Source organism: Alitiscatomonas aceti, from assembly GCF_025567195.1.
In the GTDB taxonomy this organism is placed as follows: Bacteria; Bacillota; Clostridia; order Lachnospirales; family Lachnospiraceae; genus Alitiscatomonas; species Alitiscatomonas aceti.
Genome location: NZ_JAOQJF010000015.1, coordinates 1 through 57,671, shown reverse-complemented (window position 1 = coordinate 57,671; position 57,671 = coordinate 1). Strand labels below are relative to the sequence as shown.

Sequence of the window (57,671 nt, the reverse complement as noted above, 5' to 3'; positions counted from 1 at the left end):
CCCGTCAACAGATATTACCGCGCCCGCGGCCTTCACATGGTAGAAATCGGAGATGAGATTGAGGGCTGTGCAACTGAAACCCACGGCGTTCTCATCACCAAAGACTAATTCCAATTAATCCTGTATATAATTTAGGCCTAATTATATAAATACATATTTTTGAAGGGAGATGATCTATGGGGATCATTACGATACGACAATACAAAAATATATTTCTCATCAACAGAACGGACAAGGGATTGGCGTTTTGGAAGGTCATGCCGGAATGACAATCCCTCTCTGAAAAATGAACTGGAAAAAGCCTGGAGAAATGGGACTCCAGGCTTTTGACATTTCTAAATCCTTATTGTCAGATGCTGCAAAGCTTTCCTGGTTTAGGAATTCTGCTGGGCTTTGTACTGCTTTAATGCCCTGGCGAGCTGATCGGGGCAAGAAGTGGGGCGGGCGCCGCAAAGGATGCCGTCGGTTCTTTTAATCACTTCGTCGATATCCATGCCCTCTACCAGCTTGGAAACCCCCTGGGTATTGCCGGAGCAGCCGCCGAGAAAGCGGACATTGGTCAGCTTGTTGTCTACAACATCAAAAGTAATCTGGCGGGAACATGTGCCCTGGGTCGTATAAACCATTGGAAATACCTCCTGAATATAAATAAGGGGAATGAAAAATTTCCCATGACTGTCTGCAAATCCGATTATACTCAGCCATGGGGCGTCCTGTCAAGCAAAGAAATCTATTCCTGCTGAACTGTTGTGATTTTCCTGGCAAACCTGCAAAAACAAACTCCGCCTTGATTTTCCAGATCTGATTCCGTATAATAAGGACAATTAATAACAGTTCAGCCATGCATCTTCTTGTCTGCTTACAGCGGACAAGAAGCGCCGGGCGTCTGCCCTATGGAGATATTAACGGGAAAATGCTGATGAAAACAAGTTTTCAACGCATTTTCCCGTTAATATCTCTGCATGGCTGAACGGTTACAACAATTACTACGTATAAAGTTTACAGGAGGACAAGGAAGATGCTGGGAATTATTGGAGCAATGGATGTGGAAGTGAAAAAACTCCGTGAGATGATGGAAGATCCGGAGACCCAGACCGTGGCAGGGATGACATTTTACCAGGGAACCATTAAAGGAAAGGCTGTGGTCGTGGTCCGCTCCGGGATCGGCAAGGTGAACGCCGGCCTCTGCAGCCAGATTTTAGTGAACCGGTATCATGTGAGCGGGATCATAAATACTGGAATTGCAGGTTCTCTTAGAAATGAGGTCAATGTGGGGGATATCGTCCTGGCCACGGATGCGGTCCAGCACGATATGGATGCCGCAGGCTTTGGATATCAGCCGGGAGAGATCCCGCAGATGGGCATCAAGGAGTTTCCGGCAGATGCCCATTTAAGGGAGGTGGCCGTCAGGTGCTGTCAGAGGGCCAATCCCGATATCCAGACCTTCTGCGGCCGCGTGGCCAGCGGCGACCAGTTTATTAACAGCCGTGAAAAGAAGAACTGGATCCGGGACACCTTTGACGCCTATTGTACGGAGATGGAGGGAGCGGCGATCGCCCAGGCGGCGTATCTGAACCAGATCCCTTATCTGATCGTCCGTGCCATTTCCGATAGGGCGGATGACAGCGCGAATGTGGATTACAGTGAGTTTGAGGCAAAGGCCGTGGAGCATTCGGTCCGCCTTATGGCAGCAATGCTGGAAGAGCTTTAAAATACAGGGCTTAAGAGGCTTCTCAACCTCTTAAGCCCCGAATTTTCCCGGAATTTGACGAACGATTTTTGGCTTCTCAATCTTCTCAAAAAGTTTCTAAGTGGTTATAATGGGAACCATCATCTGGAAACATCTGGACGAAGAAAGGGGAGCTTTTTATGTTACAATTTTTACAGACTGGGAAAGTGCTTTATGTTCTGGCAGCCGTATGTGCGCTGGGAATCATAAGCAAGCTTGTGACAGGGAACCTCTACAAAAGATTAATAAAAGAAACCGGAAACATGGCGTTGACGAAGAACCGGAATCTGAGGGCGCTGAAGCAGAAGACGGAAAATATGTTCCTTCTGAGCCATGGACTCCGCAATCCGGCTGCGTACATAGAAAAACAGGTCTCCGGATTCCGTTTTATGAAGATCTCTCTGGATGACTGGGACAATTTTTCCGTGCAGACCATGATCCTGTGCTTTCTGATCGGCGGCGTGGCTGCGTTCGGGTCCTACTGGTACAGGTGCGATTCCTATTATATCGTGCTTTATGGGACCATGGGGATCCTGTCTGGGCTGTTCATGGTGCTGGTGGACAACGGGGTCAACATTGGCGTAAAACGCCAGCAGCTGATGGACTGTCTGGTGGATTATGTGGAAAACTCTCCGCATTTTTATAAAAATGTGGATAAGGCAGCAGAGGGAGAACGGGCAGACAGGAAAAACCGGATCGTCCCGGCGGCAGGTTCCGGCTTCAGGGATCTGGGAAGAAGGGGATTAAAGGCTGTGGAGGAAACCGCAGCCAGCAATGAGACCGGCTTGAAGGAAGAAAAGGAAGAGCTGCGTGACAGGACCGGCCATTCCCGTACAGAAAAACCAGCGGGAGCGCCTGGGGAAAAAAATGGAGCCGCCCAGGGAGAGAGGACTGGAGCCCGGTTTTCTGTTTTATCCAGGAAAAAGGGGGAGGACCGGAAGGAAGAAGGATCCGGGGAGAGCAGCTCCAGGGAGGAACGGGACAAGGACCGGAATGGGGACGAGCTGGCGCGCAGCATTGAATATCTGAGGGAGAGCCTGGATCAGATTGCTGCTGGACGAGAAGGAGGAAAGCGGGAGGAGCCATCCTCCGGGCAGACAGAAAAGGAGGGGCTTCAGAGAGCCAAAAAGGAGCTGAAGCCGGAGGATCTGAAGCTGCTGGGAGATATTTTGCAGGAGTATCTTACATAAGAGGCGTACATGGCGGAGAGATCCGGCGGGAAGTCCGTAGGAATCCTGCCGGGCCTTAGACCCTGCGGTGTGCCTTTAGGCGCTTAACAGCCCCCAGGCTTTATGAGGCTTTATGACGTCCTCCGGGCAGATTTTTCCCGGAGGAACATGGGAAAATCCGTCAGAAAATCCGGCGGCAGGATTGTCAAGGCTTTAACTCAATGGTATAATTAAAACATATGTATGAAATTTATCTCACGCAAGAAAAGGAGAATGAGGCTATGAGCAGAGAACTGGTATTTGATTATTCCAAAACAGCCGGTTTTATCCGTGAAGAAGAGATTGTAAATATGAAGAAAGCCGTTCTTGGGGCGAAAGAGGTTCTTACGGAAAAGACCGGAGCCGGAAATGATTTCCTTGGATGGATCGATCTGCCGGTGGATTATGATAAGGACGAATTTGACAGGATCAAAAAGGCGGCAGAAAAGATCAAGGGCGATTCCGATGTGCTGCTGGTGATCGGCATTGGAGGCTCTTACCTGGGCGCCCGGGCGGCGATTGAATTTTTATCCCACAGCTTTTATAATGTGCTGCCCAAGGGAGAAAGAAAGACTCCGGAGATCTATTTTGTAGGCAACAGCATCAGCAGCAAATATATCAAGGACCTTCAGGATGTTTTGGAAGGAAAAGATTTCTCCATCAATATCATCTCCAAATCCGGTACGACAACGGAACCGGCCATTGCATTCCGCGTGTTCAAGGATATGCTGATCAAAAAGTACGGCAGGGAGGAGGCCAATAAGAGGATCTACGCAACAACAGACAAGGCGAAGGGAGCCTTAAAGAACCTGGCCACTGAAGAGGGCTATGAATCCTTCGTAGTACCGGACGATGTGGGAGGCCGTTTCTCCGTTCTCACGGCAGTGGGACTCCTGCCTATCGCAGTCAGCGGCGCAGACATCGACCAGTTAATGGAAGGCGCGGCAGCGGCCAGAAAGACAGCTCTGGAAGCTGAATATGAAAAGAACCCGGCCCTTCTTTACGCCGCAGTCCGCAATATCCTCTTAAGAAAAGGGAAGCAGGTGGAGATCGTGGCCAACTATGAGCCCAGCCTGCATTACGTTTCTGAATGGTGGAAGCAGCTTTACGGCGAGAGCGAGGGCAAGGACCAGCGCGGTATCTTCCCGGCAGCCGTGGATCTGACCACAGACCTCCATTCCATGGGCCAGTTTATCCAGGACGGAGCCCGTATCATGTTTGAGACAGTATTAAGCGTAGAGGAATCTCCGGCGGAGATCGTGCTCCAGAAGGAGGACGTGGATACAGACGGAATGAATTATCTGGCAGGCCAGACTGTGGATTTCGTCAACAAGAGCGCCATGAACGGCACCATCCTGGCCCATACCGACGGAAACGTTCCCAACCTTATGGTAAAGATCCCGTCCCAGGATGCATACAGCCTTGGCCAGCTTTTCTACTTCTTTGAATTTGCCTGCGGCGTCAGCGGATATCTTCTGGGTGTGAACCCGTTCAACCAGCCGGGCGTGGAGAGCTACAAGAAAAATATGTTTGCCCTTCTTGGAAAGCCTGGATATGAGGAAGCCAGAGAAGCTCTTTTAAAGAGACTGTAAGCGGGAGCATGAACGCATAAAAAAATACTGGCGTCAGCCTGTGGGGAATATCTCCTGCAGCTGCCGCCAGTATTTTTTCATTTGTCCCACCGCAGGTGAAGAAGCCCGCAAATGAGCCTCTTTTTCACCAGGTCCCGGGAAAACTGCCAGTCCCAGGCTTTCCGGGAAGCTGCTTCCCGGCTACTCTTCGATCACATGGATCTCCAGGTAATCAAAATCGATCTCCTCGATGAAGCTGTCCCTTGTGAACCTGGTCTTATCGTGGAGCTTAAAGTCTTTTATATTGGAATCCAGCCAGATGGGCTGGCCCAGGTCAAATTCGCGGCAGATCTCATCCAAAGCCTGAAAGACCATGGCAGTGCGGGACATGGAGTAGTCCCCGTTGGCGGCCACGGTATCCCGGAGCAGATGATTGTCCTTCCAGAGCTTTCCCCACATACGGAACATAAAAGGTCTCCTTTCTACGTCGGGCAGGAATAAGAGCCCATGTCAATGGTGATACAGGCAATTATAACAAGGGATCCGGTGATTTTAAAGTGTTTTTTGATGATATTACCTTGTACGAACCGAAAAGATGTAGTAATCTATATGTATGCAGGTTCCTGCGGTTCAATAAGGACGCACGGAAACAAAAACAAACGATCCAGGAGGACAAAAGATGGCATTGCCGATCACGGATTACACTGCCTTTTTTGCCGGTGCAAAGCAGGCTGTACAGGAACTGGAACAATTAAGAGAAAGGGAACTCTGTCTGGAGGAAAGCGAGAAGACGCTGGAGGACCAGCTGAGGACCAGGGAAAAGGCTGTGGCGGATACCATTGCCAGAACAGTGAAGGCCCGCGGCGAGGAGATCGCCCGGAGCTATGACGCGGAGATTGGAAAAACGGAGGATCAGCTGAAAAAGGTTAAGGCAAAGCGGGAAAAGGCGAGGAACCAGGGCGTAAAGGGCCGGATCGCCGAAGATACCCAGAGCCTGTCAAAGGAAAACGAAGAGCTGAAGGGGCGGATCCGGACCTTGTTCCGGGCCAATCATGTACCGGGGTACTGTGCCGGAGGTTTATACTATTCCCTTTATTTTACCAGGGGCCTGAAGGAAATGGGGATCCTGCTCCTGGCGCTGCTGATATTTTTCCTGGCGGTTCCCTGCGGCATTTATTTTGCGGTCCCAGAACGGAAGACCTGGTATCTGATCCTGATCTATCTGGCAGATATCCTGATCTTCGGCGGAGTTTATGTGAAGATAGGAAATTCCACCAAGATGAAGCATATGGATGCCCTCCGGGAGGGACGCAGCATAAGGAACCGGATCCAGGCCAATAAAAAGCAGATGAAAGCCATTGCAAGGACCATCCGCAGAGATAAAAACGATGCGGTCTACAACCTGGAAAAGTTCGACGACGAGATCGCCCAGCTGGACCAGGACCTGCTCCAGACCAATAAAAAGAAAAAGGAGGCCCTGGCAGCCTTTGACACAGTCATAAAGACGATCCTTTCGGATGAGATCATGGAAAGCAACAAACCGGAGATCGACCGCCTTCAGGGAGAGCTGGCAAAGGCCGTGGAGGAGCTTAAGGCCGTGAGAACGGAGCTGAAGGAAAAAACATTGTATACAGCAGAGAATTTTGAAGCCTATATAGGAAAAGAATTTATGACCATGGAGCGGCTGGAGGCCCTGGAGGGCTTTATCCGCGCCGGAGAGGCGAGAAATATCAGCGAGGCAGTCACTGTGTTCAAAAGCCGGGACCGCCAGGGGACACCGCAGTAAAAGTGAGGATGAAAATACAAAGGTAAAAGCTACGGAGGCAGAAGGATGAAAGTGGATACGGTACGGATGATGACAATGGCGGCTCTCATGGCGGCGGCCATGAGCACAACGGCGTTTGCCGGAAGCTGGAGGACCGATGGGGGCGGCAGATGGTATCAGAACGATGATGGAAGCTGTACGAAGAACGGATGGCAGTGGATCGACAGCGACAATGACGGATATTCGGAATGCTTCTATTTTGATTCCAACGGGTATGTGCTGACCAATACCAGAACGCCCGACGGGAGCCAGGTAAACGGCATTGGCGCATGGGTAAAGGACGGCCATGTCCAGAGCCAGGCCGGTGGAAGCGGATCCTCTGGCGGAAACAGCGGCTCCTCGTGGGACAGTTCCTTCTGGGGAGATTCTTCCGGAACAGGAGGAAGCTCCTATGACGACTGGGGCTGGCTTTTCGATTATGAATATGATCCTTACTGGTATGAGAACGATCCGGAGCTGTCAGAGGGAGAGAAAGCCGGATATCATTACTCAGCTGTGCACCAGGATTACAGTCTCAGAACAGAGGAGCGCTGGAACCAGGTAAACGCACAGTATGACCGGATCGCGGCAAATCCCACGCCGGAGGCAGCCCAGGCAGAAATGGTATGGGTGGAGATCCCGGTATGGAGGCTGAAAAACGGCCAGAAGACGGCTGGCACAGATAAGGTTCAGGTCCTCAGCAGCATCGCGGACGAGGTGAAGGCCATTTTTACAGAGATCTACAATGGACCGGAGCAGTTCCCCATCCAGAGCATCGGCGCTTACAGCTGGCGCGGCAACGGGCTGGGCAGCTATCACAGCGCGGGAATGGCCATCGACATCAATCCGGACCAGAATCCCCAGGTGCGGATGGACGGCACGGTCTTGGTGGGAAATAAATGGGAGCCTGGCGTAAACCCGTATTCCATCGGCCGTGACAGCGATGTGGTAAAGGCATTTGGAAAATATGGATGGACATGGGGAGCTATGTTTTCCACCAAGGATTATATGCACTTTGAGTGGTAAGAGCGAAAACTTCCGGCGGGAGGCAGATAAATTTCTGCCTCCGCTTTTTTATTGTATATTCCTCCCCATGTCCGCCTATAATAGCGTATAAGACCAGGAAGGAAAAGGAAGAGGAGCATGAGATTTCGCAGGCAGGAGATTTATTACTATAATACGAAAGCCGGGTTTGAGACGGAAAAGTTTGCGGGCCGCCTTCTGATGATGATCCTGGAGGGAATGCAGGAAAAAAGGAAAACAGAGATCCTGTTCCTGTGCATCGGGACGGACCGGTCCACCGGAGACAGCCTGGGACCTCTGATCGGATATAAATTGAAGGAAAAGGGCATGAGAAACGCCAGAGTCCTGGGAACACTGGAGGAGCCGGTCCATGCCATGAACCTGGAGCCGTGTATGGAGCAGCTGCGTGAAAAATGTCCCGATGCCCTGGTGGTGGCTGTGGACGCGTCGGTGGGCAGCGCGGATCATGTGGGCTATGTGACCCTGGGACGGGGGCCCCTAAAGCCCGGGCTGGGCGTCAGTAAGGACCTGGATGCGGTAGGGGATCTTTTCATCACCGGTATCGTAGGCTCTGTGAGGAACGGGGACCCGCTGATGCTCCAGAGCGTCCGGCTGTCTGTGGTCATGCGTCTGGCAGACTGCATCAGCCGCAGCATCTGCCTGGGCATGAATCTTCTGGGAAAACGTGTCGAAAACTTTTTCGGACAGCCGGCCCCGTTTTGACAGGTTTTGCAAAAGGCCCATGGTATACTTCCACCTGAATCATAAGGGGAAGACCGGAGGACAGGCCCGGCCTTCCCGTGGAAGAATATAGCGAGGTGAGACCATGGGAGACTTATACAATCCGTTTCCAAAACTGCCGAAAAATATCCGCCAGATCGGAGATCCGGACCAGGTGATCCGTTTTTATATGGAGGATTATGTCAATACATACTTAAAACGCCTGTACCCGTCTGGGAGCCAGACGCTGCGGGTGGGACTTTTGCTGGGAAGCGTGGAACAGTACGACGGGACTCCGTATGTGTTTGTGGACGGGGCCATGGAGATGGAGGATGTGGAGACCGACGGGGAAAAGATCGTCTTTACAGAAAGCGGATGGAAAAAGGCGTACCAGGCCATGGAGGAGGCATTTCCCAAGCGCACGATCCAGGGGTGGTTTCTCTGCGGAGGGCCTGGAAGCCAGTTAAGCCCGCTGAATTACTGGAAGCAGCACTGCCAGTATTTTGCAGGAAAGAACCAGCTCATGTATCTGAACCATGGCCTGGAGGGCGAGGAGGTCATCTATGTGACCTCAGAGGACGGATTTTATCGTCTGAAGGGCCACTGTGTATATTATGAACGGAACCAGATGATGCAGGACTACATGATCACCAGAAAGGACGTCCGCCGGGTAGAGACAGGCTCCCATGAGAAGGTGATCCGGGATTTCCGCCAGCGGATGGTGGTAAAAAAGGAACAGGCGGATATGGAGAGCCATAAGACCAGCGCCCTGGGAATGCTGTGCGGTGCCCTTTCGGTGGCCGTCCTGGCCGGAGGCGTGGTCATGGTCAATAATTATTCAAAAATGCGGGAAATGGAAAGCGTCCTTACCTCGGTGCTTCCCGCCGGTATCACGGACTGGGACGAGTACCGGAAGGAAAAGGCCAAGGAGCCGGATTTTGTGATCGAGGAAATGACTGGGAGCGTGTATCCCACAGAGGTTTTGCCGGGAGAGACCGGGGAGACCTATGAGGGCGAGACCATGGCAGAAACGCCTCCTGCCAAAGAAGGCTCCTCCATAGAGGAGGGCGGGGCTCTGGCAGATTCCGATCTTGTTGAAGAGGTTGTGCCGGAAACGGCTTCTTCGGACTCCTCTGCCCCGGAATCGGCTCCGTCTTCTCCGGAAGCGCCCCAGAGGCTGACTGGAATGGACAAGGAGGCACATCCGTCCGGCAGTCCGGAGACAGCCCCGGCTTCAGAGACAGCTCCGTCCGCAGAAGCCCCCACAGAATCCGGCCAGGGAGACGCCTCCTCTGGGGACTGTCCTGCCATCGACTTTGAAGCTGCCAGGGCCAACGGATATGAGATCTACCAGGTGGGGGAGGGAGAGACGCTTTATGGGATCTGCTTCAAAGAATATGGCACCTTGAGCCGTCTTTCGGAGCTCTGCCGCCTCAACGGCCTGGAGGATGAGAACCGGATCCTGGCGGGGCAGAAGCTGATCCTGCCGTCAAAGGAGTGACTGGAGAAGGAATAATTTAAGAAAGAATTTAATGCGAATCTCCCCGAAATGGTGTATACTAAAAATATATGGGCATTTCCGGGAGATTTAATATATGAATGATATGGGTTTTATGGACAGAGAATCAAAAAAACGGCAGCTCCGCAGAAACATTGTCCAGCCGCCGCAGGAGGAACGCCCGTCCCGGTATGAAGAGGAGGACAGCGAAGAGGTGATCCGCCAGGTCCATCGGGAAAGGCGGAAAAAGCGGATCCTGACGACGGTCATGACAGTCCTGTTTCTTGCAGTGACCGGTTTTTGTTTCTATAAATATCAGAGCGAGTATGAGTATACCGGCTACGATGTGGCCTGGGAGAGACCGATGCGCTATACGGGCGCTGAAAACAGTGCAGAAAACGCCCCGGAGGCCGGAGAAAACGGAACACCGGAAAATGGGGATCCGGAGGCGGCCAACGCCCCGGAAGGGGCTGGGGAGGATGATGGCCAGCCGCCCCAGATCACACCCAGTAAGAGCGTCAGCGAAAGCGGATTTGTGAAATATGCGTATTTTGGCGAGAATATGATCCGCTATACCAAGGACGGAGCTTCTTATATTGACGGAGCGGGAAAGACCGTCTGGACCCAGAGCTTTGAGATGAAGACTCCGGTCATCAACGTCAACGGAGACTATGCGGTGATCGCAGATCAGCAGGGAAACCAGCTCTATATATGCAGCACGGCCGGCTGTACCGGCGTTGCCAAGACCCAGCTTCCCATTACAAAGGCGGCTGTGTCCTCCCGGGGGATCACGGCGGCTGTGGTGGAGGACAGCTCGGCGTGCTACATCTTCTATTTTAAAAAGGATGGGGAAGAGCTGGGCATCAATATCAAAATGCTTTTGTCGGGAGACGGCTATCCAGTGGATATCGCCCTGTCGCCGGATGGAAAGCAGATCGTCATGTCGGTCATGTACATGAAAAACGGGACTTTAAAAAATAAAGTTGTTTTTTATGATTTCTCAGAAATCGGAAAAAACGTGAATAATCGTTTTATCGGAGGCTTTGAAGAGGAATTTGATGATAAAATGGCGGCACGGGTCGTTTACCTGAACCAGGAAACGGTCTGCGCGTTTTCGGACAAGGGGCTGACCTTTATTTCAGTGAAAAACGTGATCCCGGACAGCACGGTGGTGACGGTCCCGGTGGAGGAGGAGATCAAAAGCATCTTTTACTCGGACAAGTACGCCGGAGTCGTGGTGGAGAACGGGTCCGGCAACCCCAGCCGCCTGGATGTGTATACGACTGATGGAAAGCTGGCCGGAACCGTGGACTTTGACTACGATTATGCCGGAGTTGAAATTGACGGCGACCGGGTTATCCTGTATAATGAGGAATCGTGCAGGGTATACAGCCTGGACGGCCATCTGAAATTCCAGGGCCAGTTCGATTTTTCCGTTTCCTGTGTGCGCTCGGGGAAAAACCATGGAAATTCCCTGATCGTGGCCGGGAGCGAGGTAATGAAAGAGATAAAATTAAAATGATATCAGGGTCAAAAGGTCAATAAATCCGACGCAAGCCTGCTTGCGGGAGGATGTTTGAACTTGAGACCCGCCAAAACACCGAAAAGCAGCCATTTTTCATAGAAAAATGAGCGGATTTGAGGGTTTTGAGGATTGCGGGAGCACATAGTGCGGAGCAATCCGATATCAGAGGGGTCAAAAAGCTTTTGACCCTAACATCAATAAAACAAATGTAAAAACAAGCACAGTTCTTAGGAGGAAGAGACATGAAAGCAATCGATGCACTGTCCGTCAATTCTATCAGAGTTTTAGCCGCTGATGCGATCCAGAAGGCCAATTCCGGCCATCCGGGCCTGCCCCTGGGAAGCGCTCCCATGGCATATGAGCTCTGGGCCAATCACATGAATCACAATCCGGCCAACCCCAAATGGGAGAACCGGGACCGCTTCATCCTTTCCGGCGGCCATGGCTCCATGCTTCTGTATTCCCTTTTACACCTGTTCGGATACGGGCTTACCAAGGAGGATATCATGAATTTCCGCCAGCTGGGCTCTCTGACGCCGGGACATCCCGAGTACGGCCACACCGTCGGAGTGGAAGCGACCACAGGCCCTCTGGGCGCGGGAATGGGCATGGCAGTGGGTATGGCCCTGGCTGAAAAGCATCTGGCTGCCGTATTTAATAAGGAAAATTATCCAGTGGTGGATCACTACACCTATGTGCTGGGCGGCGACGGCTGCATGATGGAGGGGATCTCCTCCGAGGCGTTCTCCCTGGCCGGGACCATGGGCCTTTCCAAGCTCATCGTTCTTTATGACTCCAACCGGATCTCCATTGAGGGAAGCACAGACCTGGCCTTCAGGGAGAACGTGGAGGAGCGCATGAAGGCCTTCGGCTTCCAGACCATCACCGTAGAGGACGGCACCAACTTAGACGCCATCGGCCTGGCCATCGAGGCGGCAAAGGCCGATACGGAACGTCCGTCCTTCATCACCATTAAAACAGAGATCGGTTACGGCTGTCCGGCCAAGCAGGGCAAGGCCAGCGCCCACGGCGAGCCTCTGGGCGTGGACAATGTAAAGGCCATGCGGGAGACCCTGGGCTGGCCCTATGAGGAGCCGTTCTTCGTACCGGACGAGGTATATGCCCACTTTGCAAAGCTGGCAGAGGAAAAGGCAGAGACAGAGGCAGCCTGGAACGTGATGTTTGCAGCCTACTGCCAGGAATATCCGGAGATGGAAGCGCTCTGGGAGAAGTACCACAGCGGAGTGGATGCGGATTCTCTTATGAACAATGAAAAATTATGGCTGGAGCAGGAAAAGCCGGAGGCCACCAGATCCTTATCCGGAAAAATGATCAATCTTCTGAAGGATGAGATCCCGGGCATGATCGGCGGATCCGCAGACCTGGGACCCTCCAATAAAACGGAGATGAAGGGCGAGGGCGATTTCTCCGCAGAAAACCCGGCGGGAAGAAACATCCATTTTGGTGTGAGAGAGCTGGCCATGGCCGCCATCGGAAACGGTATCATGCTCCACGGCGGTTTACGGGCCTATGTCGCCACGTTCTTTGTATTCAGCGATTATGTGAAGCCCATGGCGAGACTTTCTGCTCTTATGGGCGTTCCGCTGACCTTTGTACTGACCCATGACAGCATCGGCGTCGGCGAGGACGGACCGACCCATGAGCCCATCGAGCAGCTTGCCATGCTGCGGGCCATGCCCAACCTGCGGGTATTCCGCCCCTGCGATGCAACGGAGACATCTGCCGCATGGCTGACCGCCGCATCCTCTGAGAAGACTCCCACAGCTCTGGTGCTCACAAGACAGAACCTGGCCCCCATCACGGGCAGCAGCAGGGAGGCCTTAAAGGGCGGCTATGTGATCGACGACTGCGAGGGTACGCCGGAGGTGATCCTCATTGCCAGCGGCTCCGAGGTGGAGCTGGCAGTGAAGGCCAAGGCAGAGCTGGAGGCAGAAGGAACGAAGGTACGCGTGGTCTCCATGCCGTGTATGGAGCTTTTCGAGGAGCAGAGCGCAGAGTACAGGGAGGCAGTCCTTCCGAGGGCCGTAAGAAAGAGAGTCGCCATCGAAGCGCTTTCCGATTTCGGATGGGGAAAATATGTGGGCCTGGATGGAGCGTATGTATGCATGAAGAGCTTCGGAGCCAGCGCTCCGGCAGCAAAGCTGTTTGAAAAATTTGGTTTTACGGTGGAGAACGTGGTCAATACTGTAAAAGCGCTGTAATACAGAGTATGGGACCGGGGCCGGATGGTGTGGAAATCCGGTCCCGGAATCTTTTTATGGAAGGAACAGAAAAAACATGGAAAAAGGCCGCAGGAGCGGGAGGAAGGAATGCGGGCGGCCAGGAGAAAGGGAGGATCAGTCATGAGCCGGAAATGCATTGGAATCGATATCGGAGGCACGACCGTAAAGCTCGGTATGTTTGAGCAGGACGGAACGCTCCTGGAGAAGTGGGAGATCCCCACGAGAAAGGAAAACGGAGGGGCGCATATCCTGGAGGATATTGCGGCGGCCATAAAGAAAAAGGCAGCGGAAAGGGGACTTTCGACGGCAGATTTTGAAGGAGCCGGCATGGGACTTCCGGGGCCGGTCCTGGAGGATGGCCACGTGGAATTCTGCGTGAACCTGGGCTGGAAGGCCATGAACCCCCAGGAGATCCTAAGCGGCCTTCTGGACGGGATGCCGGTAAAGAGCGCCAATGACGCCAATGTGGCTGCCCTGGGGGAGCTGTGGCAGGGAGGCGGCCGCGGCTATAAAAATATGGTCATGATCACCCTGGGAACGGGCGTCGGCGGCGGTATTATCCTCAATGAAAAGATCTGGTCTGGTATGCAGGGCGTCGGCGGCGAGATCGGCCATATCCATGTGATCGAAGGAGAGACGGAGCAGTGCAACTGCGGCGGATACGGATGTCTGGAGCAGGCAGCTTCGGCCACGGGGATCGCCCGTCTGGCCAGGAAACTCCTGGAGGCAGATCCGGCGCGGCCCTCATCTCTGCGGGAAGTGAAAAATCTGTCGGCTAAGAGCGTGCTGGACGCAGCCAGGGCAGGGGATCCTCTGGCCCTGGAGTCAGTGGAGACCTCCTGCCGGTATCTGGGCTGGGCCATGGCCGGGATCACCATGGTGGTGGATCCGGAGGCTTATCTGATCGGGGGCGGCGTTTCCAGGGCTGGGACCTTTCTGACCGAAAAGATCCAGAGATACCACGACCAGTTATCGCCCATGGCCACAAAGAAGGCAAAGGTTCTCCTGGCTACACTGGGAAACGATGCGGGGATCTATGGGGCTGCGAAGCTGGTATTGGGATAAAATGAGGAGACCCCGGCTGCGACAGCCGGGGCAATTATGAAAAATCTATGTGCAATTTGTCATATTGGCGATGAGAAATAAATTTTTTCTATGCAATTAGTATAAAAAATATATGTGAACAAAATATGAATAAATTGTAAATAGATTATGAAACTATTGTAAGCGGCTTTTGTAAGTTTTGTTCACGGGGTGCTACTGGGAAAAATGCATAGAAAGAATGTTACGAATATTACTTTTTTATTACATTTTTACATTTTTCATACGTTTTCTTACGTCTTTTCCAATCTGTTGAAATCATGGAAATTTTATACTATAATCCAGATATAAAGAAGAAAAAAATCGTGAAATCAGATAAAAGGAGGACATCATATGAGAAAGAGAAATGTAAAGGGATTATTATTCGCAGCAGCTTTTATGATCGCAGGTACCCAGCTGACGAGCATTGAGGCCCTGGCCAGAGACTGGGACGATAAGTGGGAAGACAAGTGGGAAGACCGCTGGGATGATGACGACGATGACGATGATGACCGTTGGGATGACGACGACCGCTGGGATGACGATGACCGTTGGGATGATGACGACTGGGACGATGATGATGACGACCGCTGGCCGGGCAATGGCCATCACCATGGCCATCAGAACGGAAACGGCCATCACAACGGGCACCATAATGGAAACAACAATGGAAACGGAAACAACAATAACCAGGAGAAAAAAGGCGGCTGGGTCAATGTAGTATATTTCTGCGAGGAAGACAATACCGTGTGGGCTCCCGGAGAGATCTGGGCCAAGGGTCTTGTGAACGGAAAAGGAAATGTGAACTCCAGTGAAATGACCACAGTGCCCGAGGGCTATAAGCTGAGGGTCGTGGGCGATTACTACTATAACGGCGGCGATGAGCTCCGGGTGGAGGTCATTAAGGAGAAGACCCAGGGCGGAAGAGTCAACGTGGTATATTACTGTGAGGAGGACAACACCGTGTGGGCCCCCGGAGAGATCTGGGCCAAGGGCCTTGTGAATGGAAAAGGAAATGTAAACTCCAGTGAAATGACCACAGTACCCAAGGGCTATCACTTGAAGGTCGTTGGCGATTACTATTACGACGGCGGCAGCGAGCTGCGTGTCCGTATCGTAAAGGACGACACCAAGACCGGCGGCTGGGTCAATGTGGTATACTACTGTAAGGAAGACAATACGGTATGGGCGCCCGGACAGATCTGGGCCGAAGGCCTTGTGGACGGCAAGGGTACTATCAACTGTACAGAGATGACGACGGTTCCGGCGGGCTACCGCTTAAAGGTTGTGGGAGATTATTACTACGATGGAACCGGTGATTTCCGGGTACAGATCGTGAAAAAGTAACAGTTCAAAAAAACAGATAAATATCCGGGGGCATGTCTGATTATGCCCCCGTTTTGCTTTGCTTTTTGTACAAATTCCCGGGTGTACGGTTTTTACCCTGTGTGCTATACTTAAGAAAGAACTGGAATGTGACCATGAAATCATCGGAAAGGACGAAGACCATTTATGATAAATACAGAAAAGCAGAAGACGCTGGTCATTGGACACCGGAACCCGGATACGGATTCCATCTGTTCTGCCATCTGCTATGCCGCCTTGAAGCGGACGCTGACGGGAAAGGAATATGAACCGTGCCGCGCTGGAAATGTGAATCCGGAGACGCAGTTTGTACTGGATTTTTTCCATGTGGAAGCGCCCCGTCTGGTGGAAAGCGTGAAGACCCAGGTAAAGGATATTGAGATCCGCAAGACCAAAGGCGTGGACCGGGGCATCTCCCTGAAGACCGCATGGAGCCTCATGCAGGAAAACAATGTGGTGACGATCCCCTGTGTCACAGAGGAGGGCGTTTTAGAGGGCGTCATCACCATCGGAGATATTACCAAATCCTATATGAACCTGTATGACAGCAGTATCATTTCCAAGGCCAATACCAAGTATTCCAACATCCTGGATACCCTGGAGGGCAGCATTGTGGTGGGAGACGCGGAGGCATATTTTGATAAGGGAAAGGTCCTGATCGCCGCCGCAAATCCGGATCTGATGGAGAATTATATTGAAAAGCATGACCTGGTGATCCTGGGAAACCGGTACGAATCCCAGCTCTGCGCCATTGAGATGGAGGCGGGCTGCATTATTGTCTGCGAGGGCGCTGGCGTTTCCCTGACCATCCGGAAGCTGGCCCAAGAACGGGGCTGCACGGTGATCACCACGCCCTATGATACATATACCACCGCGAGACTGATCAACCAGTCCATGCCCATCAGCTATTTTATGACCATGGAAAATATCATCGGCTTCTCCGATGAGGACCCCATTGACGATATCCGGGACATCATGGCCAACAAGCGCCACCGTGATTTCCCGATCCTGGATTCCGACGGAAAATATCTGGGCATGATCTCCCGCCGGAACCTGCTGGGAGCTAAGGGAAAACATATCATCCTGGTGGATCACAACGAGCGGACCCAGGCCGTCGAGGGCATTGAGACGGCGGATATCCGGGAGATCATCGACCATCACCGTCTTGGAACGGTGCAGACCATGTCTCCGGTATTTTTCAGAAACCAGCCTCTGGGCTGTACGGCTACCATCATTTACCAGATGTACCAGGAAAATAACGTGAAGATCGATAAGACCACAGCGGGACTTTTATGCAGCGCCATTATTTCAGACACGCTGCTGTTCCGTTCCCCCACCTGCACAGCGGTGGATAAGGAGGCGGCCCTGGCTCTGGCGGAGATCGCGGGGATCCATGCCGAGGAGTATGCAAAAAAGATGTTTGCAGCTGGCAGCAATCTGAAGGGAAAATCGGACGAGGACATTTTCTACCAGGATTTCAAGCGGTTCACGGTGGGAAATTCTGTGTTCGGGATCGGCCAGATCACCTCTCTGGATTCAGAGGAGCTGGAGAATCTGAAGCCCCGGATGCTGGCTTATACGGAGAAGGCCAGAGAGCAGCATGACGCGGATATGATGTTCTTCATGCTGACTAATATCCTGACAGAGTCCACGGACCTGATCTGCGTGGGCCAGGGGGCCGAGCAGCTTGTTTCCACGGCCTTCCATATGGCAGATGAGGATGGCTCCGGAGACGAGGAGATGGAAGAGATGGACGGCATCGTCAGCCTTCCGGGCGTGGTTTCCAGAAAGAAGCAGCTGGCCCCCCAGATCATGATGGCGCTGCAGCAGTAAGCGGCGGGAGCTGGAGGAATTTTATGGGAAAAAGACAGTTTAAGCCGGGGAACATGCTGTACCCCGTTCCCGCGGTCATGGTCTCTGTGGCCGATAAAGAGGGAAACGCCAATATCATCACCGTGGCCTGGGCGGGAACGGTGTGCACCAATCCGCCGATGCTGACCATCAGCATCCGGCCGGAGCGGTATTCCTACCATATGATCCGGGAGACCGGGGAGTTTGTGGTAAACCTGACCACAGAGGAGCTGGCCCGGGCTACGGACTACTGCGGCGTCCGGTCGGGCCGGGATACGGATAAATGGGCAGATATGGGGCTCACGAAGGAAAAAGCCAGTAAGGTCTCAGTCCCGCTGATCCGGGAATGTCCGGTGAACCTGGAGTGCCGGGTGGTGCGGGTGGATGAGCTGGGAAGCCATCATATGTTTCTGGCCCAGGTGGTGGCGGTGGACGTGGACGAAAAATATATGGATGAAAAGGACACCTTCCACCTGTCAGCGGCCAGACCCATGGCCTACTCCCACGGGCGGTATTACGGCCTGGGGGAATGCCTGGGAACCTTTGGATACAGTGTGAAGAAGACGGCTGAAAAGCGCGGATCCGGGAAGGGGAAGGCTGCGCCGGAAGCAGGAAATAGTTCCGGAAGGCGGAAGGATGGGATTAAAGCCGGAAGGGGCGCTGGGAGACAGAGGCCCGGGACCCGGCAGGGAAAGGCCGTTGGCCGTCCCCAGTCCGGCCCTCCCGGTATAAGAAAGTAAGAGAAGGCTGGTGAAAAGAGGGGCTGCTGTAAAAGGAAAGCGGGACGGCTTTCTCTTTGCAGCAGCCCTTTTTGGAAAAAATATATTGACAAAATTCTATATGAGAATTATAATGCAAACATAGAAAAAAATCTATCTGTAAAAGGGGATATGTAAATTTGGACTATACAGAGTATGCCAGGCTGTTTAAAGCTCTTTCAGATCCCAAGCGGCTGAAGATCGTCCACATGCTGGCAGGAGGCGAGCTCTGCGCCTGTAAGATCCTGGAGGAATTTCATATTACGCAGCCGACTCTGTCCCACGATATGAAGCTTTTGACCGACACGGGGCTTGTGATCCCGCGGCGGGAGGGAAAATGGACCCATTATTCTCTGAATAAGGCCAGAGTGGGAGAGATCTGCCGGGCGGCGGAGGGGCTGATGGTCCCGGAGACGGGGACAGGGGTCTGCGGCTGCGGGAAGAAAGAGGGAAAAAAGGAGGACATGGAAAAAATGGAAACTGTGAATACGAAGCTGTACGTTCTGACCGGCTTTCTGGGCTCTGGAAAGACCACGGCGTTATTAAAGCTTCTGGAGAGACTGAAGGGCAGCCGGATCGGGGTCATCCAGAATGAATTCGGGAAGCTGGGGATCGATGGAACGATCCTGCGGAATGACGATATCCAGATGGTGGAGATCAACCGGGGCTCTATTTTCTGCACCTGCCAGAAGTTAAATTTTGTCAAGGCCCTGGCGGAAATGGCCCAGCGGGATTTTGACTATCTTTTTGTGGAAAGCTCCGGCTGGGGAGATCCCTCCAATGTCCAGGAGATCCTGGACGCGGCTCGGATCGCTTCGGAAAAGGAATACGATTTTAAGGGCGTGATCTGCTTTGTGGATGCGGTGAACTTCCTGGAGCAGGTCAAGGATGAGGAGACGGCCTTCCGCCAGCTGAAGCACTGCAATCTGGCGGTCATTACAAAAACAGACCTGGCAGATGCGGGGCTGATGGAGCAGGTGGCAGAAAAGATCCGGGAGATCAACCCGGTGTGTGAGATTCTTGAAAGTGTCAATGGGGAAATGGATCATTCCTTTTTACAGAAGGATCTGAGGATCTTCCAGTGGGCCGAAAGCGAGGAGACCACCAACTCAGTGGAAACAAAGCCCAAGTCCCTGTTCATGGAATACGAGGGCCAGGTGGAAAAGGAAAAGCTCCACAAATTTTTAGCGGCGGTGGCTCCGGATGTACACCGGATCAAGGGCTTCTGTGATCTTAAAGAGACGGGCTGGACCCAGGTGGACGTGGTAGGCTCCCTGATCGACTATAAGGAGTGCGGGGCCTTTGAACGGTCCCAGCTGGTGTTTATTTCAAAGATCGGTCCCATGGTCATAAAAAAGATCTTCTCCGCCTGGGAGGAGCATGTGGGCAGCGAGATGAAGCTTAAGAATTAAAGGAGGATAACATGGTCATAAAGGTGATCGGTATGGGATGTGAAAACTGCGATAAGCTGTATGAAAATGTGATGGAGGCCGTAAGGGAGACTGGCAGCGATGCAGTGGTGGAAAAGGTCGGAGACCTGATGGAGATCGTGAAGCTGGGCGTCATGGCGGCACCGTCGCTGATGATCGACGGTAAGCTGGTGATCGCGGGACGGACGGCGAAGACATCGGAGATCGTCCGTCTGCTGAAGAAATGATGGAGGCAGGAAAGGGGCTGTGGAGCCTGATCCAGGACCAGATCCTCGGCATGAAATGGCTGAAGGATGCGGTGGGATCGGGCCTTACGGCCATGGGAACCGATATTTCCTCCAGACTTGGCGGCAGCGTACATTTTTTTATCTATGATATCATTAAGATCACGATCTTATTATGCACGCTGATCTTTGTGATCTCTTATATCCAGAGCTATTTTCTGCCGGAGCGCAGCAAAAGGATCCTGAGCCGGTTCCATGGGCTGGGAGCCAGGATCGCGGCGGCCCTTCTGGGAACGGTGACTCCGTTCTGTTCCTGCTCCTCCATCCCCCTGTTCATGGGATTTACGGGGGCGGGCCTCCCTCTGGGCGTGACCTTTTCCTTTCTGATCTCCTCCCCCATGGTGGATCTGGGGAGCCTGGTGCTCCTGACGAGTATTTTCGGTGTGAAGATCGCGGCTGTATACGTTCTTTTGGGACTTTTTGTGGCGGTCCTTGGGGGGACGGTGATCGAAAAGTTGCACATGGAGGCTGAGGTGGAGGAGTTTATCCGGATGGCAGGCCGGGTGGATCTTGAAGGTCCGGCGCTTACGGTCCGGGACCGGCTGGCCTATGCCAGGGACCAGGTGGAGTCCACCTTCAAAAAGGTATTCCCGTATATCCTTGCAGGCGTGGGTATCGGAGCCGTGATCCACAACTGGATCCCTGGGGAATGGATCGAGGCTGCCCTGGGAAGCGGAAATCCCTTTGGCGTAGTGCTGGCCGTTCTGGTGGGCGTCCCCATGTACGCGGATATTTTCGGGACCATCCCAGTGGCGGAAGCGCTTTTGGCCAAGGGCGCCCAGCTGGGGACCATCTTAAGCTTCATGATGGCGGTCACCACCCTGAGCTTTCCGTCCATGGTCATGCTGGGAAAGGCGGTGAAGCCGCGGCTCCTGGGAACATTTGCGGCGGTCTGTACCGTGGGGATCATTTTTGTGGGTTATAGCTTTAATCTGTTCCAATATCTGTTTATATAAAGACAGGCGGTATCTGTCTGAAGATACCGGAAGGGAAAAGAACAGGGGGCGGATGCAGCTCATATGGGCTGCACCTGCCCCCTGCTTGAATGGATTGGCTTTTCGGCGTTATCTCTGACAGAAATCCAGGGTAACGGTGCCGTCCGCGTTGTAGATGACAGCGTCTTTATCCATGGTCAGATTGTCAATGGCAGCCAGATACTCATCTTTGGACTTAAAGTAAGGCTTCGCCTCGGCGAGGACCTTCTTTGCCCTGGCGGCGTCGTTTTCCAGGAACATGGAGGCAGCTACGGTCAGGCACTGGGCCGGATACAGGCAGCCGGCTTTCTTGTCAGCCACATAGTAGTCCTTGCCGTGTCCGGTGCCGATGGAGCCGCTGGCATGGGGATGGATAGCCGGCATGATGGCGGAAACATCGCCCATATCGGTGCAGCCGGTCCCCCAGGAGCCGCGGGTCACAGTACCGGGCCCGGTTACCGCTTCCATAGCCTCTGTCAGGATCTCCGTCATGTTGGCGTCGTTATTTAAGGGGAAGTAGCCCGGATGGTCGTCCAGCTCCACATTGCAGCCCAGAGAGGCGGCCGCTCCGGCCAGAGCCAGGTTTACCTTTTTATTATAATCACGGATGCTGTCAAAGGAAGCGCCGCGTACATAGGATTCCACCTTGGCTGTCTCCGGGATGGCGTTGACGGCTGCTCCGCCCTCGGTGATGATGGGATGGAAGCGGATGTGCTCGCTGTCCACGAAGGTCTCGCGGATGGCGTTGACGGCATTCAGTCCGCAGGTGGCCGCATAGAGCGCATTCTTTCCGGCTTCCGGAGAACCGCCGGCATGGGAGGCCACGCCCTTGAAGGTGATATTCTTGGTGATACAGCCGTTGCAGCCCTGGCTGACGGACAGGGTCTTTCCCTCGGGAAGCTTTCCGGAATGGATCATCATGGCCATGTCAACGCCGTCAAAGTAGCCTCTGGAAATAAATTCCACCTTTCCGCCGAAATACCGGATCACGCCCTGCTTCCGTAATTCCTCCCGGAAGCCCAGCTCGATCAGCTCCTCGGCCGGTACAGCCATGAAACGGATGGAGCCGCAGAGACCATCCAGCGCGCCCGGCTCCTTCATGGCAGCGGCAACTCCCAGAAGGATGGCACACTGGGCGTTATGGCCGCAGGCATGGACCGCGTGAGTCTCGGGATCCGCGTCCGGGTGATTTCCAACGATCAGGGAATCCAGCTCTCCTAAGATGGCGATCTTCGGTCCGGGTCTTCCGGTGTCCAGATCGGCGTAGAAGCCGGGGATGTTTCCGGCTTTGGTGAGGGTGTAGCCCAGGGCCTCGAAATGCTCCTCCATATATGCGGAGGTCTTCCACTCCCGGTATCCGGTCTCCGGGTTCTTCCAGATATAGTCGGCGGTATCGTAGATCAGGGATTCATACTTTGCGACCATTTCCATTAACTGCTTTGCTCGTTCCATAAGATTTTCTCCTTTCTAGGCTGCATGGAAACTGACAGGACCGCGGCCAGTTCCCATGCATTTTCGCTTCTTCTATTATAGCGCAGAATTGCGCCATAAGAAATCGGAAAATGAAAAAATTATCTGGCGGCTTTGGAAATGGGCCGGAACCGTATGCAATTACGGCTTACCCAGCTTCATAATGGTAAGGGCCAGGCGTGAGCCGCAGGGGACCATGGTACTGACCTCAAGAAACTCCTCTGGGGAGCACATCATACCGCCAGTCGGCCCCATTCCGTCTATGGTAGGAGTTCCTTCTGCTGATACAAAGTTTCCGTCGCTGACGCCTCCGGGCTGAGGTTCATTTCCAGCATGTACAGCTCTTCCATGGGCATGCACATGTTTGTTTTTTGCAAATGCTTATCTATAAGGCGCACCCCGAATGAAGTGGGAAATAAGCAGGAAACATGGTATAATGTCTGCAAAGCAGGCATTATACCATCACGCATCTGGTTTCTGCGTTTACCGCAGAAAGCCAGGCGCTTAATTCCCCCGGAGGGGTACCATGTCCGGAGGACATGGTATAATCTGTTCAAGGAAAATTCCACGGAACCCGAAGAAAATTTATATTGGGAGAGGTGAGCAAAATTAAAATTGTAACAATTTGCGGCAGTATGAAATTTGCAGAGGAAATGAAGCAGATTTCTTGGAAATTGGAGGCTGAAAAGGGGGTTGCTGTAATTCAATGCGTCTACAATGAGCAGAATGAACCGATACCCGAAGAGGTACAAAAACGTCTTGCGGCAGCGCATTATAAGAAAATAGATATTTGCGATGCCGTTTATATTGTTGACATTGATGGATATATCGGCACATCAGTTGCCAATGAAATTTCATATGCAAGTGCAAATGGAAAAGAACTTATTTTTCACAGCAAACAGTCTTAAAACATTTCACCAAATGAGCATAATCCGTTGGCTGGATAGCAGGGCCGGTTGCCTTGTCAATGATAAAATAAACGGCTGCGCCGTCATTGTCTTTATATCCTCGTGGGAAATCTGGGCACCATTTAGGCACTAAAAAGGCAAGAGTAACGGATATTTAGAACTTGTGAAAGTGCTAATAGTATAGTATTCATGCGGATCTGACACCTTTCACACCTCACAGACTATCAAATGATAATATTTAAAGCATCCGTCAGCAAACCGTAAGACTTTAAATTAAAAAGTAAATGAAAAATATCTGCAAAATATGATATAATTTAAACAGATAACAGATAATAAAGAAATAAGAAGCGACCACATTCCCCGGCAGACCGCCGGGGCCCATAAAGATCCCCGCCGGGACCGCTGCAGAACAGGGAGGTTCAAATCCCTCTTTACAGCGTTTCCCGGCGGGGTTTTATGCGCTATTTTACATATACGACTTTTCCGGTGCGTTCCTTGGGCTCCACAGGTACGGAGGGATCCGCATAGCCCAGGGCGGCCACGCCGTAGATCACATGGTCTGCGGGAACGCCGATCTCGTTTAACAGGGCGCGGACTGCCGGACGGTCGTTGATGTTCTGCATCTGGTTGATCCATACGGAGCCGACGCCGTAAGAGCGGGCCGCCAGGAAGATATTTTCCATGGCGCAGGCGTTGTCCTCCTTCCCCCAGGGGCTTTCCTTTTCATTGGAGGGGATGATCACAGCGGCAGGGCCGTACATGTCGTAGCCTTCCCGGCCCAGTTCAGTCCCGATGAGGCCGCAGAGACGATGGATGATCTCCTGGTTTGTGACCACGGTAAACTGCCAGGTCTGCTTTCCCATGCCGCTGGGAGCGTGGAGGGCGGCCTTTACAAGGTCCTCCAGGACCTCGGCGGGAATGGGGTCTGCGGTGAATTTCCGGATGCTTCTCCGGGTCAGGATGGCGTTCATTACTTCATTCATATTCATTTCTCCTTTACATGGAAACTGACAGGTCTGCGGGCTTCGCCCGTACATTTTCGCTTCTTCCATTATAGCGCAGAATTGCGGTATAAGAAATCAGAAAATGAAAAAATGATCCGCGGTTTAAAGCTCCCAGGAAAATTCCCGGTACCGCTCGGGGCCTTCCAGGCGGTTGTCCCAGGAGGTGACAAAACGGACAGTCACAGAGGTTATCCCACATTTTTTTAAATATTCCAGATTTTCATTATTTTCCGTAATTACATGGAAAAATTCCTGGCCGTGGGCTTCCAGGCTGTCGGCAAAGGCAGCCATGTCCTGGTCAAAGGGCGGAGCGTAGATGGGAAACTCCAGGTAAAGAACAGAAGAATCCCTGGGGGATCCGAACCGCTTTAAGGTCACATTCTGTCCGCGGTAGCGCTCATCGGAAAAGTACTCCTGGTTGAATGCCTCCACCTGTTCCAGGACCGCTTTCTGGATCGTCAGCTCTTCTGGCTCCTGAGGAAGGGAAAAGGCGGAGTCCGTCAGAAAGAAGCTGCCTTCCTGCTCCGAGGTCAGGATCCGGTTCGGGTCGCTGCTGGCGGTTATCTTTAAGGTATGGAGCTTATAGGCCCCGTAGGGAGTGCTCCGCAGCGCATCTGCCGCCTGGCGGTAGATGGCGGCTGCATCGGGAACATCATATTTGGACTTCTCATCTCCGGCCAGCTGGATATTTACAGATACGGTCCAGTTGTTATACAGCTTTTCCTTCCTCTGCTCATCCATCAGCAGAGGATCCTCGGAAAATTCTATGGAGGTATCGGTGATCTCATAATCGGTCTGTGTATCCGCCCAGGAAGCCAGGGAATCGGTAAGGATCTGGCAGAGCTCCTCGTAAGAGGTATTGTCGATGACTGCCTGGATCTCCTTTAATTTTTTCTCATACTCTTCCTGGGAGTGGGATTGGGAATAGGCCAGGAGCTCCTCCATGTCCGGCATCGTATCGGCAGAAACCGGAGCGGACGATTTATGGGAGCAGGCAGAAAGTGCGAAAACAAGCGTAAAAATCAGACATAATAAGGATTTAATCATAAAAACACCTCTCAATATTAAAAAATACTTGACTTATATCTGTTAATATTATAACATATTAATTGTAAACAGTAAATATGATTTTGAAAGGAGGACCATATGAAGAGTATCAAAAAAATTGTTGCATTATCGTTTGTTTTTGTTATGTTTTCTTGCTTCGTAAGCTGGGCGGGAACAAAGCACGTAACTACGGATGAATATGATCCCCGGAATATGACTTGGGAAGAACGTGCCGAATGGGTGGATGCAAATGTTCCTAAGACACACTATGAGGCTCCCGTAGCATTATTCAACGCAAATTCAGAGTGGTTACTTACAGAGGAGACATATTCAGATGTAGGAACAGCCCAATATACAACTGGAACTATGAGAACCAAGGTAAAATTTGTTGTTGATAGGGATGCATATGCTGTAAAAGATTGGGCAACGGCAAAATTTGAGGCTGATGTACTTTCACCTTATGCTAGTGTTGTGGATAAGGCGGTGAATCAGCATTGGATGGTAGAACCAGGCAATCTCAGAATAATATATGAGGCTTGGTATTTAGACCCGACAGGTACACGTTTCATTGAACACTGGTATAATTTACATGGAAGCGGTGCTTATGATGTACAGACAATTAATGGAGAGGGCCCGACAGAGGTGGGACCAACTAGAAAATAATCTCATGAAGCACGATATAGGGGCTTTTATATGGGTAAAAATCATATAAAAGTCCTTTTATTAGTTTATACAAAAATTATTTGTTAAAGTATCTTTATGGTATGAGGTATATAGTGGTTTGCTAACTAAGAATGTAAATGGAAAATATTTGTAAGATGCAATACAATTAGGGCAGATAACAAAATAAATGATAGAAAAAATTCTGCCAGGAAGGAGGCGGCTTATGAAGGGAATGCCATTGGTGTTTTTATCGGATATTATGAGGGAGCAGATGGTACGAGAAAGTGCTCCGATGGTAACAAATATGGTGCTGAACTTTTTTCTTATTGCCATAGGGGCTATGGTGATTTTATATGGTGGAGGTTGGCTCCTGGATAAGATCGCTGGATGGTGGAAGAAGCGAAAAGACAGATAAAAAATAGTTGGATTTTAGGTAATTCACTAGAGTTCATAAAAAGTATCGGTACCTATCTAAAATGAAGAAGAGTTAAATACTATTTCAGAAGTATATTTCTGGTGTAGAGGATGTAAGATGTTATTATATGTCTTTACTGGTGTATTTTGCTGAGAGTTGTTTCTGCGGAGGGATTTTATAGTTTCTGAGACGTCCCCACAGATTTTACAATCTGTGGGGACGTCGATTTTATTCAATAGGGGGGCTGAATGATTTTTGATGTTCTGTATTTGGTTGATTCATACAAAGACGATACTGAAGAATCTAACATCCAGAGATAGGATTTTATAAAAATCTTCTTTAAACCGGAAGCTGCGGATTCACCCTCTGGTCGGAGGCGGGCCCGCAGCCTGGCGGACCTGTTCCTCCAGCCAGGCCGTAAACCGGGGGCGGATCACAGAAAAGGGCACAGGCCCCAGATCCAGGAGGAGCTTATGGAAGTCCAGGGGAGAAAAACGGCTTCCCAGGGCGGCCTCCGCCTGCTCTCTCATGTCCATGTATTCAATATATCCTCCGCAGTACTCCAGATAATTGGCTGGGTTATCGATCATCACCTGCCACAGCTCCCGGACCGTCTGGTCGTCGGCCTGGAAGCAGGAGCGGATGAATTCCCCGGCTCTGGCCTCGTCCCAGCCGTCATAATTGATCCCAATATCCAGCAGGCCATGGACGCAGAGGGACAGGGAGCGCATATGGGCCCGGTACTTTCCGGCGGCCCTGGAAAGGCCGTTGTCAAAGGTACAGGCGATATTTTCCACATAGGTGGCCCAGCCCTCGTTGGCTCCGGAGCAGCTTAATAGAGCGGACAGCGGCGTTTTCGCGTGGGTCCGGTTGTATACGGTCTGGTAGAGATGGCCGGGAAAGCCCTCGTGGGCCAGGGTGGTGTAGAGGTCCTTCCGGCTGTCGGTGGAGCCGCCGTTGATGTAGATGACGTTCTGGTCCCTGTCGTCCACAGGAGCCGTCAGATAAAAGGCGGGGCTTAAGGAACCCTCCAGACAGGAGGGGACCTGGCGGACCTCATAGCCGCACTGGGAAAGCTCCGGGAAAAGCCCCTTCATCTGCTCCTGGAGGTCCAGAAGGATGGCCTGGGGATCAGTCAGGGAAAAGGAGGCGTTTTCCAGACCGGCAGCGGGAGTCTCCCGGAGGATCCGGCCAAGGGCCTCGTAGTCCTTTCGGATCCTGGCCTTTAAGGCCTCCTTAAGCTCCGGGACCGTATAGGAGAGTCCGGGCCCGGTTTTTACCAGGTATTCATAATACTGCTTCCCGTCCCTGGCTCCGGCCAGGCCGCCGTCGTTGATCCCGCGCCCCTTAAGAACGGTCATGCCCTGGATCATGGCCTCGTAGGCCGGAATAAAATGTCCTTGTATGGCGGACAGATGGCGGGAGTGGAGATCCGCCTTCTGCTCTGCGGTCAGAGGGACCTCTTGTTCCAGGGCCGCCAGCCTGGCGGCAAAGGTTTCAGTGAGAAAGTTCTGGTCCGGATCGATCCGGTAGCTCTCACAGGATTCCAGGATCCGGTCGATGGTGGTATCCGAGGGACCCAGGCCCGCATCGGCCTTCTGGTTTTCAAATTCCAGGATCTGGGCGTAATAAGCATCGGTCTGGGACAGAAGGGCCAGGTAGTCCTCCACGTCCTTTAAGGAGTGGAAGGAATATTCTGCCAGGAGAATGGGAAGCTGGGCCTGGACACCGATGGTGGGAGCCAGGGGCTGCTCATAAAGCTCCAGTCCCCGGCCCATGAGGGAGGCCTGGAGGGTCTCGGAAAGGGCGTCGTACACCAGGGCCTGGTCTTCGGTGAGCAGGGAGCGGTCGAAGGCTGCCAGCCGGTCTGCCAGCTCCTGGACCGCCGCCCCGGACTGGATCATGTCCTCCAAAGTGCAGGTACCCAGCCTCGGTTCTCCGGGAGAGATCCCGAAGGCTTCCGGCCGCAGCAGCGTATAGTGGAGGTCCAGGGTACCGGCCTGGGCCATCTCCTCCTGGAAGACCTGGGTGCAGAAGGAATCAAAGGCAGCCTGGGCAGCGGCAATGTCCTCCTGGGACGGACACCCAGGAGCCCCGCCGGACTCCGAAGCCGCGCCGTTTCCCGGAGCGGTGCTGTTTTCAAAGGCCGCGCTGCTTTCTCCGGGCTGCCGGATCCTCTGACGGCCACAGGAGGTGAGAAGCAGGGACAGGGCCAGGAGCCCCCATAGAAGTATGTACGGATGTTTTCGGGAAAAGCCATGTTCAGGCCGCATGACGATACCTCCTTGAAAAGCCGGGCCAGATCCGGGAAGAGCGCCCGGAGACCGGCTGTATACCGCCAGTATATGAAGGGGATGGAAGAGGTATGTGCCGGTTTTTGGCCGGAGGCTGCGGAGCGGGATGGCAGAAGTCTGCCTGCAGGCGTTTTCCCAGTCTTGACAAAACCGCTGGAACAGGATAGACTAGGGGTATAATAGGGAAAAGGCTGTGAAGGGAAGAGTATGCAAAAAGGGAAGCTTTCAGAGACCCCGGATGGTGCGAGCGGGGAGCGGAGCTTTTGCAGAAGATGGTCCCGGAGCTGCGCGGCTGAAGGAGCTGCCGGTAAAAGGGCAGAGAGTTGAGGCCGCGACGGAAGCGCCCGTTAGCGCGTCAGGCTGTTTATGGCAGCCGGTGAGGGGGATCCTGTGAGGGATCTCTGAATTAAAGTGGTAACACGAGGGAGAACTCGTCTTTAAGAGAAGACGGGTCTTTTTTTGTCTTAAAGGAGGATTTTTTATGTGCAAGAATTGTAAGAAGCCGTACTATATTTCCACGGCCATTGCCTACACATCCGGAAAACCGCATATCGGAAATACGTATGAGATCGTGCTGGCAGACGCCATTGCGCGGTACAAAAGAGAGCAGGGCTATGACGTATATTTCCAGACCGGAACCGACGAGCACGGCCAGAAGATCGAGTTAAAGGCCCAGGACGCCGGCGTGACGCCCAAGGAGTTTGTGGACAACGTGGCGGGAGAGATCAAAAATATCTGGGATCTGATGAACACATCCTATGATAAATTCATCCGCACCACTGACGAGTACCATGAAAAGCAGGTGCAGAAGATCTTTAAGAAGCTCTACGAAAAAGGCGATATCTATAAGGGCCATTATGAGGGCCTTTACTGTACGCCCTGCGAGTCCTTCTGGACCCCGTCCCAGGTGGTGGACGGAAAGTGCCCCGACTGTGGCCGTCCGGTACAGCCTGCAAAGGAGGAGGCTTACTTCTTCCGTATGAGCAAATATGCCCAGAAGCTCATCGACCATATCAACAGCCATCCGGAATTTATCCAGCCGGTATCCAGGAAAAATGAGATGATGAACAACTTCCTGCTGCCGGGCTTACAGGATCTCTGCGTATCCAGGACCTCCTTTAAGTGGGGGATCCCGGTGGATTTCGATCCGAAGCATGTGACCTATGTATGGCTGGACGCCCTGACCAACTATATCACAGGGATCGGCTATGACTGCGATGGGAACCATGATGAAAAATTCAATAAGTTCTGGCCGGCAGATCTCCATCTGATCGGTAAGGATATCATCCGGTTCCATACCATTTACTGGCCCATCTTCTTAATGGCCCTGGATCTGCCCCTTCCCAAGCAGGTATTCGGCCATCCGTGGCTCCTCCAGGGCGACGGAAAGATGAGCAAGTCCAAAGGAAACGTGCTGTATGCCGATACGCTGGTGGACTTCTTCGGCGTGGACGCAGTCCGTTACTTTGTACTCCATGAGATGCCCTTTGAGAATGACGGCGTGATCTCCTGGGAATTAATGGTGGAGCGGATGAACTCCGATCTGGCCAATATCCTGGGCAACCTGGTGAACCGTACCGTTTCCATGGCCAATAAATATTTCGGCGGCGTTGTGGAGAACAAAAACGTCTGCGAGGACGTGGATGATGACTTAAAGGCCGCTGTTTTAGAGGCTGTGAAGAAGGCAGACGAGAAGATGGAGAAGCTGCGCGTGGCCGATGCCATCACAGAGATCTTCAATATCTTCCGCCGCAGCAATAAATACATCGACGAGACCACTCCGTGGACTCTGGCAAAGGATGAGGAGAAGAAGGACCGTCTGGCTACGGTGCTTTACAACCTGACCGAGGCCATCACCATCGGCGCGTCTCTCCTGTCCTCCTTTATGCCGGAGACGTCTGAAAAGATCCTGGCCCAGCTCAATACAGAAAAGAGGACTCTGGAGGCCATGGACCAGTTCGGACTGTATCCCAATGGAAATAAGGTAACGGAGAAGCCGGAGATCCTGTTCGCCCGTATGGACGTGAAGGAGGTCCTGGAGAAGGTGGAAGCCATGAAGGCAGAAGAAGCCAAGGCCGCCGGAGAAGAAGAAAACGCCCAGGAGGAAAGCGTTGTGGATGTGGAGAAAAAGCCGGAGATCACCTACGATGACTTTGCAAAGCTCCAGTTCCAGATCGGCCAGATCGTAAAATGCGAGGAAGTGCCCAAGTCCAAGAAGCTGCTCTGCTCCCAGGTGAAGATCGGTTCTGAGACAAGACAGATCATCAGCGGCATCAAGGCCTGGTACAAGCCGGACCAGATGGTGGGGAAAAAGGTCATGGTGGTTACCAACTTAAAGCCGGCAAAGCTGGCGGGAATGCTTTCGGAGGGCATGATCCTGTGTGCTGAGGACGATGAGGGAAATCTGGCTCTTATGACTCCGGAAAAGGATATCAAACCTGGCTCCGAAGTATGCTAGGATGGCAGAGGACGTATTCTGCATCCGACCTTAAGCGGATCGCCATGGGGACCATGGTCCTGGACCATCTGGCGTTCCATCTGATGGAACGCGGCGGCACGGACCTCCCTATGGCCTGGTATATACTGGGAACAGCCATGCGCCTTGCGGGGCGGGTGGCTTTTCCTCTTTATGGTTTTTTTCTGGTCCAGGGCTTTTTCCACACGGGAGACTGGGGAAGGTATATGAAGCGCATGGTCCTTCTGGCTCTGGTTTCAGAGATCCCATTTAACCTTATATGCAGCGGAAGGCCGATGTATCCGGTGCAGAATACGCTGGTAACTCTTTCTATCAGCCTTCTGGCCTTAAAGGGGATCCGGGCCGTCCAGACCTGGGAGCCGGAGGAAGGGGCCTTTGGAGGCCGTGCGGGGGCTGTGTGGCTTAAAACGGCGGCCATTGTCCTTACAGCAGCTGCTTCCATGGCGGCGTCCGGGCTTTTAAACTCCGACTACGGCCCACTGGGCGTGCTTTTTATCCTGATCCTGTATTTTTATAATGGAAATTTCCAGGCCCAGAGCCTGGCGGGAGGCGCGGTGCTGATCCTTCTGGAGGGAATCGTCTGGGGCGGCTTCGGATGCATTGCATTTTTCTTCATCAGCCGTTACAATGGAACCAGAGGAAGGCGGCTGGGATATCTGCCTTATGTGTTTTACCCGGCCCATCTGCTCATCATTTACTTCATAGGAGTGCTGATCTATGGAATACATTTTTGATACCCACGCCCATTACGACGATGAGGCGTTTGACGAGGACAGGGAGAGCCTGATCGGGAGCCTTAGAGAGAACGGGATCGGGAACGTCTGCAACATCGGTGCCAGTATGGAGTCCTGCCGGACCACCCTGGCCCTGGCGGAAGAATATCCCTTTTTTTACGGGGCTCTGGGGGTCCATCCCAATGAGACAAAGGATCTGACCGAGGAGGACATGGACTGGCTCCGGAAGGCCTCCGGATCGGAAAAGATCGTGGCCATCGGAGAGATCGGCCTGGATTATTACTGGGATGAGCCGGACCGGGAGATCCAGAAAAAATGGTTTGTCCGCCAGCTCTCCATCGCAAAGGACACGGGGCTTCCTGTGGTGATCCACAGCCGGGACGCGGCAAAGGACACCATGGACATTATAAAAGCGGAGCACAAAGGGACCACCGGCGGCGTGATCCACTGCTTTTCCTACGGTGTGGACCAGGCCCGGGAATATCTGGACATGGGATATTTCTTAGGGATCGGCGGCGTCTTGACCTTTAAGAACGCCAAAAAGCTGAAGGAGGTGGCGGAATACGCGCCCATGGACCGTCTGGTCCTGGAGACGGACTGTCCCTACCTGACGCCCGTTCCCTACCGGGGAAAGAGAAATTCCTCCCTGTATCTTTCCTATGTGGCAGAGGCCCTGGCAGAGCTTAAGGGCATGGAGAAGGACGAAGTGATCCGTGTCACCGCAGAGAATGCCAGACGGCTTTACAGGCTTTAAGAAAAGTGAGAATCGTATATGAAAGAATATCTGGGAAATCCCAAGAACACCATTGAGATCATACAGAAGTATGAATTTATGTTCCAGAAAAAATTTGGACAGAACTTTCTGATCGATACCCATGTGCTGGAAAAGATCATAAACGCCGCCGGAGTCACAAAGGACGACTGTGTGCTGGAGATCGGCCCCGGCATCGGCACCATGACCCAGTACCTGGCAGAAAATGCCAGGCAGGTGGTGGCCGTGGAGATCGACCGGAACCTGATCCCCATCCTGGGGGAGACCCTGGCGGCCTGGGACAACGTGACCATCATCAACGAGGATATTTTAAAGGTGGATATCCGGGAGCTGGCGGACCGGTATAACGGCGGCCGTCCCATTAAGGTGGTGGCGAATCTTCCGTACTATATTACTACGCCCATCATCATGGGGCTGTTTGAAAGCGGCGTGCCCATTGATAACATTACGGTCATGGTCCAGAAGGAGGTGGCCGACCGGATGAAGGAGGGGCCTGGCTCCAAGGATTACGGGGCCCTGTCTCTGGCGGTCCAGTATTATGCAAAGCCGGAGATCGTGGCCAACGTGCCGCCCAACTGCTTTATTCCCAGGCCCAATGTGGGCTCTGCGGTGATCCGGCTCACAAGGTACACGGATCCGCCGGTGACGGTCCGGGATGAGAAGCTGATGTTTAAGCTGATCCGGGCGTCCTTTAACCAGAGGAGAAAGACTTTGCAGAACGGATTAAATAATGCTCCGGAGCTGCCGTTTTCCAAGGAAAAGGTGGCTGCGGCCATTGCGCGCATGGGCCTTCCGGCATCGGTCCGGGGCGAGGCGCTGACGCTTTCCCAGTTTGCAGAGCTTTCCGATATTTTAGGGGAACCGTAGACAAAGGTTCAGAAAGGGGAGTTTTTATGGGATTTAATGAGATGACACACGCGTTTCTGGCGGCCAGGTACTATATCCGTCTTACGGAGCAGTTCGGGGACCGGGGACGGGAGGCCTTTATCCATGGGATCCAGTATTATGGAAGCCAGAGGGGCCGCCGCATGGCCCAGAGAGCCATCCGGGACGGAAAGCCCCTGACCTATGAGAACTACTGCCGGTACGGCGAGTGGGTCAATACAGAGGAGATCAAGGCCATGGGAGCCGCAAACCGGGTGGAGATCGGCGGCTATGATCCCGATTATATCATGAATATTTATTCATGTCCGTGGTTTGCCCAGTTCCAGAAAATGGGAGCCGGTGAGGCGGGAAAAGCCTATTGCAGTGTCCTGGACGCGTCCATTTCCCGGGGCTTTAATCCGGACATCCGGTATGAGGTGCCCCAGACCCTCCACACCCACGACCACTGCGTCCAGATCGTCCGGAACGCCGGGCTCACTCCGGAAATGAAGATCGAAAAATATATGCCCGGAGTAAGATCCTTCGAGTACCACTGCGCCCATACCTTCTGGTCCCTGAGAGAGGTTTCCGAAGGGATCTTCGGGGACGAAGGCGTAAAGGCCAGCGACGCAGTCTTAGAGGACTTTGCAAAAGAATACGGCCGGGAGATGGCGGATACCATTGCCGGCTATAAGGATACAAATTTTAATATGGCATGAGGAGATTATGAAACAGAACCGTTTACTTGAAGATCCGGTCCGCAGTGTATTCCTAAGCTATCTTGTGCCGTCGGTCAGCGCTACCCTGGTAACGTCCATCTATATCCTGGCGGATACCATGATGATCGGCCGCGGCATCGGTTCTGTGGGAATTGCGGCCCTTAACATTCTGCTGCCCCTTTACAGCACCTTTTTCGGCTTTGGCATGATGTGCGGCATCGGCGGCAGCGTCCTGTTCGGCTTTTCCAGAGGAAAGGGAAATGAGCGGGAGGCCCGGGGGTATTTTACCACCGGCCTCCTGATGGCCCTGGTGTTTGCGGTCCTGACCCTGACCCTCTGCAATGTGTTTTTTGACCCGCTTTTACGGCTTCTTGGGGTTACCCCGGCCATGAGGGAGCACGCTGTGGCCTACGGGCGGGTGCTGGTGACCGCGTCGCCCATGTGCGTCATGTCGTCGTTTTTACAGGCCTTCGTAAGAAATGACGGAGCGCCGAAGTTGGCCATGGCCGGAGTCATCAGCGGCGGCGTCACCAACGTGATCCTGGATTACGTATTTATTTTCATCATGAAATGGGGCATGGGCGGAGCCATGCTGGCCACGGCAACGGGCACGACCCTGACCGTTCTGATCTTAAGCAGCCATTTCTTTTCAAAGGAGAACCATTTAAAGCCCCTCTGGAATGTGAGCCTTAAAAAGGTGCTGGAGATCCTTGGGAACGGACTGGCAAGCTTTATCCTGGAGGTTTCCAACGGCTTTGTAACGTTCCTGTTCAACCGCCAGCTTTTAGCCTATGTGGGCGACCTGGGCGTGGTGGTCTATGGGATCATCAGCAACACGGCCCTGGTGGTGACCTCCATCTCCAACGGCATGGCCCAGGCGGTGCAGCCACTTCTTTCGGCCAACTACGGAGCCGGAAAGAGAGACCGGGTCCGTCAGGGACTGGGCCTGGGGATCCGGGTGGCCCTGGCTGCGGGCTTGATCTTTACGGCGTCGGGATTTTTCTTTCCCACCCAGCTGGCGTACCTGTTTTTGGAGCCCACAGAGGAGATCCTTTCCATGGCGGTCCCGGCCATTCGTCTGTATTTCCTGGCCTTCCTGGTAAGCGAGTGGAACATCATGTGCAGCACCTATTTCCAATCGGTGGTGCAGCCCAGGCGTTCCCTGACCATCACGCTTCTCAGGGGAGTGGTCTTAAATACAGCACTGGTGATGGTCCTTCCGGTCATTTTAGGTGTTAACGGCATCTGGCTGGTGGTAACGGTCTCTGAATTTATCACAGCGGCAGTGGCTTTCTTATTTATCCGCAGAGAAACGCATTGACACGGAAAAGCCATATTGCTAAAATGAAAAAAGACCGGGAGCTTTTTCTGGTCTGAGGAGACTGTGAACCAGAGCCGGACCTGCGGCGGGATTTCCGCCCGGAGCCGGACACAGAACGGAGGAATGAGATCTATGACGATTCGTGTAGGAATCATGGGATACGGAAACCTTGGGCGCGGCGTGGAATGCGCGCTGAAGCAGAATCCCGATATGGAATTAACGGCAGTATTTACAAGAAGAGATCCCGGAAGCGTGAAGATCCTGACAGAGGGAGTGAACGTATATCCGGCGAAGGATGCCAAAGACCTGGCAGACCAGGTGGACGTCCTGATCCTCTGCGGAGGCAGCGCTACGGATCTTCCGGAGCAGACCCCGGAATATGCGAAATATTTTAACGTGGTGGACAGCTTTGATACCCACGCAAAGATCCCGGAGCACTTTGCGGCTGTGGATAAGGCCGCAAGAGAGGCCGGAAACACAGCGGTGATCTCCGCCGGCTGGGATCCAGGGATGTTCTCCTTAAACCGCCTGTATGGAAGCGCAGTGCTCCCGGACGGAAAGGACTATACGTTTTGGGGCAGAGGCGTGAGCCAGGGCCATTCCGACGCCATCCGCCGTATCGCGGGCGTGAAGGACGCGAGACAGTATACGATCCCGGTGGAGAGCGCCCTGGAGGCCATCCGCAGCGGGGAAACGCCGGAGCTGACCACAAGACAGAAGCACACAAGAGAGTGCTTTGTGGTGGCCGGGGAAGGGGCAGACAAGGCAGCCATCGAAAAAGAGATCGTGACCATGCCCAACTACTTTGCCGATTATGATACCACCGTACACTTTATCTCCCAGGAGGAGATGGAGCGGGACCACAGAAGCCTGCCCCACGGCGGCTTTGTGATCCGCAGCGGAAAAACGGGCTGGGATCTGGAGCATAATCATGTGATCGAGTACAGCCTGAAGCTGGATTCCAATCCGGAATTCACCTCTTCCGTGATCGTGGCCTGTGCCAGGGCTGCGTACCGCATGAAGCAGGAGGGCATGACCGGCTGCAAGACGATCCTGGATCTTCCGCCGGCATACTTATCCTCAAAGAGCGGAGAGGAACTGAGAAAGGAACTTTTGTAAAAAACATTTTTTTCAAACAATAGGTGAAACTGATGCAGCGAAAGAAAAATGAGACCGTACAGTATAATGGGATCACGGAAGGCGTGATCTGGCAGCAGCTTTTGATCTTCTTCTTCCCCATCCTGTTTGGAACCTTTTTCCAGCAGCTTTACAACACGGCGGATGCCATGATCGTGGGAAAATTCGTTGGAAAGGAAGCTCTGTCTGCCGTAGGCGGAACCACAGGAAACCTGATCAACCTTCTGGTGGGCTTTTTCGTGGGCCTGTCCTCCGGTGCGGCCGTGATCGTTTCCCAGCATTACGGAGCGCGCCAGGATGACCAGGTACGGACCTCGGTCCATACCTCCTTCTGTCTGGCCCTGGCCGGCGGCGTGTTTCTGATGATCGTGGGCGAGGCCTGCGCCAGAGTGGCTGTAAAGGCCATGGGCGCTCCGGAAGAGATCATGGACTATTCTGTTACATATATGCGGATCTACTTCCTGGGAGTGATCCCCAACCTGGTCTACAATATGGGCGCGGCTATTTTAAGGGCCGTGGGAGACTCCAAGCGTCCGCTGTATTATCTGATCGTCTGTTGTTTTGTGAACATCGGACTGGACCTGCTGTTCGTTGTGGTACTGAAAATGGAGGTGGCGGGAGCCGCTCTGGCGACGATCCTGTCCCAGCTCCTTTCCGCCGCCCTGGTGATGTGGACGCTGATGCGCACGAAGGAATCCTTCCGGTTTGAACTGAAGCATCTGAAGGTGGATAAGCCCATGCTGAGAAAGATCATCCAGATCGGCTTTCCGGCAGGACTCCAGTCGGTGCTCTACTCCATTTCCAACGTGGTGATCCAGGCCAACATCAACAGCTTCGGCACCAACGTCATTGCGGCCTGGGCCGTTTACGGCAAGGTGGACGGACTGTTCTGGATGATCATGGACGCCATGGGCATCGCCATCACCACCTTTGCAGGCCAGAACTTTGGAGCGCGCAAATATGAGCGGATGCAGAAGGGCCATTATGTGGGTCTGGGGATCACCACGATCCTGACGGCCATCCTGGCCGCAGGTGTCATGCTCTTTGGAAGCATCCTGGGGTCGCTTTTTACCAGCGATCCGGACGTGCTGGCGGAAAGTATGACCATCATCCGGTTCGTAACGCCGTTCTGGTTCAGCTATATCTGTGTAAACGTATTTTCCAGTACTCTCCGGGGCATCGGCGACACGTTTATCCCCATGCTGCTGATCTGCTTCGGCACCTGCGGCTTAAGAGTCCTCTGGATCTTTACCGCAGGAGTGATGTATCCGGGCCTTTATACCAGCCTGGCCAGCTATCCCTTAAGCTGGACTGTCACATCCGTTGCGTTTATCATTTATTACTATAAATTCAGTGATATGCGCCGGATCAACAAGCTCATAAAGAAAGAGAAGAAAGAACGGCAGTAATGGAGCATATGGAAGTACAATTTGATTTTGTGGAAAAAAACGGAGGCGCCTGTGTGACAAAGATTTTGTCGCCGGGCGCCGCCTGTGTTATACCGGAAACCCTTTCCGGGCTTCCGGTGACTGAGCTGGGAGATAAGGCACTCGCCCAGACCGGGGTGGAGGAGGTGTTCCTTCCAAGGACTTTGAGGCGGTTGGGGCGGTACTGCTTTTATGGCTGCGAGAGGCTTTCCCATATCCATTTTTATGGAGGTCCCTTGGAGACGGGGGGAGGCTTTCTTGCGGCCTGCGGGCGTCTGCGGGAGCTGACGGTCCACATGGATCCGTCGGAGCGGTCGGCGCTTAGGGATTTTGTGACCGAGGCCAGCGGACGGCTTCTGGTCCATTACCTGCTGCCAGGACCGGACGGGGAGGAGCATGAGGCGGCCAGGCTGCTGTTTCCGGTCTATTACGACGAGGCGGTGGAGAACACGCCGGCCCGGATCACCGTGTCCAACATCCACGGCACCGGGCAGAAATACAGATACTGCTTTGAGGATAAAAGGGTCCGGTTTGATAAGTATGACCGGCTGTTCGTTTATGAGACGGCGGAGGAATCCGTAACAGCAGCGGCCGAGATCGCCGTGTCCCGCCTCATGTATCCCCATGGCCTTTGGGCGGAGGCACGGAGCGCCTACGGGGACTTTCTAAAGGAGCACCGGATGGAGGTCTTTCTGGACAGCCTGGGGAAAATGGAAGTCTTTAAGTGGCTGATGGCCCATGGACCCGACGGAGAGGCGGGATCTCTGGCAGACGGACTGACCCGGGAGGAGACGGAGACCCTGCTCCTGGAGGCCTCCCGGAGGAAAATGGGAGAGATTTCCGGAATGCTTATGGAGTTTAAATATCATAAATTTCCAGAAAAAAAGAAGAAATTTGAATTTTAATTCAGCAGAAAGGGGAGAATGCAGTGGAGCCATATGAACAGAAGACGCCGGGGGACCGGGGAAACGGCATCATGCGGACGGAGGCCGGAGCGCCTTCGCCCATCTGGCTGGAGCAGGCGGCGGCAGAGGAGCTGGCCGGAGTCTGTATGGAGATCCTTGGAAACGCCAGGAACGAGCTGTATCTTTCCATGCGCTTTCTGGACGTGGCCTTAAGCTCTCTGTACTTTGCCCCGGATCCATCGGTCCGGGGGCTGGGGACCGACGGCACCACCCTGTTTTTCCAGATGGAGTCCCTGGCGGCCATGTATAAAAAGAACAGGATCCTGGTGAACCGGACCTACCTCCACGGAGTGCTCCACTGTCTGTTCTGCCATCTGTGGAACCGGAAAAAGCGGGACAGGGAGTATTGGGACCTGGCCTGTGACATTGCGGCAGAGTCGGTGATCGACAGTCTTCTGCGGCCCTGTATCCGTATTTCTCCTTCTGCGTTCAGACGGGAGTTCTATATGCGGCTGGAGAGCCGGTGCCGGGTTCTCAATGCGGAGAGCGTGTACCGGACGCTCCGGGACATGGACCTTTCCAAACGGGAGCTCCAGCGGCTGACAGCGGAATTTTATGCCGACGACCACCGGTTCTGGGAGCAGGAGCAGAAGCCTCCGCATCCCAATATGGCCAGAAACCGGAAAGAGGACTGGGATCAGAAGCGGGAAAAGATGCAGGTGGAGATGGAGGCGTTTTCTGAGGAAATGTCGGAGGATGAAAAGGACCTGCACAGCCAGCTGGCGGTGGAAAACCGGGAGCGGTACGATTACAGGAAATTCCTGCGGAAGTTTGCGGTCCTTAAGGAAACCGTCCAGGTGGATCCGGATTCCTTTGACTATGTATTTTATCATTACGGCATGGAGCTTTACGGCAATATGCCCCTGATCGAGCCTCTGGAGACGAAGGAGCTTAGGAGGGTGGAGGATTTTGTCATTGTCATCGACACCTCCATGTCCTGCTCCGGGGAACTGGTGCGGCAGTTTTTAGAGGAAACGTATTCAGTGCTGACCCAGTCGGAGACGTATTTTAAAAAAGTGAACATCCATATCATCCAGTGCGACGACCGGGTGCGGGAGGACGTGGCCATCACCAGCGCGGAAGCTCTGAAATCCTATATGGAACGGCTCACCATAAACGGCTGCGGCGGCACTGATTTCCGCCCGGCTTTCCAATACGTGGATGAGCTGGTGGGAAAGCAGCGGTTTTCCAGGCTTAAGGGACTTTTATATTTCACCGACGGACGGGGGATCTATCCGGTGAAGCGGCCGGTCTATGATACGGCTTTTGTGTTCATGGAACAGGATTTCCTGGATGTGGATGTGCCTCCCTGGGCCATGAAGATCATCCTGTCCCCGGAGGACCTGGATCGGGATGTGGAGGAGAAAGGATAAAGCATGAATATCAAACGGGCGAAGGAAGAATTAAAAAATACCATCCGGGCATATCTTGCAAAAAACAGCTACGGGGAGTATGAGATCCCGGTCATGGGTCAGAGACCGGTTCTTTTAATGGGACCGCCAGGGATCGGGAAGACCCAGATCATGGAGCAGGTGGCCAGGGAGTGCGGCATTGGCCTGGTGGCGTACACAATCACCCACCACACAAGGCAGAGCGCCATCGGCCTTCCCTTTATCTCAGAGAAGACCTATGGGGAAAAGGCGGTCTCAGTGACCCAGTACACCATGAGCGAGATCGTGGCGGCTGTTTATAATAAGATGGAGGAGACCGGACTTAAGGAGGGGATCCTGTTCATCGACGAGATCAACTGCGTGTCGGAGACACTGGCTCCGGCCATGCTGCAGTTTTTACAGTATAAGACCTTTGGGAACCATAAGATCCCCGACGGCTGGATCATCGCGGCGGCGGGAAATCCGCCGGAATTCAATAAATCCGTCCGGGAGTTTGATATTGCGACCCTGGACCGGGTGAAGCAGATCTTTGTGGAGCCGGATTTCGCCGTATGGAAGGAGTATGCGGTGCGGATGGAGGTCCATCCGGCGATCCTGTCCTACCTTACGGCCAGGCCCCAGAATTTCTGCCAGGTGGAGACTACGGTGGATGGTCCGGTCTTTGCGACCCCCAGAGGCTGGGAGGATCTGTCCGGATTTCTGACGGTTTATGAAAAGCTGGGAATCTCCTGTGACCGGGAGGTGGTTTCCCAGTATATCCCCCACGGGAGGATCGCCAGGGATTTTGCCAGTTATCTGGAGCTTTACTATAAATACCAGGCTCATTATCAGATCGATGAGGCCCTGTCCGGCCATAGGAGCGAAGCCCTTCTGGAGCAGGCGGCCAGAGCTCCCTTTGATGAGAAGCTTTCGGTCATCAGCCTGGTGCTGGCAAAGCTCAATGTGGAGTTCCGAAAGACTGGGAAAATGGAGGATAGCCTGGAGCTGCTGTTTGAGAAGCTGAAGGCGGTTAAGGAGCGGTTGGCAGAGGATGGAGACAGGACTCCTGTGCAAAGGCTTACAGCTTTTATCGGAGAGGTCCGGGAGGAATATGAAGGAAAGAAACAGGCAGGGCTTCTCACAAGGGCCCAGATCCACCAGTATGAGGACGTCTGCGGCACCATGGACCAGTATCTTCTGGCGGCAGGAGAGGCGGAAGCCCAGGATGGAGAGGCGCTGTTTGGGATGCTGGCGTCCAGGTTCGGAGAGGAACGGGAGCAGTATGAGGATCAGTGCAGGGCCGCTCTTCAGATGGTGGAATATGCTTTCGATCTTATGGAGGGCGCCTTTGGGGACAGCCAGGAAATGGTCATTTTCATCACAGAGCTGAACACCAGCTATGATGCGGTCCGGTTCCTGGAGGAGAATCCGTGTGAACGGTATTACCAGTATAACAGGAAGCTGCTTTTCGAGGACCGGGAGGCGGATATTAAAAGAAAGCTGGAACGGCTTTTATAAAGAACTGAAAACCAAAAGAAAATGGAGGAGAGCAATATGCAGTATGAAGGAACCTTATACAGACCCCCCAGCGAGGCCAGAAGCCTCATTATCCAGGTCACCATCGGGTGCGCCCATAACCGGTGTACCTTCTGCAACATGTACCGGGAGAAGAAGTTCCGGGTACGGGAAAAAGAGGAGATCATGCGGGATCTGGACGAGTGCCGGGCGTACTACGGGCCTATGGTGCGGCGGGTGTTCTTCGCCGATGGCGACGCCCTGGTGGTGAAGACGGAGCTGCTGTTGGAGCTTCTGGATTACGTCCATAAAAATTTCCCGGCGGTGGAGCGGATCGCCGCCTACGGAACGGCCAAGGACGTGTTAAAAAAATCGGAGGAAGATCTGAAGGCCCTGGCAGCAGCGGGACTGGAGCTGATTTATCTGGGAGCTGAATCCGGCGACGACCGGGTGCTGGAGCATATCAAAAAGGATGTGAAGGCGGCAGACATCATTGCAGCAGGACAGAAATTAAAGCGGTGCGGCTTACAGACATCGGTGACGCTGATCTCCGGCCTGGGCGGCCGGAAGGGGATCCGGGACCATGCCATAAAGTCTGCGGAGCTGATCACAGGAATGAACCCGGAATATGCCTCCTTTTTAACGCTCCGTCTTTACGAGGGGACGGAGATGAACGAGGAGGTGAAGCGCGGCGACATGGAGCTGATCACGCCCGACGAGATCGTGGAGGAAATGGAGCTGTTCTTAAAGAATGTGGATTCTCCGGGAACCGTATTCCGTACCAACCACGCCTCCAACTATGTGGTGCTGGCGGGAAATCTCAACGAGGATATCCCGCGGATGTTAGGAGAGCTGGAGGAGGCAAAGGAAGAGCAGAGATACCGTCTGGAGGAGTGGCGGAGACATATCTAAAAGACAGGGGAGCTGCTGGAAAAGGGAGGCGGACGCCTGGAAACCCTTTTGCAGCAGCCCCGGGCTGTTACAGACTTAAAACGGCGGTCTGGGCCGGCGTGTCTTTTTCAAGGACCATGGAAGCAGAGGCGTATGTGACCACATCCCGGCACAGCTTCGTATAATCCTCCAGACGGCCGATGACATCATAGCCGAAGGTATCGGAGCGGTAGTGCATGGGGATCACGATCCTGGGCTTTACCGCCTCCACCAGGGCCATGGCCTGGGCCGCATCGATGGTATAATATCCGCCTACGGGGATCATAATGGCGTCCAGATCCTTTAAAAGCTCCATCTGGCCGGGCTCCAGAGTACACCCCAGGTCGCCCAGATGGGCGATCCGGAGATCGTCTGCCTCCAGGATATGGATCCGGTTTTCCCCGCGGAGTGAGCCGTTCTGATCGTCGTGGAAGGTCTGGATCACCGTGACTGTAAAGGGAGAGCCCTGTTTTCCGGCGGAAAGGTCCACCGCGTCCGTATAGCCGTGGTCACTGTGGCCATGGCTGCACAGCACCTGGCTGGCGGAAAGAGAAAGGGGAGGAAGTCCCGGGACGGAATCCGGGGCGTAGGGATCAAGGACAATGGAATAGCCGTCTGCTGAGACGGAAAAACAGGAATGTCCGTGCCATGTGATGGTAATGCTCATAAGATCGCTCCTTTCAGATTGGATACCTTGATTTTACCACACCATGGACAGAGAGGAAAGAAAAAGAGAGATGAAACGAAATCGTAAAGGCCTGCTGCTTGCCGCCGCCCTGTTTTTTGCCGCAATGGCCGCCGTTTCCGGGTATCAGCTTTATAAGATCTCAAAAGAGTATAAGGCCGGGGACGAGGATCTGCGGCAGATGTATGCGGCCATGGAAAGCGCCGGGGAGCGGGCAAAGGAGAAGACGCCGGAAATGTCCGTGGGAGACGGACAGGACGAAAGCCGGGAAGAAGGAGAGACAGCAGAGGCCGGGGAAGACAAAGAGGCGTCTGATGTCCGGAAGAAAGAAGAGGAAGCCAGGCTTTTGCAGTACCGGGAGCTTAAAAAGGCCAACAGCGACGTGACGGGCTGGATCCGCGTGGACGGGACCGTCATCGACTATCCGGTGATGCAGACCCCGGAGACCCCGGATTTTTACCTGAAACGGGGGTTCGATAAAAAATATTCCGCTTATGGGATGATCTATATGGACGAGGACTGCGATCTGGATGCAGGATGTCCGAACTTTGTGCTCTACGGCCACCACATGAAAAACGGCTCCATGTTCGCGGCCCTGGAAAAATATACGTCAGAGGAATTTTACAGGGAGCACCCGGAGATCCTCTTTGATACCCTGGAAGAGACCGGCAGGTATCAGGTGGCGGCGGTGTTTAAGATGCCAGGAGCCCAGATCACCGAAGCGTTTGCCGGAACGCTCCTGGCGGCCACGGAGGAGGACTACAACGCGTTCATCGCCTATGCAAAGGAGCACAGTCTGTATGATACGGGGGTCACGCCCCAGTGGCCGGAGCAGCTTCTCACCCTGGGGACCTGCGAATACACCTATGAGGACGGGAGGTTGTTTGTGGTGGGGAGGAAGGCAGGTCACGATGGCCCGTGAAGCTCCTCTCCAGCGTTTCTCTCATAATAAAAAATATACTGCTGCATGACTCCGGCAAAGCCGCGGTACCGGGAAAAATGTTTCTGTATCAGAGCCTCGCAGACCCTGGACTGGGGAAGATCTTTTGGAAGACGGCTTTTGGGGGCGTACCGGTTCATGAGGATCTTCCGGATCCATGTGTCCACAGGGAAGGCGTCGATGTGGTGGAGGCCGAAAAGGCAGATGCAGTTGGCTACCTTCTCGCCAATGCCGTAAAAGCCGGTGAGATAGTCCATGGCGTCTTCGTAGGACAGGGATCTAAGATAGGAAAGATCCAGCCGTCCGCTGCATGCGTCCTCGCAGGCCCGTTTGATATATTTGGCCCGGTAGCCCAGCTTCATGGCAAGCAGATCCTCCAGAGAAGCGGCAGAGAGCTGTTCCGGCGACGGGAAGGAGTAAAATGTGCCGGGAACGGGAAGGCGGCTTCCGTATGCATGGCTTAAATCCTCTACCCGGCGGCGGATGGACGGGATGGTCTGCTGCTGGGAGATGATGAAGGTAATGATCATTTCCCACAGATCCTGGCGGAGGATGCGGACCCCCTGGCCGAAATCGGCAGCCTGCTTTAAGTAGGCGTCCCTGGGATTTATGGCCTTCCGGAAGGCATCGTAATCTGTGTCCAGGTCAAAATAGCGTTCCCAGAACGGAAGCTCCTCCGGTTCACAGAAGAAGGTCACGGTCTGGCCGTCCTGGGCGGCCTTTAGAAAGTGCGGCCCGCTGATGACGGTATATGTATTGGCTTCCTCAGCCGGGAGCATACGGAAGCACTGGCCGGAATCGGCGATCTGTTTCAGGTCAAAGCTGGTAAGGGTCTTCTGGATCATGGATCCTCCTTGGATGCGGTTTTATGATCATGAAATACTTCGGGGGCATAGGGGCTCTGCAGACGGCAGATGTCTGACCTTTTGCGTCTGGTATTATTTTACCACAGGCAGACTTCCTGGGGAAGCTTTCTTTTTATAAGATTCTATTGTATAATTATAAATATTCAGACTGAAAAATACCACTACAAAAAATTGGGAAAGGGGTTATATTTATGCGCGAAGATGTATACAGAAAAATGGCAGAGCATGTGATCGAAGGCTTAAAAAAGAGAAATATGGAAGGGATCTACTGTGAAACTGGGGAAGAGGCGGCCAGGGCAGTGGCGGATATGGTCGGCCCGGGAGACCTGGTGACCTGGGGCGGTTCTGCTACCGTAAACGAGCTGGGGATCCTGGATCTTCTCAGGGAAAAGGGAGCAAGACTCCTGGAGTACCCGGAAGAGGAGAGGAAAGCTCCGGGAAGCCCCATATTCCAGGAGGCAGCCGGAGCCGATTATTTTCTTATGGGTACCAATGCCATCACCATAAACGGTGAGCTGGTGAACATTGACGGAGCCAGCAACCGGGTCTCCAGCCTGCTTCACGGGCCGAAGCATGTGGTCATCGTGGCCGGGATCAATAAGATCGTAAAGACTGTGGAGGACGGGATCCACCGGATCCAGACCCAGACGTGCCCGGTGATCGCAGATAAGACAGGGAGAAAGACTCCGTGCGGGACAGCTGGCTTCTGTACAGACTGCCAGTCCCCGGACTGCATGTGCTGCAATATCGTGGTCACCAGGCGTTCCCGGTATACGGGCCGGATCCGGGTCATTTTAGTGGGAGAGACCCTGGGGATCTAAGAGCTCCGGAGCCATTCCTATTTCTGGGCCTTTTTATCGGCCTTGGCCTGGAATTTTTCATTGGGTACGATAAAGCGTTCGTGGCTGCCCCCGCCGATCTTTCCTGTTTCGTCGAAGGCGGCCACGGAGAATACCAGTCTGCGGCCGTCGATCTCCGTCAGCTCGCTTTCGCACCACACCTTCATGCCCAGGGGAGTGGGGGCATCGTGGGTCACATTCAGGAGCGTGCCCACAGTGCCGCAGCCCTCCTCCAGATAAGGAGCCACGCTTTTCCATGCGGTCTTTTCCATCAGGGCGATCATAGCTGGGGTAGCGAATACATCCAGGGTGCCGCTGCCCATGGTCTTTGCGGAATTTGCATCTGTTACGACAATTTCTTCTTTTCCTTTTATTCCAACTGTCAGCATAATTTTTCTTCCTCCATCGGTGGTTTTATTTCCAAATGCAGCAGACATGTATCTTCCTGCCTGCCGGCAGCGGACAAGAAGCATCGGGCGTCTGCTTTTCCGATTATAAAATAATTCCCCAGGAATTGCAAGAAGGGCGGAGGTCATGGTACAATAAGATACATGGCTGAACGGCTGCAGTAAGAGAGACATTATATCATCAAGCATCTGGTTTTCCCATTTTCTGCGAAGACCCGGATGCTTAATCCTCCCGGAGGGGTACTGAAATCCAGGAACTTCAGTTTCCGAGGGGATGTTATGGGAAGACTTATAGCCGGCTCTTCCCTGAATGGAGGTTCTATGAAGATCACCTATATCCATCACAGCGCATTCCTGGCGGAAACGGAGCACGCATGCCTGCTGTTCGACTATTTCAAAGGCAGTCTGCCAAAGCTTCCGGAAGGGAAAAGGCTTTATATATTTGCCAGCCACCGCCATCCAGACCATTTTTCCAAAGTGATATTTGACATTGCGGCAGAGCATGGAGATACGGTCCTCCTCCTGTCGTCAGATATCTGGAGGAAGCGGGTGCCGGAGGAGCTTAAGGCATCTGCTGTGTTCCTGAAGCCCGATACGGTCTGGGAGGACGGCGTACTGAAGGCGGAAACCTTCCGGTCCACCGATGAGGGCGTGGCATTCTGGTGTACGGTGGACGGCCACACCCTTTACCATGCGGGAGACCTGAACCACTGGTACTGGGATGGGGAGGATCCCCAGTGGAATGAAAACATGACCAGGAATTACCGGAAGGAGATTGGGAAGATGGAGGGCCGCCATGCGGATGCGGCGTTCCTGCCGCTGGATCCCAGGCTGGGAGAATATTTTTACCTGGGGATCGATGATTTCATGAAGATGGTAGATACAGACTGGATCTTTCCCATGCATTTCTGGGGCGAGTTTGATGTGGGAGCACGGCTTAAGGCTCTGGACTGCTCCAGGGGCTATCGGGAACGGATCGTGGAAATATCCAGACAGGGTCAGGAATTTTCCATCTGAGAATATGAATAAAAATACACAGGAGGGATGGGATTTGAAGTTTAAGTTTGCCCACAACAATTTTAATGTTACGGATCTGGACAGGTCTCTGCGCTTTTATGAGGAAGCGCTGGGCCTTAGGGAGGTGCGGAGAAAGGAAGCGGAGGACGGGAGCTTTATCATCGTATACCTGGGAGACGGGGAGACTGGCCATCTTCTGGAGCTGACATGGCTCAGAGACTGGGAGAAGGACCACTACGACCTGGGAGACAATGAATTCCATCTGGCATTTACGGTGGACGATTTTGAAGCGGCCCATGCAAAGCACCAGGAAATGGGCTGCATCTGCTTTGAAAACGAAAAAATGGGGATCTATTTTATTACAGATCCCGACGAATACTGGCTGGAGATCGTGCCAGTGAGAAAATAGCGGCGGCGTGCCAGGAAACAGAAGGAGGAAATAAAAATGATCCTGATCAAAAACGGAAGAGTCATTGACCCGGCGAAGGGGACCGACGATGTGATGGATATGGTCATCGACGGAGGAAAGATCAAGGCCATAGGCCATTACCCGGAAAATGGAGAGTACGAAACGGTCATCGATGCCAGCGGCCTTACGGTGGGGCCGGGACTCATCGACGTCCACGTCCATTTCCGCGATCCGGGCCTTACCTATAAGGAGGATATCGGGACCGGAGCGGCATCGGCCAAAAAGGGAGGCTTCACCACGGTGGTGACCATGGCCAATACGAAGCCTCCGGTGGACAGCGAAGAGACTGTAAGATATGTGCTGGAGGAAGGAAAAAAGACAGGGATCCATGTGCTTCCGGCGGCTTGCGTTTCCGTGGGCATGAAGGGCCAGGGGCTGACGGATATGGACGCGTTAAAGGCAGCGGGTGCCGTGGGCTTCACCGATGACGGGATCCCGCTGATGGATCAGAAGCTGGTTCGCCAGGCCATGCTGAAGGCGAAGGAGCTGGACGTTCCCCTAAGCTTCCATGAGGAGGACCCGGCCTTCATTTCAGAAAACGGCATCCATGCGGGTGAGGCTGCGAAGGCGCTGGGGATCCAGGGCTCTCCGGCCCTGGCAGAGGATGCACTGGTGGCCCGGGACTGCATGCTGGCTCTCCATACAGGCGCGTCTGTGAATATCCAGCATATCAGCTCTGTAAATTCCGTGCGCATGGTGAAGCTGGCGAAGGAATTGGGAGCAGATGTGACGGCAGAGGTGACTCCCCATCATTTCACTCTCACCGAGAGCGCTGTGCTGGAGCATGGAGCCATGGCGAAAATGAACCCGCCGCTGCGTACGGAAAAGGACAGACTGGGAATTATCGAGGGGATCAGGGACGGCTCCATTGATATGATCGCCACAGACCATGCACCCCACAGCGCGGAGGAAAAGGCAGTGGAGCCTGTATGGAAAGCTCCCAGCGGGATCATCGGCCTGGAAACGGCCCTGGCCCTGGCTGTGACCAATCTGGTAAAGCCCGGCCATCTGACCATGGTGCAGCTTATGGAAAAAATGAGCTTAAATCCGGCGAAGCTGTACCGCTTTGATAAGGGAAGTGTTGCCGAAGGCGCTGACGCGGATCTGGTGATCTTTGATGAAAATGAGAGGTGGACGGTTACAGAGGACGACATCGCCTCTAAATCCCACAATACGCCGTTTATCGGAGCTGAACTTTACGGGCGCGTAAAATATACCATCTGCGGCGGCAGGATCGTATATGAGGACAAAAAGACACAGGCTTAGGAAGGGATCTGGAACCATATGAAGAAATATGACGTGCTGCTGTTTGACGTGGACGGAACGCTCCTGGACTTTGACCGGGCGGAGGAAATGGGCATTGAGGGCCTTCTGGAGTACTACGGTGTTCCTGTGACAGCGGAGAATAAGGAAAAGTACCATCATCTCAATAAAAGCTACTGGGAGCGCCTGGAGCGCGGCGAGATCACCCGGGACCAGGTCTTAAGCCTGCGGTTTGAGGAGTTCTTCGGGGACTTTGGGATCTCCGTGGACGGAATGGACACGGACCGGCTGTACCGGGAATACTTAAACGAGGGCGCATTTCTCATTGACGGCGCCAGGGAGCTCCTGGAGGGCTTAAAGGGCCAGTATGAGCTTTATATCATAACCAACGGCGTTGCGGCCACCCAGTACCACCGTCTGGGCAAGTCGGGCCTGGACCGGTATTTTAAGGACATTTTTATTTCCGAGGAGGCCGCGAGCCAGAAGCCGCAGCCGGAGTATTTTGAATACTGCTTCAAGAAAATGGGCCGCCGGGATGTGGAAAACATGCTGGTGATCGGAGATTCCCTGACCTCGGATATCAAGGGCGGAAATAACGTCGGGATCGATACTCTGTGGTTCAATCCCCACAGGCAGGAAAACACAAAAGGGGTTCATGTGGAATATGAGGCAGATTCCCTGGAAAAGATCGGGAAGATGCTGATTTAAAAAAATGATACAGAACAAGAGCCTGGAGCACAGCGGGAGATACCGCTGCACTCCGGGCTTTTTGTGGCGGGGATAATTCTGGGAAAAACGATACAGATTGTGCAGGAGCCTAAAAAAGAATTTGAATGGAGTATATACTGTCTATTCTTTATCGCCGAGAGACATATCCATCAGAGCCGTAATCTGATTTCTGCGGCCATAAATCACTGCCGTAACCCACACAGAATTCTTATCTTCATCGATCAGATAATAGACAAGAAAATTCTTAAAGGGCATTTTGCGAATTCCTTTTGTGCGCCACGGTTCTTCCGCTGTAAGAGGATAGCGGGATGGCATGGAATCCAGCTTTCTGATTTCGCACTGCAAAGAATCCAACCATTTTTGCGCAGTTTCCGGTACGAACAGGATTTTGGAAATATACTGCACAATTTCCTGGATCTGTTCGATTGCCTGTGTGGTCAGTTTGACTTCGTACCGCATGCTTAAATACCCTCGCGAATTTTAGTGAAGGCTTCGTCAACAGACAGTCCTTCGCCTGTCTTTGCCTGATGATACCCCTTTTCCATCATTATATTAAACTGTTCATCTGTCATACTATCTCTTGCAGGCAGACTAGGAACGGTTAATGAATACGGAACGCCGCCGGTCATAATAATTTGTCTGTATAAGGTGTCGATCAAGACGGAAACAGGAAGTCCAAGTTTATCCAGAACGGCCTCCGCCTGCCGTTTAATTTCCGGCTGCACACGAGCCGTTACATTTGCACTTTTTGTTGCCATAATACACACTCTCCTTTCTGGTATGAATTATACCATATTGTATAGCAAATAGCAATACAATATAAGTTCTAAACACAAAGACCTGGATAATAATCGAAAATTATTGACTTTGGGCATATATTAAGGTATTGTGAAATTAGAAAAAGAGATAACATTAAAGAGGGTGTCCCGCTGCCCATTGAAAAGGCGGAGCATTAAAGTTTAGTGGAGGAGAGAACTCCTTTCCATTTTTTAATTAGGGATGGAATGGCTGCAAAGCAGAACAAATGAAGTGTAATCCCCATAGCCGCAGCCCGGCTTCCATCTGCCAGGGAGCCCGGATTTTCCATCCTGCCCCCGATATTCAAATAAAATTTCCAAAAGACCTTGCAAAATCAAGGATTTCCGAATAGAATAGGAGCGTAACCATTTAAAGAGGGGACAGGGATGCCCCCTCTTTTCAGCGGACAAATTTGAGGAGATTGAAAGAAAATGATTAGTGCCAATAATGTGACGCTCCGCGTCGGTAAAAAAGCATTGTTCGAAGATGTAAACATCAAATTCACGGAAGGCAACTGTTATGGCCTGATCGGTGCCAACGGTGCCGGAAAATCCACATTTTTGAAGATTCTGTCCGGGAATCTGGAGCCAACCAGCGGCGATATCGTGATCACACCGGGCCAGCGCCTTTCTTTCTTACAGCAGGACCACTTTAAATACGACCAGTTTCCTGTACTGGATACGGTCATCATGGGAAACCAGCGTCTTTATGATATCATGAAGGAAAAGGACGCTATTTATATGAAGGAGGACTTCACCGACGAGGACGGCATCAAGGCCGCCGAGCTGGAGGGAGAGTTTGCCTCCATGAACGGCTGGGAGGCAGAGTCCGACGCCGAGAACCTGTTAAACGGTCTGGGCGTGGATACGGAATTCCACTATAAGCAGATGGGCGAGCTCACCGGTGCTTTAAAGGTGAAGGTGCTCCTGGCCCAGGCATTATTTGGAAATCCTGATATCCTGCTGCTGGACGAGCCCACCAACCATCTGGACCTGGACGCCATCGCATGGCTGGAGGAGTTCCTGATCAACTTTGAGAATACGGTGATCGTCGTATCCCATGACCGGTATTTCTTAAATAAGGTCTGCACCCAGATCGCAGACATTGACTATGGAAAGATCCAGCTTTACGCCGGAAACTATGATTTCTGGTATGAGTCCAGCCAGCTGATGATCCGGCAGATGAAGGAAGCCAACCGGAAGAAAGAGGAGAAGATCAAGGAGCTGCAGGAGTTCATCCAGCGTTTCTCCGCCAACGCCTCCAAATCCAAGCAGGCGACCTCCAGAAAGCGCGCTCTGGAAAAGATCGAGCTGGACGAGATCAAGCCCTCCAGCAGAAAATACCCGTACATCGACTTCCGTCCCTTCCGTGAGATCGGAAACGAGGTCCTTGCGGTGGAAGGCCTTACAAAGACCATCGACGGCGTAAAGGTCCTGGACAATATTTCCTTTACCCTGGGCCGCGAGGATAAGGTGGCTCTGGTAGGCCCCAACGAGCTTGCAAAGACCACGCTGTTCAAGATCCTTTCCGGTGAGATGGAGCCGGATTCCGGAAGCTATAAATGGGGACTTACCACGACCCAGGCCTACTTCCCCAAGGATAACAGTGCGGAGTTTGACAACGACGATACCATCGTGGACTGGCTGACCCAGTATTCCCCGGAAAAGGACGTGACCTATGTCCGCGGCTTCCTGGGAAGAATGCTGTTTGCCGGCGAGGACGGCGTCAAGAAGGTAAAGGTCCTCTCCGGAGGCGAGCGGGTGCGCTGCATGCTGTCCAAAATGATGATCTCCGGGGCCAACGTGCTGATGTTTGACGAGCCCACGGACCATCTGGATATGGAGTCCATCACGGCTCTCAACAACGGAATGAAGAAATTCCCGGGCGTTATGATCTTCTCCTCCCGTGACCACCAGGTAGTAGAGACCACGGCCAACCGGATCATGGAGATCATCAACGGCCAGCTAGTGGATAAGATCACCACCTACGATGAATATCTGGCAAGCGACGAGATGGCGAGAAAGAGATTCACTTTCACAGTCACCGAGAGCCAGGAGGACGACGACTAATAAAAAGAGCTGCAATAAAAAACACTGCCAAAACTCCCGGAAAGGGGGAATGGCAGTGTTTTTTTGTATATATGGAGCCGGGAGCTGCGTCAGTATGACCAGGGATGCCTGGCCTGCGGGCATCTCCCGGATGTGGCCCGGGAGTGCAGGCACCCATCCGGCGGTCCTTAGAAGTTGGGGATCACTGGCTTTTTTAAGATCCGCTTCATGGCCACGGCGTATATGAAGATGGATACCACAGGGGCGATGATGTCGGAAATGGGCTCCGCGTAAAAGGTGGCTCTGGCTCCGAAGAACCGGGGCAGCAGAAAGAGCGGAAGGAAGTAGACCAGCTTCCGGAAAAAGGACAGAGGCAGGGAAAGCTGGACCTTTCCAAGGCCAGTGAAGCCGTCTACGATCACATACTGGATGCTTAAGGGAATTACTGCCAGGGTGTAGATCTTTATGGTCTTTGCAGCCTCGGCGATCAGGGCCGGGTCCGAGGTGAACAGACGCACGAAGAGGTGTCCCGCAGTCTGGGCCAGGATAAACAGGATCGTGGTGTATCCGGCGCTTAAAAGGAAGATGAAGCGCTGGGCCTTTTTCACCCGGTCTGGCTGTCCGGCTCCGTAGTTGAAGGCCAGGATGGTCTGGGTGCCTCCGGTGATGCCGCCCAGAGGCATGGTGATCACCAGCATAAAGCTCTGGACGATGGTGGCACAGGTGATCAGCATATCGCCCTCACCGGGACCTCCGTAGGTCTGGAGCACCGAGTTCATGGAAATGATCATCACATTGTCCACGGCGATGATGATAAAGGGCGTAAAGCCCACCAGCAGGATCCTCTGGATTAGTTTCCGGTCATAGCCGCCGAAGCTGATCTTCACAGGAACCTTTTTTCCGAAGAGGAAGGACAGGACAAAGGCACAGCTGGCCATCTGGGAGAGGACCGTGGCCACAGCCGCTCCGGCCACACCCATGTGTAAGGCAAAGATGAACACGGGATCCAGGACGATATTTAAAACGGCGCCGATGATCACCGAATACATGCCGGTCTTTGCAAAGCCCTGGGAGATGATGAACTGGTTCATTCCCGTGGCCATAAGGGCGAAGAAGGTACCCGTCAGATAGATGCTGAAGTAGGTGTTGGCGTAGGGATAGGTGGTGTCGCTGGCGCCGAAATACCGCAGCATGGGCTCGCGGAAGGGATAAATGAGGGCCACGAGAAGGACAGACGCCACCGCCAGCAAAAGAAAGCTGTTGGCCAGGATCTTTTTGGCGGTCTTCATATCTCCCTGGCCCATCTTCATGCTCATCAGGGGGGATCCGCCGATGCCTACCCAGAAGGCAACGCTGCCCACCATGGTCACCACAGGGCCGCAGACACCGGCTCCCGCCAAAGCGACGCTTCCCACGTCGGGGATGTTTCCTATATACATACGGTCCACAATGCTGTAAAGGACGCTGACGAACTGGGCCAGCATACTGGGAATGGCAATGCGCCACACAAGCCTTTTTATATCGTCACGACCGAGATCATTTTCCAGGGCCATTTTCTATTCCTCCGTAAATTCTGTTATGATACGCTACGGACGCAGCGCGCCGGGAAAAAGGTCTGCGCGGCCGTCTCCGGCAGCGCCACTCAATATATTACACGGATTCTGGAGAATGTCAACTGGGAGAAGAATGTATGTGCCGGGAAATGAAAAGTTTGCACAGGATAATGTCTGGGGTGTATCCGTTTGGATTTACAGAGGTAATAAAGGTATGCTAAAATATATTCAATGAGAGTAGATGAATCGGACAGGGAAATGATGTGATAGTAAGGGGGATATGATGTATAAGATAGCAATTTGTGATGACGATATAGAGTTTATGTCCGGATTAGAACGATTTGTAAAAGATTATTGTACCAGAAATCATATATTGGTTAAAATTGATACTTTCAGCGAGAGCGGAGGCATGCTGGATACGGTTGAAAGTCGGAAATACTACGATCTGTATATTTTAGATATTGAAATGCCCGGATATAATGGCATGGATATCGCAAAGCGGATCAAGGAGACATTGCCTCAGACCTTGATTATCCTGGTGACAGTCCATATGGAGTTTGCAATTGACGGATATATATTGGATGTGTTTCGTTACATTCCTAAAAATTGTCTGAATGCGAGGCTGGAGAATGCATTAAGGGATGCATTTCAGCGGCTTCAGATGCAGGAGGGAAAGTTTTACATAATCAGCAACAGCAGACGCTTTGAAAAGATAGACTACAACGATATCTGCTATATTTATAAAAAGCAGAAGAATACCATGATCGTAACGGAACGTGCAGAGGAAATACCAGTCAGAAAAACATTAAATAATGTATATGAGGAATTAGATGGGGAGGAGTTTATTTATATAGACAGATGTTACATTATTAATATGTTAAAGATCAAACGTATAGAGAATGAGCGGGTTTACCTGTCATGCGGGAAGAGCCTGACCATGAGTGTCTTGAACTCAGCAAAGGTTAAGAAAAAAGTGAGTTTATTCTGGGGAGAAAGAATTTGAATATTGTCTTTTGGATAATAGAAGCTGGAGCGACTCTTATAGAAAGCTTATGCTGTTTTTATTTTCTTGGGCAAATGATCCATGTAAAAGGATGTAAGACCAATAAAATAGAGATAGGATCAGCTGTAATTATGAGTATATGTATACTTATAGCTAACAGTTATATACTGGCGTCTTTTTACACAATTCTTTTTTGTGTATGTTTCGCTGCAATGGCATTGAAAATATTTTATCACATTTCTATACTCAGAACAGTTCCTATGATAGGGTTTTATTATCTGTATTTGAGTGTAATAGATTTTTTCTGCATTTCTGCTGTGGGAATTGTCATTGGCGATGAATTTGCCGCTTTAAAAATACTCTCCGCATTTTCCGTGGAGAGAAGCATCTTTATCGTAATTTCAAAATCGCTGCTGGTTCTATGTACACACATAATAAGAAAAGTCCTGGCGGCTATTCCGTTTGCCGCAGAGCAGTTTGTTATTGTAACGATTCTTGGAACTATGGGATGCTTATATCTTATCCGTCTGACGATCGTGTCGATTAATCCGGCGATCACGCTGAACTGGATCTTTTTGCTGGCGCTGCTTCTTATGGCAGTTTTTTGTGTTGGAATATACGAAAGGTACAAGCTGGAACAGGAGAAAAAAAGGATTGTATTGAGCAGTAACCGCATGATACAAAAACAGTATGAGGATTTGATTGAGAATAATAAAATGATACAAAGTCTGCGGCATGATTTCAAAAACCATATGCTTGTATTACAGAACCTTCTTCAGAATAACAAAATTAAGGAAGCGGAAAATTATTTATTAAGTATAGGCGCTCCGGTCTGCGAAAGCTCCTCTTCTATCTGGACTGGAAATCTGGTGATCGATTTCATTCTTGATTATAAGAAAAAAGAGGCGGAAGAGAAGGGAATAGATTTCATTATTAATGCTGATGCCGTTTATACAAATAAGATCCGAAATGAAGATATATGTATTATTTTAGCCAATTTGCTGGATAACGCCATCGAAGCGGCCCGGGAGCATAAGGGACCGAAGAGATGGATCCACGTCACGATCCGTAAAATTGGCGATCTGCTGCTCTTTAAAATCCAAAATTCGATTGGACATGTCCCGGACAGAAAAGGGAAATTCCTGCGCTCAACCAAAGAGAATGTGGGCCTGCATGGCATAGGACTGAAAAATGTCCGGGAGACAGTAGAAAAATATTATGGGGAATTGCGATATTCGTATGATTCTGAGTCGTTTGTTGTTCATGTTACATTTTTTGGGATTTAAATGAAAGAGCTAATCCCCCAGCTATGCTGGGGCGAATAGTGTAGTAGTGACGTTGTAGAATGTGTAATAAAGCCTCCTATGATACAATAGTAAAGGTGTCTCAAGCCAATACTAAAGAGAATAGGAGGCGGTCCAACGTGGACAGTAGTAGTTTATCACATACAAGGTATAAATGCCAGTATCATATAGTGTTTATACCAAAGTATAGAAAACGAATTATGTATGGAAGATTAAAAGCAGATGTAAGAGAAATAATAAAAAAACTGTGCGATTACCGGAACATAGAAATAGTAGAAGGTGCAGTATGCGCAGATCATGTACATTTGTGTTTAAGCATTCCACCAAGCGAAAAAGTGTCAGATGTGGTAGGGTACATAAAAGGAAAAAGTGCATTAATGATACACGATAAATATCCGGAAAGTGTAAATGGATGGTCAAAAGCTTTTTGGGCCAGAGGATATTATGTCGCAACAGTAGGCAATATCACAGAAGATGCGGTAAAGGAATACATTCAGCAACAAAAAGAAGAATCGAAAAGAGAAGATACTAGAAGATAGCCTCTTTTAGAGGCCAGCCGGTATAAGTGCTTGAGGCATCCGCCTTTCAGGCGTTGCAGGCATAGGCCCCTTATAGGGGCATAATCAAACCACCAGTTGAACTGGTGGTTCATGACT

The 57,671-nt window shown here is 52.5% G+C and carries 53 protein-coding genes, 2 pseudogenes and 1 other annotated feature (1 of these 56 running past the window's edge); of the genes and pseudogenes, 43 read left to right on the top strand and 12 right to left on the bottom strand.

Annotated elements, in window-relative coordinates:
- Positions 1–108 carry the end of a DUF6147 family protein gene (locus OCV69_RS09050; RefSeq protein WP_158358720.1) on the top strand. 408 nt of this gene lie to the left of the window's left edge, so only the last 108 of its 516 coding nucleotides appear in the window; its start codon lies off the left edge, out of view; the stop codon is at positions 106–108.
- A 266-nt stretch (positions 109–374) separates the two neighbouring features.
- Here OCV69_RS09050 and OCV69_RS09045 read toward each other — a convergent pair whose 3' ends face one another.
- Positions 375–626 carry a TIGR03905 family TSCPD domain-containing protein gene (locus OCV69_RS09045; RefSeq protein WP_022272119.1) on the bottom strand — a complete coding sequence of 84 codons (252 nt, stop codon included), beginning with the start codon at positions 624–626 and terminating at the stop codon, positions 375–377.
- A gap of 392 nt (positions 627–1,018) precedes the next feature.
- On the opposite strand from OCV69_RS09045, the gene OCV69_RS09040 reads away from it, so the two are divergent.
- From OCV69_RS09040 to OCV69_RS09030, 3 genes are all read left to right on the top strand, one after another.
- Positions 1,019–1,711: a 5'-methylthioadenosine/adenosylhomocysteine nucleosidase gene (locus OCV69_RS09040; protein ID WP_158358721.1), complete on the top strand. Its 693-nt coding sequence runs from the start codon at positions 1,019–1,021 to the stop codon at positions 1,709–1,711.
- Between the two features lie 158 nt (positions 1,712–1,869).
- A complete protein-coding gene (locus OCV69_RS09035; RefSeq protein ID WP_158358722.1) occupies positions 1,870–2,919 on the top strand; it encodes a hypothetical protein in 1,050 nt (349 codons plus the stop codon).
- A 260-nt stretch (positions 2,920–3,179) separates the two neighbouring features.
- Positions 3,180–4,529 carry a glucose-6-phosphate isomerase gene (locus OCV69_RS09030; protein WP_158358723.1) on the top strand — a complete coding sequence of 450 codons (1,350 nt, stop codon included), beginning with the start codon at positions 3,180–3,182 and terminating at the stop codon, positions 4,527–4,529.
- A gap of 180 nt (positions 4,530–4,709) precedes the next feature.
- Here OCV69_RS09030 and OCV69_RS09025 read toward each other — a convergent pair whose 3' ends face one another.
- Positions 4,710–4,976, bottom strand: coding sequence for a hypothetical protein (locus OCV69_RS09025; RefSeq protein ID WP_022272123.1), 267 nt, complete (start codon positions 4,974–4,976; stop codon positions 4,710–4,712).
- Positions 4,977–5,187: 211 nt separating this feature from the next.
- Between OCV69_RS09025 and OCV69_RS09020 the strand changes: the two genes are divergently transcribed.
- The 14 genes and pseudogenes from OCV69_RS09020 (at position 5,188) to OCV69_RS08955 (ending at position 21,045) form a co-directional block, all read left to right on the top strand.
- Positions 5,188–6,294, top strand: a complete 1,107-nt coding sequence (locus tag OCV69_RS09020; RefSeq protein ID WP_158358724.1) for a hypothetical protein — start codon at positions 5,188–5,190, stop codon at positions 6,292–6,294.
- Between the two features lie 45 nt (positions 6,295–6,339).
- Positions 6,340–7,338 carry a M15 family metallopeptidase gene (locus OCV69_RS09015; RefSeq protein ID WP_262563067.1) on the top strand — a complete coding sequence of 333 codons (999 nt, stop codon included), beginning with the start codon at positions 6,340–6,342 and terminating at the stop codon, positions 7,336–7,338.
- A gap of 117 nt (positions 7,339–7,455) precedes the next feature.
- On the top strand, positions 7,456–8,058 hold the full coding sequence (gene yyaC, locus OCV69_RS09010; protein WP_158358725.1) for a spore protease YyaC: 603 nt from the start codon (positions 7,456–7,458) through the stop codon (positions 8,056–8,058).
- Positions 8,059–8,161: 103 nt separating this feature from the next.
- On the top strand, positions 8,162–9,556 hold the full coding sequence (locus OCV69_RS09005) for a LysM peptidoglycan-binding domain-containing protein (RefSeq protein WP_158358726.1): 1,395 nt from the start codon (positions 8,162–8,164) through the stop codon (positions 9,554–9,556).
- A gap of 94 nt (positions 9,557–9,650) precedes the next feature.
- Entirely contained in the window at positions 9,651–11,075 is a 1,425-nt protein-coding gene (locus OCV69_RS09000) for a DUF5711 family protein (RefSeq protein ID WP_022272128.1), read from the top strand.
- A 245-nt stretch (positions 11,076–11,320) separates the two neighbouring features.
- Positions 11,321–13,300, top strand: a complete 1,980-nt coding sequence (gene tkt / locus OCV69_RS08995) for a transketolase (protein WP_022272129.1) — start codon at positions 11,321–11,323, stop codon at positions 13,298–13,300.
- Between the two features lie 141 nt (positions 13,301–13,441).
- On the top strand, positions 13,442–14,386 hold the full coding sequence (locus tag OCV69_RS08990) for an ROK family glucokinase (protein ID WP_158358727.1): 945 nt from the start codon (positions 13,442–13,444) through the stop codon (positions 14,384–14,386).
- A 369-nt stretch (positions 14,387–14,755) separates the two neighbouring features.
- On the top strand, positions 14,756–15,748 hold the full coding sequence (locus tag OCV69_RS08985; protein ID WP_158358728.1) for a hypothetical protein: 993 nt from the start codon (positions 14,756–14,758) through the stop codon (positions 15,746–15,748).
- Between the two features lie 165 nt (positions 15,749–15,913).
- The gene (locus OCV69_RS08980) at positions 15,914–17,599 is read left to right on the top strand and encodes a putative manganese-dependent inorganic diphosphatase (RefSeq protein ID WP_158358729.1); all 1,686 of its coding nucleotides are present in this window, start codon (positions 15,914–15,916) and stop codon (positions 17,597–17,599) included.
- Between the two features lie 23 nt (positions 17,600–17,622).
- Positions 17,623–18,207: pseudogene (locus tag OCV69_RS08975) on the top strand (flavin reductase family protein); the annotation flags it as partial.
- Between the two features lie 377 nt (positions 18,208–18,584).
- A pseudogene (locus tag OCV69_RS17185) lies at positions 18,585–18,695 on the top strand (ArsR family transcriptional regulator); the annotation flags it as partial.
- A gap of 153 nt (positions 18,696–18,848) precedes the next feature.
- A complete protein-coding gene (locus OCV69_RS08965) occupies positions 18,849–19,787 on the top strand; it encodes a CobW family GTP-binding protein (protein ID WP_158358757.1) in 939 nt (312 codons plus the stop codon).
- 11 nt (positions 19,788–19,798) lie between these two features.
- Positions 19,799–20,032, top strand: a complete 234-nt coding sequence (locus OCV69_RS08960; RefSeq protein ID WP_158358731.1) for a thioredoxin family protein — start codon at positions 19,799–19,801, stop codon at positions 20,030–20,032.
- Positions 20,032–21,045 carry a permease gene (locus OCV69_RS08955; protein WP_158358758.1) on the top strand — a complete coding sequence of 338 codons (1,014 nt, stop codon included), beginning with the start codon at positions 20,032–20,034 and terminating at the stop codon, positions 21,043–21,045. Before OCV69_RS08960 ends, OCV69_RS08955 begins: the two co-directional genes overlap by 1 nt.
- Positions 21,046–21,153: 108 nt before the next feature.
- Here the strand turns inward: OCV69_RS08955 and OCV69_RS08950 are convergent, their stop codons facing one another.
- Entirely contained in the window at positions 21,154–22,515 is a 1,362-nt protein-coding gene (locus OCV69_RS08950) for an amidohydrolase (RefSeq protein ID WP_158358732.1), read from the bottom strand.
- Between the two features lie 617 nt (positions 22,516–23,132).
- Between OCV69_RS08950 and OCV69_RS08945 the strand changes: the two genes are divergently transcribed.
- The gene (locus OCV69_RS08945; RefSeq protein ID WP_262563066.1) at positions 23,133–23,441 is read left to right on the top strand and encodes a hypothetical protein; all 309 of its coding nucleotides are present in this window, start codon (positions 23,133–23,135) and stop codon (positions 23,439–23,441) included.
- A gap of 461 nt (positions 23,442–23,902) precedes the next feature.
- Here OCV69_RS08945 and OCV69_RS08940 read toward each other — a convergent pair whose 3' ends face one another.
- Positions 23,903–24,424, bottom strand: a complete 522-nt coding sequence (locus OCV69_RS08940) for a nitroreductase family protein (protein ID WP_022273440.1) — start codon at positions 24,422–24,424, stop codon at positions 23,903–23,905.
- Positions 24,425–24,547: 123 nt separating this feature from the next.
- On the bottom strand, positions 24,548–25,492 hold the full coding sequence (locus OCV69_RS08935) for a hypothetical protein (protein ID WP_158358733.1): 945 nt from the start codon (positions 25,490–25,492) through the stop codon (positions 24,548–24,550).
- 99 nt (positions 25,493–25,591) lie between these two features.
- Between OCV69_RS08935 and OCV69_RS08930 the strand changes: the two genes are divergently transcribed.
- Positions 25,592–26,155, top strand: a complete 564-nt coding sequence (locus OCV69_RS08930; RefSeq protein WP_158358734.1) for a hypothetical protein — start codon at positions 25,592–25,594, stop codon at positions 26,153–26,155.
- Positions 26,156–26,378: 223 nt separating this feature from the next.
- The gene (locus OCV69_RS08925; RefSeq protein ID WP_158358735.1) at positions 26,379–26,570 is read left to right on the top strand and encodes a hypothetical protein; all 192 of its coding nucleotides are present in this window, start codon (positions 26,379–26,381) and stop codon (positions 26,568–26,570) included.
- 359 nt (positions 26,571–26,929) lie between these two features.
- Here OCV69_RS08925 and OCV69_RS08920 read toward each other — a convergent pair whose 3' ends face one another.
- Complete coding sequence (locus OCV69_RS08920; protein WP_158358736.1) at positions 26,930–28,843, bottom strand: DUF885 domain-containing protein; 1,914 nt, start codon at positions 28,841–28,843, stop codon at positions 26,930–26,932.
- A 205-nt stretch (positions 28,844–29,048) separates the two neighbouring features.
- Positions 29,049–29,306, top strand: a binding site (T-box leader).
- Positions 29,307–29,345: 39 nt separating this feature from the next.
- Between OCV69_RS08920 and metG the strand changes: the two genes are divergently transcribed.
- From metG to OCV69_RS08860, 12 genes are all read left to right on the top strand, one after another.
- Entirely contained in the window at positions 29,346–31,322 is a 1,977-nt protein-coding gene (gene metG / locus OCV69_RS08915) for a methionine--tRNA ligase (RefSeq protein ID WP_158358737.1), read from the top strand.
- Positions 31,316–32,074, top strand: coding sequence for a TraX family protein (locus OCV69_RS08910; RefSeq protein WP_158358738.1), 759 nt, complete (start codon positions 31,316–31,318; stop codon positions 32,072–32,074). The genes metG and OCV69_RS08910 overlap by 7 nt, the downstream gene beginning before the upstream one ends.
- Positions 32,058–32,828: a TatD family hydrolase gene (locus OCV69_RS08905; RefSeq protein WP_158358739.1), complete on the top strand. Its 771-nt coding sequence runs from the start codon at positions 32,058–32,060 to the stop codon at positions 32,826–32,828. The genes OCV69_RS08910 and OCV69_RS08905 overlap by 17 nt, the downstream gene beginning before the upstream one ends.
- A gap of 18 nt (positions 32,829–32,846) precedes the next feature.
- A complete protein-coding gene (rsmA, locus tag OCV69_RS08900; protein ID WP_158358740.1) occupies positions 32,847–33,713 on the top strand; it encodes a 16S rRNA (adenine(1518)-N(6)/adenine(1519)-N(6))-dimethyltransferase RsmA in 867 nt (288 codons plus the stop codon).
- 26 nt (positions 33,714–33,739) lie between these two features.
- On the top strand, positions 33,740–34,429 hold the full coding sequence (locus tag OCV69_RS08895; RefSeq protein ID WP_022273446.1) for an L-2-amino-thiazoline-4-carboxylic acid hydrolase: 690 nt from the start codon (positions 33,740–33,742) through the stop codon (positions 34,427–34,429).
- A gap of 7 nt (positions 34,430–34,436) precedes the next feature.
- Entirely contained in the window at positions 34,437–35,750 is a 1,314-nt protein-coding gene (locus OCV69_RS08890; RefSeq protein WP_158358741.1) for an MATE family efflux transporter, read from the top strand.
- 132 nt (positions 35,751–35,882) lie between these two features.
- Positions 35,883–36,869 carry a diaminopimelate dehydrogenase gene (locus OCV69_RS08885; protein ID WP_158358742.1) on the top strand — a complete coding sequence of 329 codons (987 nt, stop codon included), beginning with the start codon at positions 35,883–35,885 and terminating at the stop codon, positions 36,867–36,869.
- A gap of 32 nt (positions 36,870–36,901) precedes the next feature.
- Complete coding sequence (locus tag OCV69_RS08880) at positions 36,902–38,296, top strand: MATE family efflux transporter (protein WP_022273449.1); 1,395 nt, start codon at positions 36,902–36,904, stop codon at positions 38,294–38,296.
- Positions 38,297–38,349: 53 nt separating this feature from the next.
- Positions 38,350–39,219, top strand: a complete 870-nt coding sequence (locus OCV69_RS08875; protein ID WP_158358743.1) for a leucine-rich repeat domain-containing protein — start codon at positions 38,350–38,352, stop codon at positions 39,217–39,219.
- Between the two features lie 71 nt (positions 39,220–39,290).
- Positions 39,291–40,652: a vWA domain-containing protein gene (locus OCV69_RS08870; protein WP_158358760.1), complete on the top strand. Its 1,362-nt coding sequence runs from the start codon at positions 39,291–39,293 to the stop codon at positions 40,650–40,652.
- 3 nt (positions 40,653–40,655) lie between these two features.
- The gene (locus OCV69_RS08865; protein ID WP_158358744.1) at positions 40,656–42,167 is read left to right on the top strand and encodes an ATP-binding protein; all 1,512 of its coding nucleotides are present in this window, start codon (positions 40,656–40,658) and stop codon (positions 42,165–42,167) included.
- A 36-nt stretch (positions 42,168–42,203) separates the two neighbouring features.
- Positions 42,204–43,076: a B12-binding domain-containing radical SAM protein gene (locus OCV69_RS08860; RefSeq protein ID WP_158358745.1), complete on the top strand. Its 873-nt coding sequence runs from the start codon at positions 42,204–42,206 to the stop codon at positions 43,074–43,076.
- Between the two features lie 67 nt (positions 43,077–43,143).
- On the opposite strand, the gene OCV69_RS08855 is transcribed toward OCV69_RS08860, so the two are convergent.
- Complete coding sequence (locus OCV69_RS08855; protein WP_158358746.1) at positions 43,144–43,761, bottom strand: MBL fold metallo-hydrolase; 618 nt, start codon at positions 43,759–43,761, stop codon at positions 43,144–43,146.
- Between the two features lie 70 nt (positions 43,762–43,831).
- Between OCV69_RS08855 and srtB the strand changes: the two genes are divergently transcribed.
- Positions 43,832–44,701 carry a class B sortase gene (gene srtB, locus OCV69_RS08850; RefSeq protein ID WP_262563065.1) on the top strand — a complete coding sequence of 290 codons (870 nt, stop codon included), beginning with the start codon at positions 43,832–43,834 and terminating at the stop codon, positions 44,699–44,701.
- Here srtB and OCV69_RS08845 read toward each other — a convergent pair.
- The gene (locus tag OCV69_RS08845; protein ID WP_158358747.1) at positions 44,686–45,564 is read right to left on the bottom strand and encodes a DNA-3-methyladenine glycosylase family protein; all 879 of its coding nucleotides are present in this window, start codon (positions 45,562–45,564) and stop codon (positions 44,686–44,688) included. The two genes, srtB and OCV69_RS08845, sit on opposite strands and share 16 nt — an antisense overlap.
- 212 nt (positions 45,565–45,776) lie before the next feature.
- On the opposite strand from OCV69_RS08845, the gene OCV69_RS08840 reads away from it, so the two are divergent.
- Positions 45,777–46,406: a lactate utilization protein gene (locus OCV69_RS08840; protein WP_158358748.1), complete on the top strand. Its 630-nt coding sequence runs from the start codon at positions 45,777–45,779 to the stop codon at positions 46,404–46,406.
- Between the two features lie 17 nt (positions 46,407–46,423).
- Here the strand turns inward: OCV69_RS08840 and OCV69_RS08835 are convergent, their stop codons facing one another.
- Entirely contained in the window at positions 46,424–46,813 is a 390-nt protein-coding gene (locus OCV69_RS08835) for a thioesterase family protein (protein WP_022273460.1), read from the bottom strand.
- A 339-nt stretch (positions 46,814–47,152) separates the two neighbouring features.
- On the opposite strand from OCV69_RS08835, the gene OCV69_RS08830 reads away from it, so the two are divergent.
- Genes OCV69_RS08830 through OCV69_RS08815 form a run of 4 tightly spaced genes read left to right on the top strand, consistent with a single transcriptional unit; the run spans position 47,153 to position 50,288 of the window.
- Positions 47,153–47,848, top strand: coding sequence for an MBL fold metallo-hydrolase (locus tag OCV69_RS08830; protein WP_158358762.1), 696 nt, complete (start codon positions 47,153–47,155; stop codon positions 47,846–47,848).
- 34 nt (positions 47,849–47,882) lie between these two features.
- Complete coding sequence (locus OCV69_RS08825; protein ID WP_158358749.1) at positions 47,883–48,257, top strand: VOC family protein; 375 nt, start codon at positions 47,883–47,885, stop codon at positions 48,255–48,257.
- A gap of 36 nt (positions 48,258–48,293) precedes the next feature.
- Positions 48,294–49,583: a dihydroorotase gene (locus OCV69_RS08820; RefSeq protein ID WP_262563064.1), complete on the top strand. Its 1,290-nt coding sequence runs from the start codon at positions 48,294–48,296 to the stop codon at positions 49,581–49,583.
- An 18-nt stretch (positions 49,584–49,601) separates the two neighbouring features.
- Positions 49,602–50,288: a YjjG family noncanonical pyrimidine nucleotidase gene (locus OCV69_RS08815; RefSeq protein ID WP_158358750.1), complete on the top strand. Its 687-nt coding sequence runs from the start codon at positions 49,602–49,604 to the stop codon at positions 50,286–50,288.
- A gap of 141 nt (positions 50,289–50,429) precedes the next feature.
- On the opposite strand, the gene OCV69_RS08810 is transcribed toward OCV69_RS08815, so the two are convergent.
- Together OCV69_RS08810 and OCV69_RS08805 are read right to left on the bottom strand one after the other, a co-directional pair.
- The gene (locus tag OCV69_RS08810) at positions 50,430–50,768 is read right to left on the bottom strand and encodes a type II toxin-antitoxin system RelE/ParE family toxin (RefSeq protein ID WP_158358751.1); all 339 of its coding nucleotides are present in this window, start codon (positions 50,766–50,768) and stop codon (positions 50,430–50,432) included.
- Positions 50,769–50,770: 2 nt separating this feature from the next.
- Positions 50,771–51,067: a type II toxin-antitoxin system RelB/DinJ family antitoxin gene (locus OCV69_RS08805; RefSeq protein WP_158358752.1), complete on the bottom strand. Its 297-nt coding sequence runs from the start codon at positions 51,065–51,067 to the stop codon at positions 50,771–50,773.
- A gap of 471 nt (positions 51,068–51,538) precedes the next feature.
- Here OCV69_RS08805 and OCV69_RS08800 point away from each other — a divergent pair, with 471 nt between their 5' ends.
- Positions 51,539–53,176, top strand: coding sequence for an ABC-F family ATP-binding cassette domain-containing protein (locus OCV69_RS08800; protein ID WP_022273470.1), 1,638 nt, complete (start codon positions 51,539–51,541; stop codon positions 53,174–53,176).
- Positions 53,177–53,343: 167 nt separating this feature from the next.
- Here OCV69_RS08800 and OCV69_RS08795 read toward each other — a convergent pair whose 3' ends face one another.
- Positions 53,344–54,708, bottom strand: a complete 1,365-nt coding sequence (locus tag OCV69_RS08795; protein ID WP_158358753.1) for an MATE family efflux transporter — start codon at positions 54,706–54,708, stop codon at positions 53,344–53,346.
- Between the two features lie 280 nt (positions 54,709–54,988).
- Between OCV69_RS08795 and OCV69_RS08790 the strand changes: the two genes are divergently transcribed.
- The 3 genes from OCV69_RS08790 (at position 54,989) to tnpA (ending at position 57,554) form a co-directional block, all read left to right on the top strand.
- Positions 54,989–55,711: a LytR/AlgR family response regulator transcription factor gene (locus tag OCV69_RS08790; protein ID WP_158358754.1), complete on the top strand. Its 723-nt coding sequence runs from the start codon at positions 54,989–54,991 to the stop codon at positions 55,709–55,711.
- Positions 55,708–56,997, top strand: coding sequence for a sensor histidine kinase (locus OCV69_RS08785; RefSeq protein WP_158358755.1), 1,290 nt, complete (start codon positions 55,708–55,710; stop codon positions 56,995–56,997). The genes OCV69_RS08790 and OCV69_RS08785 overlap by 4 nt, the downstream gene beginning before the upstream one ends.
- Before the next feature lie 137 nt (positions 56,998–57,134).
- Entirely contained in the window at positions 57,135–57,554 is a 420-nt protein-coding gene (gene tnpA / locus OCV69_RS08780) for an IS200/IS605 family transposase (protein WP_158360322.1), read from the top strand.
- Positions 57,555–57,671 lie beyond the last annotated feature (117 nt).

What these genes read in the sequence shown, in the direction of transcription:
- OCV69_RS08920 (WP_158358736.1), bottom strand. Translation starts at nt 28,843, where the DNA reads ATGCGGCCTGAACATGGCTTTTCCCGAAAACATCCGTACATACTTCTA.
- srtB (WP_262563065.1), top strand. Translation starts at nt 43,832, where the DNA reads ATGAAACGAAATCGTAAAGGCCTGCTGCTTGCCGCCGCCCTGTTTTTT.
- tkt (WP_022272129.1), top strand. Translation starts at nt 11,321, where the DNA reads ATGAAAGCAATCGATGCACTGTCCGTCAATTCTATCAGAGTTTTAGCC.
- yyaC (WP_158358725.1), top strand. Translation starts at nt 7,456, where the DNA reads ATGAGATTTCGCAGGCAGGAGATTTATTACTATAATACGAAAGCCGGG.
- OCV69_RS09005 (WP_158358726.1), top strand. Translation starts at nt 8,162, where the DNA reads ATGGGAGACTTATACAATCCGTTTCCAAAACTGCCGAAAAATATCCGC.
- OCV69_RS08805 (WP_158358752.1), bottom strand. Translation starts at nt 51,067, where the DNA reads ATGGCAACAAAAAGTGCAAATGTAACGGCTCGTGTGCAGCCGGAAATT.
- OCV69_RS08905 (WP_158358739.1), top strand. Translation starts at nt 32,058, where the DNA reads ATGGAATACATTTTTGATACCCACGCCCATTACGACGATGAGGCGTTT.
- OCV69_RS08990 (WP_158358727.1), top strand. Translation starts at nt 13,442, where the DNA reads ATGAGCCGGAAATGCATTGGAATCGATATCGGAGGCACGACCGTAAAG.
- OCV69_RS08815 (WP_158358750.1), top strand. Translation starts at nt 49,602, where the DNA reads ATGAAGAAATATGACGTGCTGCTGTTTGACGTGGACGGAACGCTCCTG.
- OCV69_RS08810 (WP_158358751.1), bottom strand. Translation starts at nt 50,768, where the DNA reads ATGCGGTACGAAGTCAAACTGACCACACAGGCAATCGAACAGATCCAG.
- OCV69_RS09035 (WP_158358722.1), top strand. Translation starts at nt 1,870, where the DNA reads ATGTTACAATTTTTACAGACTGGGAAAGTGCTTTATGTTCTGGCAGCC.
- OCV69_RS08855 (WP_158358746.1), bottom strand. Translation starts at nt 43,761, where the DNA reads ATGAGCATTACCATCACATGGCACGGACATTCCTGTTTTTCCGTCTCA.
- OCV69_RS08880 (WP_022273449.1), top strand. Translation starts at nt 36,902, where the DNA reads ATGCAGCGAAAGAAAAATGAGACCGTACAGTATAATGGGATCACGGAA.
- OCV69_RS08985 (WP_158358728.1), top strand. Translation starts at nt 14,756, where the DNA reads ATGAGAAAGAGAAATGTAAAGGGATTATTATTCGCAGCAGCTTTTATG.
- OCV69_RS08925 (WP_158358735.1), top strand. Translation starts at nt 26,379, where the DNA reads ATGAAGGGAATGCCATTGGTGTTTTTATCGGATATTATGAGGGAGCAG.
- OCV69_RS08860 (WP_158358745.1), top strand. Translation starts at nt 42,204, where the DNA reads ATGCAGTATGAAGGAACCTTATACAGACCCCCCAGCGAGGCCAGAAGC.
- OCV69_RS08830 (WP_158358762.1), top strand. Translation starts at nt 47,153, where the DNA reads ATGAAGATCACCTATATCCATCACAGCGCATTCCTGGCGGAAACGGAG.
- rsmA (WP_158358740.1), top strand. Translation starts at nt 32,847, where the DNA reads ATGAAAGAATATCTGGGAAATCCCAAGAACACCATTGAGATCATACAG.
- OCV69_RS08965 (WP_158358757.1), top strand. Translation starts at nt 18,849, where the DNA reads ATGGAAACTGTGAATACGAAGCTGTACGTTCTGACCGGCTTTCTGGGC.
- OCV69_RS08790 (WP_158358754.1), top strand. Translation starts at nt 54,989, where the DNA reads ATGATGTATAAGATAGCAATTTGTGATGACGATATAGAGTTTATGTCC.
- OCV69_RS08955 (WP_158358758.1), top strand. Translation starts at nt 20,032, where the DNA reads ATGGAGGCAGGAAAGGGGCTGTGGAGCCTGATCCAGGACCAGATCCTC.
- OCV69_RS08935 (WP_158358733.1), bottom strand. Translation starts at nt 25,492, where the DNA reads ATGATTAAATCCTTATTATGTCTGATTTTTACGCTTGTTTTCGCACTT.
- OCV69_RS08940 (WP_022273440.1), bottom strand. Translation starts at nt 24,424, where the DNA reads ATGAATGAAGTAATGAACGCCATCCTGACCCGGAGAAGCATCCGGAAA.
- OCV69_RS09025 (WP_022272123.1), bottom strand. Translation starts at nt 4,976, where the DNA reads ATGTTCCGTATGTGGGGAAAGCTCTGGAAGGACAATCATCTGCTCCGG.
- OCV69_RS08980 (WP_158358729.1), top strand. Translation starts at nt 15,914, where the DNA reads ATGATAAATACAGAAAAGCAGAAGACGCTGGTCATTGGACACCGGAAC.
- OCV69_RS09045 (WP_022272119.1), bottom strand. Translation starts at nt 626, where the DNA reads ATGGTTTATACGACCCAGGGCACATGTTCCCGCCAGATTACTTTTGAT.
- OCV69_RS08845 (WP_158358747.1), bottom strand. Translation starts at nt 45,564, where the DNA reads ATGATCCAGAAGACCCTTACCAGCTTTGACCTGAAACAGATCGCCGAT.
- OCV69_RS08895 (WP_022273446.1), top strand. Translation starts at nt 33,740, where the DNA reads ATGGGATTTAATGAGATGACACACGCGTTTCTGGCGGCCAGGTACTAT.
- OCV69_RS08885 (WP_158358742.1), top strand. Translation starts at nt 35,883, where the DNA reads ATGACGATTCGTGTAGGAATCATGGGATACGGAAACCTTGGGCGCGGC.
- OCV69_RS08820 (WP_262563064.1), top strand. Translation starts at nt 48,294, where the DNA reads ATGATCCTGATCAAAAACGGAAGAGTCATTGACCCGGCGAAGGGGACC.
- OCV69_RS08865 (WP_158358744.1), top strand. Translation starts at nt 40,656, where the DNA reads ATGAATATCAAACGGGCGAAGGAAGAATTAAAAAATACCATCCGGGCA.
- OCV69_RS08870 (WP_158358760.1), top strand. Translation starts at nt 39,291, where the DNA reads ATGCGGACGGAGGCCGGAGCGCCTTCGCCCATCTGGCTGGAGCAGGCG.
- OCV69_RS09020 (WP_158358724.1), top strand. Translation starts at nt 5,188, where the DNA reads ATGGCATTGCCGATCACGGATTACACTGCCTTTTTTGCCGGTGCAAAG.
- OCV69_RS09030 (WP_158358723.1), top strand. Translation starts at nt 3,180, where the DNA reads ATGAGCAGAGAACTGGTATTTGATTATTCCAAAACAGCCGGTTTTATC.
- OCV69_RS08950 (WP_158358732.1), bottom strand. Translation starts at nt 22,515, where the DNA reads ATGGAACGAGCAAAGCAGTTAATGGAAATGGTCGCAAAGTATGAATCC.
- OCV69_RS08800 (WP_022273470.1), top strand. Translation starts at nt 51,539, where the DNA reads ATGATTAGTGCCAATAATGTGACGCTCCGCGTCGGTAAAAAAGCATTG.
- metG (WP_158358737.1), top strand. Translation starts at nt 29,346, where the DNA reads ATGTGCAAGAATTGTAAGAAGCCGTACTATATTTCCACGGCCATTGCC.
- OCV69_RS08840 (WP_158358748.1), top strand. Translation starts at nt 45,777, where the DNA reads ATGCGCGAAGATGTATACAGAAAAATGGCAGAGCATGTGATCGAAGGC.
- OCV69_RS08795 (WP_158358753.1), bottom strand. Translation starts at nt 54,708, where the DNA reads ATGGCCCTGGAAAATGATCTCGGTCGTGACGATATAAAAAGGCTTGTG.
- OCV69_RS09040 (WP_158358721.1), top strand. Translation starts at nt 1,019, where the DNA reads ATGCTGGGAATTATTGGAGCAATGGATGTGGAAGTGAAAAAACTCCGT.
- OCV69_RS08835 (WP_022273460.1), bottom strand. Translation starts at nt 46,813, where the DNA reads ATGCTGACAGTTGGAATAAAAGGAAAAGAAGAAATTGTCGTAACAGAT.
- OCV69_RS09000 (WP_022272128.1), top strand. Translation starts at nt 9,651, where the DNA reads ATGAATGATATGGGTTTTATGGACAGAGAATCAAAAAAACGGCAGCTC.
- OCV69_RS09015 (WP_262563067.1), top strand. Translation starts at nt 6,340, where the DNA reads ATGAAAGTGGATACGGTACGGATGATGACAATGGCGGCTCTCATGGCG.
- OCV69_RS08910 (WP_158358738.1), top strand. Translation starts at nt 31,316, where the DNA reads ATGCTAGGATGGCAGAGGACGTATTCTGCATCCGACCTTAAGCGGATC.
- OCV69_RS08930 (WP_158358734.1), top strand. Translation starts at nt 25,592, where the DNA reads ATGAAGAGTATCAAAAAAATTGTTGCATTATCGTTTGTTTTTGTTATG.
- OCV69_RS08960 (WP_158358731.1), top strand. Translation starts at nt 19,799, where the DNA reads ATGGTCATAAAGGTGATCGGTATGGGATGTGAAAACTGCGATAAGCTG.
- OCV69_RS08890 (WP_158358741.1), top strand. Translation starts at nt 34,437, where the DNA reads ATGAAACAGAACCGTTTACTTGAAGATCCGGTCCGCAGTGTATTCCTA.